Source organism: Oxyplasma meridianum, assembly GCF_038024865.1.
GTDB lineage: Archaea > Thermoplasmatota > Thermoplasmata > Thermoplasmatales > Thermoplasmataceae > Oxyplasma > Oxyplasma meridianum.
The window spans coordinates 173,015-230,685 of the sequence record NZ_CP133772.1 but is presented as its reverse complement, the minus strand read 5'-3'; the positions used below and the strand labels follow the sequence as shown (position 1 = coordinate 230,685).

61 protein-coding genes and 3 tRNA genes (1 of these 64 cut by a window edge) are annotated in these 57,671 nt (G+C 39.1%); 40 read left to right on the top strand and 24 right to left on the bottom strand.

What is annotated here, in order from left to right:
* Positions 1-462 precede the first annotated feature (462 nt).
* From OXIME_RS01175 to OXIME_RS01130, 10 genes are all read left to right on the top strand, one after another.
* A tRNA-Lys gene (locus OXIME_RS01175) sits at positions 463-536 on the top strand.
* A 15-nt stretch (positions 537-551) separates the two neighbouring features.
* Positions 552-815 (top strand): DNA-directed RNA polymerase subunit H, encoded by a 264-nt coding sequence (locus OXIME_RS01170; RefSeq protein WP_393971662.1) that lies wholly within the window; start codon positions 552-554, stop codon positions 813-815.
* Positions 812-4,405, top strand: a complete 3,594-nt coding sequence (locus OXIME_RS01165) for a DNA-directed RNA polymerase subunit B (RefSeq protein ID WP_393971661.1) — start codon at positions 812-814, stop codon at positions 4,403-4,405. Before OXIME_RS01170 ends, OXIME_RS01165 begins: the two co-directional genes overlap by 4 nt.
* Positions 4,402-7,065 carry a DNA-directed RNA polymerase subunit A' gene (gene rpoA1, locus OXIME_RS01160; RefSeq protein ID WP_393971660.1) on the top strand — a complete coding sequence of 888 codons (2,664 nt, stop codon included), beginning with the start codon at positions 4,402-4,404 and terminating at the stop codon, positions 7,063-7,065. The genes OXIME_RS01165 and rpoA1 overlap by 4 nt, the downstream gene beginning before the upstream one ends.
* Complete coding sequence (gene rpoA2, locus OXIME_RS01155) at positions 7,062-8,600, top strand: DNA-directed RNA polymerase subunit A'' (RefSeq protein WP_393971659.1); 1,539 nt, start codon at positions 7,062-7,064, stop codon at positions 8,598-8,600. Before rpoA1 ends, rpoA2 begins: the two co-directional genes overlap by 4 nt.
* Before the next feature lie 44 nt (positions 8,601-8,644).
* The gene (locus tag OXIME_RS01150; RefSeq protein WP_393971658.1) at positions 8,645-9,076 is read left to right on the top strand and encodes a NusA-like transcription termination signal-binding factor; all 432 of its coding nucleotides are present in this window, start codon (positions 8,645-8,647) and stop codon (positions 9,074-9,076) included.
* Positions 9,077-9,469: 393 nt separating this feature from the next.
* On the top strand, positions 9,470-11,272 hold the full coding sequence (locus tag OXIME_RS01145; RefSeq protein ID WP_393971657.1) for an APC family permease: 1,803 nt from the start codon (positions 9,470-9,472) through the stop codon (positions 11,270-11,272).
* Between the two features lie 6 nt (positions 11,273-11,278).
* The gene (locus OXIME_RS01140; protein WP_393971656.1) at positions 11,279-11,503 is read left to right on the top strand and encodes a hypothetical protein; all 225 of its coding nucleotides are present in this window, start codon (positions 11,279-11,281) and stop codon (positions 11,501-11,503) included.
* Between the two features lie 615 nt (positions 11,504-12,118).
* Positions 12,119-12,454 carry a translation initiation factor eIF-1A gene (gene eif1A, locus OXIME_RS01135; RefSeq protein WP_393971655.1) on the top strand — a complete coding sequence of 112 codons (336 nt, stop codon included), beginning with the start codon at positions 12,119-12,121 and terminating at the stop codon, positions 12,452-12,454.
* 1 nt (position 12,455) lies between these two features.
* The gene (locus tag OXIME_RS01130) at positions 12,456-13,211 is read left to right on the top strand and encodes a serine protein kinase RIO (protein ID WP_393971654.1); all 756 of its coding nucleotides are present in this window, start codon (positions 12,456-12,458) and stop codon (positions 13,209-13,211) included.
* On the opposite strand, the gene OXIME_RS01125 is transcribed toward OXIME_RS01130, so the two are convergent.
* Positions 13,187-13,753 carry a GNAT family N-acetyltransferase gene (locus OXIME_RS01125; protein WP_393971653.1) on the bottom strand — a complete coding sequence of 189 codons (567 nt, stop codon included), beginning with the start codon at positions 13,751-13,753 and terminating at the stop codon, positions 13,187-13,189. The two genes, OXIME_RS01130 and OXIME_RS01125, sit on opposite strands and share 25 nt — an antisense overlap.
* A gap of 123 nt (positions 13,754-13,876) precedes the next feature.
* Here OXIME_RS01125 and OXIME_RS01120 point away from each other — a divergent pair, with 123 nt between their 5' ends.
* Together OXIME_RS01120 and OXIME_RS01115 are read left to right on the top strand one after the other, a co-directional pair.
* Positions 13,877-14,443 carry a KH domain-containing protein gene (locus OXIME_RS01120; protein WP_393971652.1) on the top strand — a complete coding sequence of 189 codons (567 nt, stop codon included), beginning with the start codon at positions 13,877-13,879 and terminating at the stop codon, positions 14,441-14,443.
* 42 nt (positions 14,444-14,485) lie between these two features.
* Positions 14,486-14,560, top strand: a tRNA-Met gene (locus OXIME_RS01115).
* Here OXIME_RS01115 and OXIME_RS01110 read toward each other — a convergent pair.
* Both OXIME_RS01110 and hemC read right to left on the bottom strand, forming a co-directional pair.
* A complete protein-coding gene (locus tag OXIME_RS01110) occupies positions 14,542-15,264 on the bottom strand; it encodes a uroporphyrinogen-III synthase (RefSeq protein WP_393971651.1) in 723 nt (240 codons plus the stop codon). The two genes, OXIME_RS01115 and OXIME_RS01110, sit on opposite strands and share 19 nt — an antisense overlap.
* Positions 15,265-15,281: 17 nt before the next feature.
* A complete protein-coding gene (gene hemC, locus OXIME_RS01105) occupies positions 15,282-16,190 on the bottom strand; it encodes a hydroxymethylbilane synthase (RefSeq protein ID WP_393971650.1) in 909 nt (302 codons plus the stop codon).
* A gap of 79 nt (positions 16,191-16,269) precedes the next feature.
* Here hemC and OXIME_RS01100 point away from each other — a divergent pair, with 79 nt between their 5' ends.
* The 10 genes from OXIME_RS01100 to OXIME_RS01055 all read left to right on the top strand — a co-directional run bounded on the left by OXIME_RS01100 (position 16,270) and on the right by OXIME_RS01055 (position 22,533).
* Positions 16,270-17,322, top strand: a complete 1,053-nt coding sequence (locus OXIME_RS01100; protein WP_393971649.1) for a class I SAM-dependent methyltransferase — start codon at positions 16,270-16,272, stop codon at positions 17,320-17,322.
* Between the two features lie 38 nt (positions 17,323-17,360).
* On the top strand, positions 17,361-17,672 hold the full coding sequence (locus tag OXIME_RS01095; RefSeq protein WP_393971648.1) for a hypothetical protein: 312 nt from the start codon (positions 17,361-17,363) through the stop codon (positions 17,670-17,672).
* Positions 17,673-17,685: 13 nt separating this feature from the next.
* Complete coding sequence (locus tag OXIME_RS01090; RefSeq protein ID WP_393971647.1) at positions 17,686-17,973, top strand: DUF357 domain-containing protein; 288 nt, start codon at positions 17,686-17,688, stop codon at positions 17,971-17,973.
* Between the two features lie 173 nt (positions 17,974-18,146).
* Positions 18,147-18,686, top strand: a complete 540-nt coding sequence (locus OXIME_RS01085) for a 30S ribosomal protein S13 (protein ID WP_393971646.1) — start codon at positions 18,147-18,149, stop codon at positions 18,684-18,686.
* Positions 18,687-19,286, top strand: coding sequence for a 30S ribosomal protein S4 (locus tag OXIME_RS01080; RefSeq protein ID WP_393971645.1), 600 nt, complete (start codon positions 18,687-18,689; stop codon positions 19,284-19,286). It abuts the gene before it with no gap.
* Positions 19,283-19,666: a 30S ribosomal protein S11 gene (locus tag OXIME_RS01075; protein ID WP_393971644.1), complete on the top strand. Its 384-nt coding sequence runs from the start codon at positions 19,283-19,285 to the stop codon at positions 19,664-19,666. The genes OXIME_RS01080 and OXIME_RS01075 overlap by 4 nt, the downstream gene beginning before the upstream one ends.
* Positions 19,623-20,492: a DNA-directed RNA polymerase subunit D gene (locus tag OXIME_RS01070; protein WP_393971643.1), complete on the top strand. Its 870-nt coding sequence runs from the start codon at positions 19,623-19,625 to the stop codon at positions 20,490-20,492. Before OXIME_RS01075 ends, OXIME_RS01070 begins: the two co-directional genes overlap by 44 nt.
* Before the next feature lie 112 nt (positions 20,493-20,604).
* On the top strand, positions 20,605-21,369 hold the full coding sequence (locus OXIME_RS01065; RefSeq protein WP_393971642.1) for an inositol monophosphatase family protein: 765 nt from the start codon (positions 20,605-20,607) through the stop codon (positions 21,367-21,369).
* Positions 21,370-21,380: 11 nt separating this feature from the next.
* Positions 21,381-22,184 (top strand): NAD(+) kinase, encoded by an 804-nt coding sequence (locus OXIME_RS01060; protein WP_393971641.1) that lies wholly within the window; start codon positions 21,381-21,383, stop codon positions 22,182-22,184.
* Entirely contained in the window at positions 22,171-22,533 is a 363-nt protein-coding gene (locus OXIME_RS01055; protein ID WP_393971640.1) for a Mov34/MPN/PAD-1 family protein, read from the top strand. The genes OXIME_RS01060 and OXIME_RS01055 overlap by 14 nt, the downstream gene beginning before the upstream one ends.
* A 30-nt stretch (positions 22,534-22,563) precedes the next feature.
* Here OXIME_RS01055 and prpB read toward each other — a convergent pair whose 3' ends face one another.
* The 3 genes from prpB to OXIME_RS01040 are packed head-to-tail and all read right to left on the bottom strand — an operon-like array spanning position 22,564 to position 25,669.
* Positions 22,564-23,451 (bottom strand): methylisocitrate lyase, encoded by an 888-nt coding sequence (gene prpB, locus OXIME_RS01050; RefSeq protein ID WP_393971639.1) that lies wholly within the window; start codon positions 23,449-23,451, stop codon positions 22,564-22,566.
* Positions 23,432-24,766 carry an MmgE/PrpD family protein gene (locus tag OXIME_RS01045; RefSeq protein WP_393971638.1) on the bottom strand — a complete coding sequence of 445 codons (1,335 nt, stop codon included), beginning with the start codon at positions 24,764-24,766 and terminating at the stop codon, positions 23,432-23,434. The genes prpB and OXIME_RS01045 overlap by 20 nt, the downstream gene beginning before the upstream one ends.
* A gap of 51 nt (positions 24,767-24,817) precedes the next feature.
* Complete coding sequence (locus OXIME_RS01040) at positions 24,818-25,669, bottom strand: aldo/keto reductase (RefSeq protein WP_393971637.1); 852 nt, start codon at positions 25,667-25,669, stop codon at positions 24,818-24,820.
* A 125-nt stretch (positions 25,670-25,794) separates the two neighbouring features.
* Here OXIME_RS01040 and OXIME_RS01035 point away from each other — a divergent pair, with 125 nt between their 5' ends.
* From OXIME_RS01035 to OXIME_RS01020, 4 genes are all read left to right on the top strand, one after another.
* A complete protein-coding gene (locus OXIME_RS01035) occupies positions 25,795-25,983 on the top strand; it encodes a hypothetical protein (RefSeq protein ID WP_393971636.1) in 189 nt (62 codons plus the stop codon).
* Positions 25,983-26,960: an Archaeal actin-like protein gene (locus OXIME_RS01030; RefSeq protein ID WP_393971635.1), complete on the top strand. Its 978-nt coding sequence runs from the start codon at positions 25,983-25,985 to the stop codon at positions 26,958-26,960. The genes OXIME_RS01035 and OXIME_RS01030 overlap by 1 nt, the downstream gene beginning before the upstream one ends.
* An 84-nt stretch (positions 26,961-27,044) precedes the next feature.
* On the top strand, positions 27,045-27,446 hold the full coding sequence (locus OXIME_RS01025; RefSeq protein ID WP_393971634.1) for a hypothetical protein: 402 nt from the start codon (positions 27,045-27,047) through the stop codon (positions 27,444-27,446).
* Positions 27,447-27,783: 337 nt separating this feature from the next.
* Positions 27,784-28,959 (top strand): cation:proton antiporter, encoded by a 1,176-nt coding sequence (locus OXIME_RS01020; protein WP_393971633.1) that lies wholly within the window; start codon positions 27,784-27,786, stop codon positions 28,957-28,959.
* Positions 28,960-28,984: 25 nt separating this feature from the next.
* On the opposite strand, the gene OXIME_RS01015 is transcribed toward OXIME_RS01020, so the two are convergent.
* From OXIME_RS01015 to OXIME_RS01000, 4 genes are all read right to left on the bottom strand, one after another.
* On the bottom strand, positions 28,985-30,253 hold the full coding sequence (locus OXIME_RS01015; protein ID WP_393971632.1) for an MFS transporter: 1,269 nt from the start codon (positions 30,251-30,253) through the stop codon (positions 28,985-28,987).
* A gap of 221 nt (positions 30,254-30,474) precedes the next feature.
* Positions 30,475-30,825 carry a carboxymuconolactone decarboxylase family protein gene (locus OXIME_RS01010; protein WP_393971631.1) on the bottom strand — a complete coding sequence of 117 codons (351 nt, stop codon included), beginning with the start codon at positions 30,823-30,825 and terminating at the stop codon, positions 30,475-30,477.
* Positions 30,826-30,927: 102 nt separating this feature from the next.
* A complete protein-coding gene (locus OXIME_RS01005; protein WP_393971630.1) occupies positions 30,928-31,257 on the bottom strand; it encodes a YidH family protein in 330 nt (109 codons plus the stop codon).
* 167 nt (positions 31,258-31,424) lie between these two features.
* Positions 31,425-32,069: a helix-turn-helix domain-containing protein gene (locus OXIME_RS01000; protein WP_393972226.1), complete on the bottom strand. Its 645-nt coding sequence runs from the start codon at positions 32,067-32,069 to the stop codon at positions 31,425-31,427.
* 91 nt (positions 32,070-32,160) lie between these two features.
* Between OXIME_RS01000 and OXIME_RS00995 the strand changes: the two genes are divergently transcribed.
* Positions 32,161-33,384 (top strand): aconitase/3-isopropylmalate dehydratase large subunit family protein, encoded by a 1,224-nt coding sequence (locus OXIME_RS00995; RefSeq protein WP_393971629.1) that lies wholly within the window; start codon positions 32,161-32,163, stop codon positions 33,382-33,384.
* Entirely contained in the window at positions 33,385-33,861 is a 477-nt protein-coding gene (locus tag OXIME_RS00990; protein ID WP_393971628.1) for a 3-isopropylmalate dehydratase, read from the top strand.
* Here the strand turns inward: OXIME_RS00990 and OXIME_RS00985 are convergent.
* The 7 genes from OXIME_RS00985 to OXIME_RS00955 form a co-directional block, all read right to left on the bottom strand.
* Positions 33,858-34,985 (bottom strand): CaiB/BaiF CoA transferase family protein, encoded by a 1,128-nt coding sequence (locus OXIME_RS00985; RefSeq protein ID WP_393971627.1) that lies wholly within the window; start codon positions 34,983-34,985, stop codon positions 33,858-33,860. The two genes, OXIME_RS00990 and OXIME_RS00985, sit on opposite strands and share 4 nt — an antisense overlap.
* Positions 34,969-36,015, bottom strand: coding sequence for a hypothetical protein (locus OXIME_RS00980; protein ID WP_393971626.1), 1,047 nt, complete (start codon positions 36,013-36,015; stop codon positions 34,969-34,971). Before OXIME_RS00980 ends, OXIME_RS00985 begins: the two co-directional genes overlap by 17 nt.
* 79 nt (positions 36,016-36,094) lie before the next feature.
* Positions 36,095-37,456 carry an MFS transporter gene (locus OXIME_RS00975; protein ID WP_393971625.1) on the bottom strand — a complete coding sequence of 454 codons (1,362 nt, stop codon included), beginning with the start codon at positions 37,454-37,456 and terminating at the stop codon, positions 36,095-36,097.
* 479 nt (positions 37,457-37,935) lie between these two features.
* On the bottom strand, positions 37,936-39,003 hold the full coding sequence (locus OXIME_RS00970; protein WP_393971624.1) for a hypothetical protein: 1,068 nt from the start codon (positions 39,001-39,003) through the stop codon (positions 37,936-37,938).
* Complete coding sequence (gene tcuA, locus OXIME_RS00965) at positions 38,984-40,357, bottom strand: FAD-dependent tricarballylate dehydrogenase TcuA (RefSeq protein ID WP_393971623.1); 1,374 nt, start codon at positions 40,355-40,357, stop codon at positions 38,984-38,986. The genes OXIME_RS00970 and tcuA overlap by 20 nt, the downstream gene beginning before the upstream one ends.
* Before the next feature lie 869 nt (positions 40,358-41,226).
* The gene (locus OXIME_RS00960) at positions 41,227-42,753 is read right to left on the bottom strand and encodes a hydantoinase B/oxoprolinase family protein (RefSeq protein WP_393971622.1); all 1,527 of its coding nucleotides are present in this window, start codon (positions 42,751-42,753) and stop codon (positions 41,227-41,229) included.
* On the bottom strand, positions 42,750-44,708 hold the full coding sequence (locus tag OXIME_RS00955; protein WP_393971621.1) for a hydantoinase/oxoprolinase family protein: 1,959 nt from the start codon (positions 44,706-44,708) through the stop codon (positions 42,750-42,752). The genes OXIME_RS00960 and OXIME_RS00955 overlap by 4 nt, the downstream gene beginning before the upstream one ends.
* Before the next feature lie 437 nt (positions 44,709-45,145).
* Between OXIME_RS00955 and OXIME_RS00950 the strand changes: the two genes are divergently transcribed.
* The 4 genes from OXIME_RS00950 (at position 45,146) to OXIME_RS00935 (ending at position 46,216) form a co-directional block, all read left to right on the top strand.
* Positions 45,146-45,385, top strand: a complete 240-nt coding sequence (locus OXIME_RS00950) for a transposase (protein WP_393971620.1) — start codon at positions 45,146-45,148, stop codon at positions 45,383-45,385.
* Positions 45,351-45,689 carry a hypothetical protein gene (locus tag OXIME_RS00945; RefSeq protein WP_393971619.1) on the top strand — a complete coding sequence of 113 codons (339 nt, stop codon included), beginning with the start codon at positions 45,351-45,353 and terminating at the stop codon, positions 45,687-45,689. Before OXIME_RS00950 ends, OXIME_RS00945 begins: the two co-directional genes overlap by 35 nt.
* Positions 45,686-45,883, top strand: coding sequence for a hypothetical protein (locus OXIME_RS00940; protein ID WP_393971618.1), 198 nt, complete (start codon positions 45,686-45,688; stop codon positions 45,881-45,883). Before OXIME_RS00945 ends, OXIME_RS00940 begins: the two co-directional genes overlap by 4 nt.
* Positions 45,884-45,961: 78 nt before the next feature.
* Positions 45,962-46,216 carry a hypothetical protein gene (locus tag OXIME_RS00935; RefSeq protein ID WP_393971617.1) on the top strand — a complete coding sequence of 85 codons (255 nt, stop codon included), beginning with the start codon at positions 45,962-45,964 and terminating at the stop codon, positions 46,214-46,216.
* A 603-nt stretch (positions 46,217-46,819) separates the two neighbouring features.
* Here OXIME_RS00935 and OXIME_RS00930 read toward each other — a convergent pair.
* Together OXIME_RS00930 and OXIME_RS00925 are read right to left on the bottom strand one after the other, a co-directional pair.
* Positions 46,820-48,493, bottom strand: a complete 1,674-nt coding sequence (locus tag OXIME_RS00930; RefSeq protein WP_393971408.1) for a hypothetical protein — start codon at positions 48,491-48,493, stop codon at positions 46,820-46,822.
* Positions 48,490-48,801: a hypothetical protein gene (locus OXIME_RS00925; RefSeq protein WP_393971409.1), complete on the bottom strand. Its 312-nt coding sequence runs from the start codon at positions 48,799-48,801 to the stop codon at positions 48,490-48,492. The genes OXIME_RS00930 and OXIME_RS00925 overlap by 4 nt, the downstream gene beginning before the upstream one ends.
* A gap of 151 nt (positions 48,802-48,952) precedes the next feature.
* Between OXIME_RS00925 and OXIME_RS00920 the strand changes: the two genes are divergently transcribed.
* The 4 genes from OXIME_RS00920 (at position 48,953) to OXIME_RS00905 (ending at position 51,360) form a co-directional block, all read left to right on the top strand.
* Complete coding sequence (locus tag OXIME_RS00920) at positions 48,953-50,215, top strand: MFS transporter (protein WP_393971616.1); 1,263 nt, start codon at positions 48,953-48,955, stop codon at positions 50,213-50,215.
* Between the two features lie 82 nt (positions 50,216-50,297).
* On the top strand, positions 50,298-50,465 hold the full coding sequence (locus OXIME_RS00915; protein ID WP_393971615.1) for a hypothetical protein: 168 nt from the start codon (positions 50,298-50,300) through the stop codon (positions 50,463-50,465).
* Positions 50,466-50,503: 38 nt separating this feature from the next.
* Positions 50,504-50,848, top strand: a complete 345-nt coding sequence (locus OXIME_RS00910) for an NAD(P)/FAD-dependent oxidoreductase (protein WP_393971614.1) — start codon at positions 50,504-50,506, stop codon at positions 50,846-50,848.
* A 152-nt stretch (positions 50,849-51,000) separates the two neighbouring features.
* Complete coding sequence (locus OXIME_RS00905) at positions 51,001-51,360, top strand: NAD(P)/FAD-dependent oxidoreductase (protein WP_393971613.1); 360 nt, start codon at positions 51,001-51,003, stop codon at positions 51,358-51,360.
* Between the two features lie 606 nt (positions 51,361-51,966).
* Here the strand turns inward: OXIME_RS00905 and OXIME_RS00900 are convergent.
* Positions 51,967-52,038: transfer RNA gene (locus OXIME_RS00900), tRNA-Val, on the bottom strand.
* Positions 52,039-52,256: 218 nt separating this feature from the next.
* Here OXIME_RS00900 and OXIME_RS00895 point away from each other — a divergent pair.
* The gene (locus OXIME_RS00895; protein WP_393971612.1) at positions 52,257-53,132 is read left to right on the top strand and encodes an isoaspartyl peptidase/L-asparaginase; all 876 of its coding nucleotides are present in this window, start codon (positions 52,257-52,259) and stop codon (positions 53,130-53,132) included.
* A gap of 133 nt (positions 53,133-53,265) precedes the next feature.
* Here OXIME_RS00895 and OXIME_RS00890 read toward each other — a convergent pair whose 3' ends face one another.
* From OXIME_RS00890 to OXIME_RS00880, 3 genes are all read right to left on the bottom strand, one after another.
* Complete coding sequence (locus OXIME_RS00890; RefSeq protein WP_393971611.1) at positions 53,266-53,730, bottom strand: universal stress protein; 465 nt, start codon at positions 53,728-53,730, stop codon at positions 53,266-53,268.
* A 210-nt stretch (positions 53,731-53,940) separates the two neighbouring features.
* Positions 53,941-54,234 (bottom strand): hypothetical protein, encoded by a 294-nt coding sequence (locus OXIME_RS00885; protein WP_393971610.1) that lies wholly within the window; start codon positions 54,232-54,234, stop codon positions 53,941-53,943.
* Between the two features lie 15 nt (positions 54,235-54,249).
* On the bottom strand, positions 54,250-54,390 hold the full coding sequence (locus tag OXIME_RS00880) for a hypothetical protein (protein WP_393971609.1): 141 nt from the start codon (positions 54,388-54,390) through the stop codon (positions 54,250-54,252).
* A 319-nt stretch (positions 54,391-54,709) separates the two neighbouring features.
* Between OXIME_RS00880 and OXIME_RS00875 the strand changes: the two genes are divergently transcribed.
* Genes OXIME_RS00875 through ychF form a run of 3 tightly spaced genes read left to right on the top strand, consistent with a single transcriptional unit; the run spans position 54,710 to position 57,417 of the window.
* On the top strand, positions 54,710-55,768 hold the full coding sequence (locus OXIME_RS00875) for an NAD(P)-dependent glycerol-1-phosphate dehydrogenase (protein ID WP_393971608.1): 1,059 nt from the start codon (positions 54,710-54,712) through the stop codon (positions 55,766-55,768).
* Between the two features lie 15 nt (positions 55,769-55,783).
* Positions 55,784-56,221: a UPF0179 family protein gene (locus OXIME_RS00870; RefSeq protein WP_393971607.1), complete on the top strand. Its 438-nt coding sequence runs from the start codon at positions 55,784-55,786 to the stop codon at positions 56,219-56,221.
* A 29-nt stretch (positions 56,222-56,250) separates the two neighbouring features.
* On the top strand, positions 56,251-57,417 hold the full coding sequence (gene ychF, locus OXIME_RS00865; protein WP_393971606.1) for a YchF-related putative GTPase: 1,167 nt from the start codon (positions 56,251-56,253) through the stop codon (positions 57,415-57,417).
* On the opposite strand, the gene OXIME_RS00860 is transcribed toward ychF, so the two are convergent.
* Positions 57,412-57,671 carry the 3' end of a hypothetical protein gene (locus tag OXIME_RS00860; protein WP_393971605.1) on the bottom strand. The gene runs 406 nt beyond the window's last position, so only the last 260 of its 666 coding nucleotides appear in the window; its start codon lies off the right edge, out of view; its stop codon occupies positions 57,412-57,414. The genes ychF and OXIME_RS00860 overlap by 6 nt on opposite strands.

Below are 57,671 nucleotides of genomic sequence, written 5' to 3'. Positions count from 1 at the left end.
TTTCAGCTAATTAAGAATGGTTTTGCCATATTAAAAGGAGGGTGATGAAACTAATACCTATATATTATCTTTTATACAATATTTTGTCCACCGGTTGCAGAAGTGTAAGGTGTCAGATGGTATGTTTGTCCATGTATATCTACATCTGTAAATAGAATGGATAAGCGTGGAGATCAAAGTAACTAAAAATCGAGAAAACTCAAGCCATGTTGAGTTTCAGCCAGCAATCTTTCAAGCATAAGAAAATCTTTTTCGTAAGATAGGGAAGAGGTCACTACAAAGGGCAATGGTACTATTAAATAACGCCTGAACTCATGGTAAAAAGGAATACCAGGTTTTACTTTGATACCGTGGGCAATTGGATTCTCATATAAGTCTAACTGGTTGGGATATTACTTCAAAATTGATCGCTAAGGAATCTTTATATTAGCCCATCATATTAAGATGGGCATTAGCCGGCTTGGGCCCGTAGCTCAGCTAGGTAGAGCGTCTGGCTTTTAACCAGGTGGTCGGGGGTTCAAACCCCCTCGGGCCCGCAAAAGAGGGATAAAATGGGGAAGTTTAACGTATTGCAGCATGATTTGGTGCCAGAACACCACTTAGTTCCAGTGGAAGAAGAAGATAAGGTTTTAAAGGAGTTGGACATTTCTAAAGATCTGTTACCCAAAATTAGTAGGAATGATCCCACAATCAAAGCGCTCGAGGAGATACATGGAAAACTCGACAACGGTCGAATTATCAAGATTATCCGCAAAAGCCCCACCGTTGGATATTCCACTTATTATAGGGTTATAATGGGAGAAGTTTTTAAATGAAAGAGTTAATTGAGGTTTTTTTCCGAAACGAAAGTGTAGTAAACCACCAGATAGATTCGTACAATCATTTTATTGCAACGAAGGGTAACCCTGACAACGGGATGCAGCAGATTGTTGACGAAACCAAAGTCTCCGATGAGGATGAACCTGGGACAATGACTCTGGACCAAAGCAAAACAGGTGGAAGAGAAATCAAAATTTATTTCGGCAGGATGAGAGAGAATGGCAAACCAGTTGGAGAACCAACAATTTGGACTGACAAACCGGAAATAAAAGAGGCATCCGGAGCCTCAAATCAGATAACTCCAAACGAAGCTCGTCTCAGGGATTTAAATTACCTGGCACCTATAACGCTGAAGGTCAGGATTGTTGAAGATGGACTGGAAAAAGAACCAGAAAACATAAAGATTGGAGATATCCCTGTCATGGTACGCTCAAAGGTATGCACGCTTTATGGTGCAAATCTTGACTTATACATTGAAAAGAACAATGGTCCCATCAACGCAACTCGTAAAGAAAAACTCCAGTATATCGGTGAAGACCCTGACGATTCTGGAGGATATTTCATCATCAGTGGATCAGAAAGGGTTATAGTTTCACTGGAAGATCTTGCACCAAACAAGATTCTTGTTGAATATGAGGAAAAGTATGACAGCAGGATCGAAGTTGCCAAGGTTTTCTCACAGAGAGGTGGTTTCAGGGCATTAACAGCAATGGAAAAGGGAAGCGACGGTATAATTACTGTGTCCATACCCAGTGTTGCAGGCACAATACCACTGGTTATACTCATGAAGGCACTTGGCATGGAAAAAGATGTAGATGTTCATGATTCAATTGCATCAGGCCATGAAATGGACCCAATAATATATGCCAACATAGAAGAGGCGAAAAGCCCAAAAGTATTCCCTCCTAACGGGGTAAACAATCTGGAGGATGCAATTGCATATCTGGAAAAAAGATTCGCTGCAGGACAGGCCAAGGAATTCAGAGAAAAGAAGGTATCACAGATGATAGACAAGTCTCTTCTTCCACATCTGGGCGACAGCAAGGAAGATAGGTTAACGAAAGCAATATACCTGGGAAGAATGGCAAGATCGCTTCTTGAGCTTAACCTTGGAATGAGGAAAGAGGACGATAAGGACCATCTGGCAAACAAAAGGATAAAGTTAACAGGAGATCTCCTGGACGAACTTTTCAGGAACTCCTTCCAGTCAGTAATGAAGGACCTCAAGTACCAGCTTGAGAGGACATATAACCGTAAGAAAGGAATCAGGCTGAGACCTGCGGTAAGACAGGACCTTCTTACTCAGAAAATACTTCACGCAATGGCAACCGGAAACTGGATAGGTGGAAGAACAGGCGTCTCTCAATTACTGGATAGAGTTTCAAATGTCAGTACACTAAGTCATCTTAGGCGAATCATTTCACCACTGACAAGATCGCAGCCTCACTTCGAGGCAAGAGACCTGCATCCAACTCAATGGGGTCGAATATGTCCCAACGAGACACCAGAAGGACAGAACTGTGGGCTGGTTAAAAATGCATCTCTTATCATAAATGTTACAGAGGGCGTTAATCCGGAAATGATTCTTGAATTTCTTTCGGGCATGGACCTGAAAGAGGTAGTTAAGGAAGAGCAGGGGGCAGGGCGTGTTTACCTCAATGGAGACTTTGTGGGGTATCATGACGATCCAGCGGGCCTTACGAAAACTATCAGGGAAGAGAGAAGGAAGGGAAAGCTCTCAGACGAGGTCAATGTACGGTTCGATGAGGAAACGAGAGAGGTTATTGTAAACTGCGACAGAGGAAGAATTAGAAGGCCTCTTCTGGTTGTCAATGACGGAAACACTGTTATAAACGCAGAGATGCTGCAGAAATTAGAGGAAGGAGAATATTCAATAAAGGACATAGTTAAGAGAGGAGCTCTTGAATGGGTTGATGCTGAAGAGGAAGAAAATCTCTACGTATCCGTTTATGCATATGATTTCCCTGAGAGATGCCCCAATTGTAATTCATACCTTTACAGGTCCAAGCTTTCGTGGATAAACCCGGGGCAGACAAACCAGGAACCTCTCTTGAGGTGTGAAATCTGCAAGGGGCAGTTTCAGGTTCCTCTTCTGCTCACAAAGGATCACACGCACCTGGAAATTGACCCGGCCCTAATTCTGGGAGTTGTCGCCTCAGTAATACCTTATCCGGAACATAATTCGTCACCAAGAATTACAATAGCCGCAGCAATGGCAAAACAGTCTATTGGACTATCATCAACAAATTTTAGAATTAGGACTGATACCAGAGGGCATCTTTTGCATTATCCTCAGATACCCATGGTCAAGACCAGAGTTATGGATTACATAAAATACGAGAAGAGACCAGCAGGGCAGAATTTTGTTGTTGCAATACTTTCATACCAGGGCTACAACATCCAGGACGCACTGGTGATGAACAAAGCCTCCATAGAACGGGGACTGGGAAGAAGCAGCTTTTTCAGGACATACAGTGCGGAAGAGAGAAGATATCCCGGCGGTCAGGAGGACAAATTCGAAATTCCAACTCATGATGTACTCGGTGCAAGAGCCGAGGAATATTATAAAAACCTTGACGAATTCGGAATAATTTATCCTGAGTCATACGTTGAAGGATCAGATGTTCTTGTTGGAAAGACATCACCGCCAAGATTTCTGGAAGAAGGTGGTGAGAGACTTGGGCCACAGAGAAGAAGGGAATCATCCATAACAATGAGGCCAAATGAGAAGGGCTTTGTTGATAATGTTATTCTTACAGTTTCGGAAAGCAACAGCAGGGTAGTGAAGATTAAGGTAAGGAGCGAGAGAATACCAGAGCTTGGAGACAAGTTTGCTTCAAGACATGGACAGAAAGGGGTAATAGGTGCAGTTGTTCCCCAGGAAGACATGCCCTTTACTGAAGAGGGCATAATACCAGATCTCATCATCAATCCACACGCTATTCCATCAAGAATGACAGTAGGGCACATCCTTGAAATGATAGGTGGTAAAGTGTCCACAATGAAATGTGAGATAGGCGATGGAACAATATTCAATGGAGAACCTGAAAAGAGTCTTAGAGAAGGACTAGTTAAATACGGATTCAGGCACACCTCCACTGAAGTCATGTACGACGGCATCACTGGAAGAAAATTTGATGTTGACATCTTTACTGGGGTAATCTACTACCAGAAACTGCATCATATGGTTGCAGGAAAGTTCCATGCCAGATCTAGAGGTCCGGTTCAGATACTTACCCGGCAGCCCACAGAGGGAAGATCCAGACAGGGAGGTCTCAGGTTTGGAGAAATGGAAAGAGATACACTTATTGCACATGGTGCTGCAATGGTTATAAAAGATAGGCTACTGGACCAGAGTGATGGCACAATACTATATGTTTGCGGCAATCCAACATGCGGGCATGTTGCCATATTTGACAGAAGAAAGGGTGTGCCCAGATGCCCGGTTTGTGGAAATACAGGAAATATACATCCAATTGAGACCAGCTATGCTTTCAAATTGATGAGGGATGAACTGATGTCTATGGGTGTAGTCATGAGACTTGTACTTGGTGATTTGAAATGACTGGTGGAATTTCAAAGAGAATTTATAGGATACAATTTGCCCTTTTATCCCCTGACGAAGTGAGAAAACTTTCACAGGTCAAGGTAATAACTGCGGACACATATGATGATGACGGATACCCTATTGAGAGGGGTCTCATGGACCTACATATGGGGGTTATTGAGCCAGGACTCAAATGCGCGACATGCGGCGGAAAGGTTGATGAATGCCCGGGTCACTTTGGCAACATAGAACTGGCAATGCCGGTTCTTCATGTAGGTTTTATTAAGGAGATCAAAACATTCCTAGATGCAACATGCAAGGTTTGTGGAAGGATTAAGCTCACCCCTGATGAGATCGCAAACTACAGGACGAAGTTTGAAGAAATCGATATGGCTACGTCTGACCCAGAGATAATTGGAATCATGTCAAAGAAGGTCACGGATGAGGCAACACCAAGGCTTGTTTGCCCGCATTGCGGATCACAGCAGAAAAAGGTGATACTTGATAAACCAACTACATTCAGAGAAGAGGGAATAAAAGTAACACCAAAAGAGGTAAGGGAGAGACTTGAGCGTATACCGGATGAAGATTTAATCTTCTTTGCTCTGAACCACGAGGTGGCACGCCCGGAATGGATGGTCCTCACCGTACTTTCAGTTCCTCCTATAAATGTCAGGCCGTCAATAACACTAGAAACAGGGGAGAGAAGCGAAGATGATCTAACGCACAAACTTGTGGATATAATCAGGATATCACAGAGACTCAGGGAAAGTAGAGACAATGGATCACCGCAGCTGATTATAGAGGATCTATGGGACCTGCTTCAGTTCCATGTGACAACATATTTTGACAACCAGACTGCAGGCATACCTCCAGCAAGGCACAGATCCGGTAGAGCCCTGAAGACTCTTGTACAGAGACTTAAGGGAAAAGAGGGAAGATTCCGTTCAAACCTGTCTGGGAAGAGGGTTAACTTTTCCGCCAGGACAGTCATTTCCCCGGAGCCTTTTCTTTCGGTCAATGAAGTCGGGGTTCCTGAAAAAGCTGCAAGAGAACTAACTGTACCTGTAACTGTCAACATATTCAATATTGAAAGTATCAGAGAAGTGGTAAAAAGAGGGTCCAACCCAAGAGACGAATTCGGTAGATTTGTAACCGGAGTCAACTACATAATAAGACCGGACGGAAGGCGTATTAAGGTAACAGATCAGAATGCAGAGGAAAATTCCAAGAGAATTGAGGTGGGATGGATTGTGGAAAGGCAACTAATGGAAGGAGATATCGTTTTATTCAACAGGCAACCGTCTCTGCACAGAATGTCAATGATGGGCCATACTGTGAGAATACTTCCCGATCAAACATTCAGGTTCAATCTGGCAGTGTGTACTCCATATAATGCTGATTTTGATGGGGACGAAATGAATCTCCATATTGTACAGAAGGAAGAGGCAAGGGCTGAGGCAAGAATCATTATGAAGGTGCAGGAGCAGATAATGTCTCCAAGATTCGGAGGACCGATTATAGGAGGAATACATGATCATATAACATCTATGTTTCTTCTCACCCACGACAACCCCCTATACTCGGAGGAAAGAACTGTACATATGCTCAACTATTTAGATATTGATGATATGCCGGAACCAGTAATAAAGGATGGAAAGAAGTTCTATTCAGGCAGGGATATATTTTCACTGATTCTTCCAAAGACACTCAACATGCGGTTCAGAAGCAAACTATGTTCCGCTGCAAAGGAAAGATGTGAATACGAAAAGGAACCTGAAGACAAGGAAGTCTACATTTTGAATGGTAGAATGATCCATGGTACAATCGATGAAGCTGCAATAGGTCCATTCTCTGGCATTATTGTGGACAGAATATTCAGGAAATATGGGCCCGAAGAGGCAGCAAAATTCATAGATAGGATGACCCGGTTAGCCGTGGGATTCATAAGTTACAGAGGTTTCTCAACGGGAATCGCAGACTATGACATACCTGAAGACGCAATTTCAAAAATAGAGGAGATATCAAGGCAGGCAGTTGAAAGAATCAACAAACTTATTGAGACCTTTAGGAAAGGTCAATTTCAGGCCTCACCTGGGAGATCAGTTGAAGAATCTCTTGAGATTGAAATACTCAGTGAAACAGGAAAAGTAAGGGACGAATCAGGAAAAATTGCAAGTGCGTACCTGGGGCTAACAAATCCATCTGTTATTATGGCAAGGTCTGGGGCAAGGGCCAAGATGCTAAATATATCTGAAGTAGCAGGTATGGTTGGACAGCAGTCTGTGAGAGGAGGAAGACTCAACAGAGGTTATTACAATAGGACACTCCCACACTTCAAACAGGGTGATATTGGAGCTTTGGCAAGAGGTTTCGTTCAGTCATCTTACAAATCAGGGCTTAATCCTCTTGAATACTTCATGCACAGTATTGGAGGCCGTGAAGGTTTGGTTGATATTGCAGTTCGTACATCAAGAAGTGGATACATGCAGAGAAGGCTGATCAACGCTTTTGAAGACCTTAAAGTGGATGAGGAGAAAAGGGTCCAGGACACGGTTGGAGCAATTATACAGTTCAAGTACGGAGAAGACGGTGTTGATCCCACAAGAAGCGATAAGGGTAGAACAGTGGACGTAGACTACAACGCATTCGATATTGAAAACGAGGTGGTTGAATGAAAGATCTGGTCTGGAAAGACACCAAGAAAAATATGGAATCTTTGGGAAAAAATCTCCCCAGGAAATACGCCGTAGACTTTACCCCTAGGGACAAGTCAATCAAAGAGGCATTCATTTCAGTTGACGGTAAGACATTTACCTTCAGAGCAGTCGTAGATTCAATATACCCATACGACGATGAAGACCAGTCTGTGCTTAAGAAGAAAGCTTCCCCGAAGACAGTTCTTGAAATAACTAAGCTAGAGAAAGTAGATCCAATTCCTCTGATTGAATTCAAGGCATCAGGCAAATATCTAAAGGAAATGAAAACCTGGAATATTGCTGAAAGATCGGAGACGGAGATGAAGGAAAAAGAGGCATATGCAAGTTCAATACCAAAGGATGTAAAAGAGGTGGTTGAAGATGCCAGAAAAATTGGGGTAACTCTCCCTTTGACTGTGGCCGAGGAGGTTCTTAAATACAAAAAATCCATGGACAAGAAGGATTACGTTCGCCTTCTGAAAAGACTCCAATCAGATATTTCAAAGAAGGAAATTGACCCACACGAAGCAGTGGGGATTATTGCAGCTCAGAGTATCGGGGAACCGGGTACACAGATGACCATGAGGACGTTTCACTTTGCCGGTGTCAGGGAAATGAATGTTACACTGGGACTTCCAAGACTCATTGAAATAGTTGATGCCAGAAGGATACCAAGCACACCTTCCATGACCATATATCTGAAGAAAGAGTTTTCCAAATCTGATGATTCAGTGCTCTCAGTGGTAAAGGAACTGGAGAATACCAGCCTCATTGATGTTGCAGATATAATAACAAATGTGGCAGAGATGTATCTTACGGTGAAACCAAATGCAGATCGGATGAAGGAGAGAATAGTTGTATTCAATGATATTCTTGATGCGACAGAGAAAGTCAAGGGAATAACAGTTATCAAAGACGACAAGGATCAGGAAATTACAGTAAAACCACAGCAGGAATCTTTCAAGAAGCTTTATCAGGTCCAGGAACAGCTCAAATCACTTACCATAAAGGGGATACCGGGAATAAAAAGGGCCATTGCAAGGATAGACCCCTCCTCTAAGGAATGGATCATCTATACCCAGGGTTCAAACCTTAAAGATGTACTGGAACTTGATGAGGTTGACGGAAACCGAACATATACCAACGATATTATAGAAATTGCAAACGTCCTAGGAATAGAAGCAGGCAGGAATGCCATATTTATGGAATCTCAGAGAACACTTCAGGAACAGGGTTTAGAGGTTGACCAAAGACACCTGATGCTGATGGCAGATATGATGACATTCGGCGGAGGTGTAAGAGCTGTGGGAAGGCAGGGTATATCCGGGAGGAAAAGCAGTGTGCTTGCCAGAGCAGCCTTTGAAATAACTACCAAGCATCTCCTAAGGGCTGGTTTGATAGGTGAAGTAGACCCGCTAAGTGGAGTGGCAGAAAACATCATTGTGGGACAGCCTATAACGCTCGGAACCGGAGCGGTGAATCTCGTATATAAAGGATTGAAAAATACTAAATAATACCTTCATTATTTAGAAGCTAACAAAGATGGAACGGAAATTTGATGAAAGAAATCACAATCGATAATAAAATACTTGGATATATGGCACTTTTTGAAAAGGTTGCAAGAGTGGAACTTAAGGAATGTCTTGAGAATGAGGATATGGTTCTCTTCGTGGTTTTTGAAAAGAAACTTTCTGAGATGTTCAAAAGGAACGATAATGCCATTGCAGAGCTGAAAGAAAGGATAAACAAACACATTCTTGTGGTGGAATATTCCAGAGATCTTATCATGTTTGTAAAGAATATTTTTTACAGATTTGGAGTGAAAGAGATCAATATAAACTGGAAAGAGGGCCAAACCAATGTTCTCGTCACAGTTGAACAGAACGAGGTTGGGAAGGCCATTGGAAAGGAAGGCAGGAACATTAAGCTTTTCCGCGATGCCGTTCAGAGGTATTATAACGTCAAAAGCCTGAACATAAAGCAAATTTAAATGTTCTTCCTTAATTTTCAACTTCCGTTATTCGCTGGTAGTTCAATGAATTTAAGGTAAGGGATTATCTGGAAATAATATTGTGGTGGGGCCCTGCATGTCATAAATTTGCCCCAATTTGTAATACACAATAGGGTATGTGGCAATAAACGAAGAACATAATTTAATCCAAAAATGCAGGTATATGGCTATCTAGGCACTGCAAACGAAAGGATTGGATTATTAGTATCTGATCGAATCAACTGACTCCTCCACTAAAGCAAAGTATGTACTCAGAGATCAGATATTTTACCCAAAGTTATTAACGAAAATCGTCTCCGAAAAATGAGATCATACATACTGGTGCAAAAAAAATAGAAATATTTAAGTACATGTAACAAGTATACATTTTTAATGACAGATAATATCTCTGGTGGTGCAAATGCTAATATGGAAGCAATTGCCGAAAGGTCAGATAAAAGGTTGAGCAGAAGTCTTAACACTTGGGACCTACTCTTTCTGAGCCTTGGCGGGATTATTGGATCAGGATGGCTGTTTGCGGCGTATGCTGCGTCTTCAATTGCAGGACCAGCCGCTATAATCTCATGGATTATTGGTGGTATAATAGTGCTGATCATTGCATTAAACTATGCAGAGCTTGGAGCAATGATACCAAGGTCCGGTGCAATAGTGAGGTATGGGCAGTATTCACATGGAAATTTGGCTGGCTATTTCCTAGCTTGGGCTTACTTTCTCTCAGCAGTTTCAGTTCCTGCCATAGAGGCTGAAGCCGTTGTTGAATACGCAGCTCCTTACATAAATAATCTATACAATGGCGTGGTTCTTCTTCCTCTTGGTATACTATTCGCAATCCTTCTCATGGTACTTTTCTTCTTCCTCAATTATTGGGGAATAAGAGTCATGGGAAAGACCAACAGTGGAATGACATGGTGGAAAATGGTCCTCCCCATAATCACCATAATAGTTCTGGTTTCAGTGAGATTCGATATATCTAATTTTGTGCACCTGTACAGCCTAACAACTGTAGTTAATGGCAATACGATTCCAGGCGCAACAACAACCTCCGGTTTTATGCCTTATGGGTTTTCCCCAGTCATGTCAGCAGTCGCTACTTCAGGTATAGTATTCTCCTTTCTGGGGTTCAGGCAGGGGCTTGACTATGGAGGAGAAACCAGGACGCCACAGAGGTCCATACCAATTGCAACAATATTTTCTGTGCTTATAGGAATAGGCATATATGTCCTTCTGCAGGTTGCTTTCATTGGCGCTATAAACTTCAGTGCTCTAGGCATACATCAGGGGCAATGGAACCTTCTGGGTTCATTCTCATTTATCACTGCAAATTCGGGTTATATCACTAAGTCGATTGCGGATTTAAACAGCGCTCCATTTGCCTCCATAGCATCATCTGTGGGACTGGTGATGCTTACATATGTTCTCTTTGCCGATGCATATGTTTCACCTAGCGGAACGCTTAATGTGTATCTGGGGACGTCAATGAGGACACTTTATGGAACAGCTGCAATGGGATACCTCCCAGAGAGTATGATGAAGATTCATCCTAAGAGAAGGATACCTGTCCTTCCACTCGTGGTCTCACTTATTGTTGGAATTATTTTCTTCGCCCCTTTTCCAAGTTGGTACAAGCTCGTTGGTTTTATAACCAGCGCAACTGTGTTCACTTACCTGGTGGGGGGACCAGCCCTGAGATCACTGAGAAGGAATGCAAAAGAACTGAAAAGGCCATTCTCTCTTCCCGGATCATTTATTCTTGCTCCACTTGCATTCATTGGAGCATCGTTGGTGGTTTACTGGTCTGGATGGCCCTTAGTGGGTGAACTTGCAATAGCAATATACGTAGGTCTTGTTGTGTATGTCATTTTCTATTTAAGAAGGAGGAAAACTAATCAGGTAGATAAAAAAATACATACACGCGAATTCGTTAAATCAGGGATATGGGTGCCTGTGTATATAGTAGTCCTTTCGATTGAATCATACCTTGGTGAGGCTGCACTGGGTGGTTCCAATATTGTACCATACCCCTACGACCTGATCATGGTAATAATTGTAGCCATAGTATTCTACTTCTGGGCAGAAAGAAGTGGAATCAGAACTGAGGAGATTACCGAAATAGTGAATCTGGATTCACAGTATATAAAGCCGGAAGAAAATGAGTTTGGATCAGGAGCGAGGTGATAAATCATGAACAAATATCTTGCAGGTGAGATAATCGGGGTGGCCATAGGAATAATAGGTCTGGCATTGCTGATCTACGAGACGCTCATAACTCCAAGCGTTGGCGTTCATGTAGGCGAATTACCACCTATAGGAATTTTATACGGGCTCCTATTCGCTGTGGGAACAATTTCTGCCATAGCTATTGGAAACATGAACCCAGACTACACAAGAAAAAAAGGCATTAAATAAAGTAATCTCATAATCCCATTATTTTTTTTATCATACAATATTGTGGATATAATAATTCTCAATCCATATTTCTCAGCATGGCTTCATATTTCCGCTTTTCATAAACCTTGATCTGGTTGGTGCCTCTCATTAGATATGAGAGAAAATAGTGGTTACATATCCTTATTCCCATAATATGGAAGGGGATTGCCATTTAATGTGTTATTAACATGCATCATCTATAATTTAAGTTGTGTTTTTAAGAATTAAGAATAAAATCTCCTTGTAACATGAAAAATATCTCAAGTCATTAGGTCAGATGCATATGGTAAAGAAAGGATCTTTGAATTAGATATATAGAAAATATATACATCCCAAAAAGGTAAAAAGAACCATTTTTTAATATATGGAGATGATAATTAGAAAAGTTAGAACTGATCATCCCGGGATTTATGCCATTGTAAATTGCCATTCAGCATCGAAAAAGGAATGTTCAGGTCTTGTTTTAAGCAGGAATTTCTAACTTTCTTCCTTAAATATGATATCAGAATTAGTAATAATGTATCAAAGGGAATATTTTTTCAATAGAGATTAGCTTATATTTATATGAGTAGAGGCAATACTTAGAGACTAAATATGAATGATTCAAGAACTTCACAAGAGGGTGATGTAGAAAATATCACCCGCGTAATACTTCCAAACAGGAAGAAAGGTGAGATATTCGGCATAGTTGAAAAACTATCAGGTGCATCGCATCTAACTGTTATGTGCGAGGATGGATACACCAGGGTAACAAGAATTCCGGGGAAAATGAAAAAGAGAATGTGGATCAGGGAACGAGACCTGGTTATTGTCAAGCCATGGCAGTTCCAGAATGAAAAGGCGGATATAGTATACAGGTACACACATACCCAGGCCAATTATCTGAGTAGAAACAATCTTCTTCCTGAAGTTATCAATATTTTTAAGTAATATGGAAAATGAAAAATCGGCCTTGGAACAGCTCATCAAGGAGAAACTGTTCTCCTTCAAGGATGGTATGGACAGAAAGACCACCGACCTTCTTTTTGACAGTAGGACTCTTAAGGCAATATACGAAATTATGGGAAAACTTGATATCGACTATATCGACTATCCCATATCAACAGGAAAGGAATCTGGGGTTTTCAAAGCATATGTTCATGGGAAGCCCATTGCTGTAAAAATATACAAAATGTCTACGCTGAAATTCGGTAAGATTGAAACATATATACGGGGGGATTACAGATTCGCAAAGGAAAAACTCACAAGGGGAAATGTCGTTTACGTTTGGGCAAAGAAGGAGTTTACAAACCTCTCAGAACTTAGAAAAGCAGGGGTTCTATCCCCTCTTCCAATAGGTTTCCATAAAAATATTCTGGCCATGGGTTATATTGGTACCAGGGAACTACCGGCACCAATCCTTAAGGATGCAGATTTTGATCCTGAAAAGGTGTTCGTTGAGGTTGTTCGCATGATGGCAGATGCTTACAGGAAGGCAAATCTGGTCCACGCTGATCTCAGTGAGTACAACATGCTGTACTATAGAAAAAAAGTGTACTTTATTGATGTAGGGCAGGCTGTAAACATAAAGCATCCCTCATCGGAAATCTTTCTCAGGCGTGACATATTCAATGTATGTACATTTTTCAAGAAATATGGTGTAGAATCCAATCCTCTTGAAGTTTATTCAACAATTGTTCCAACCTGATCCCATTCTTTCCTGGTGATCCCGTAATAATAGTGGTCAACGTATCCTTTTGTAAGAAGTTCCTCTTCTCTAAGCGTCCCCTCTAAAATAAAACCAAGTTTTTCAGGGATTCTTATGCTTTTTATGTTTTCAGTGGCACATCTTATTACGATCTTGTGAAGATTGAGTTTGTGGAATCCATAGTTTACTAGAGTTCTGCAACTTGAGATCATTATTCCTCCCCCCTGGTATCTCTCCCCAAGGAAATAACCTATACTACCCTTCTTGTTCCTGAGATCAATATTATTGAATCCTATTACTCCAACAAGCGTTCTTTTGAACCATATTCCCAGGTCAATCCCTAAACCGAACTCCATCCTCTGCATGGAATCCTTTATAAACGCCAGTTCGCTGTCGACATCAACCACGTTTTTTACCCATGGAAGCCATTCCCCCAGATATTCACGTGACCTGTCCACGAGATCAAACAGATCCAGAACATCCTCCATTTTTAAATTTCTAAGGGTGATATCATTTGAAACTTTCAATTCAAGAGTATCCATTAATCATCATGTCATGCATATTCAAAAGATTTTCACATAAAATTAGATTTAATTCATACTGAAACAGACAATCAATCTTATTAAGGAAGTGAAAATTATGTTTGCATAATAGGGGGGCATCTTTTGGAAGACAATGAACCGATTATTGTGGGCACTGTGAAAATACCCAGGGAAAGGATCGCAATCCTGATAGGTAAAAACGGTTCAACAAAGAGGGATATCGAGAAAGTGGCACAGGTCAGGCTTATTATAGATTCTGATTCAGGGGATGTTGATATTGAGCAGCACGGTGACCCACTAAAAGCCAATCTATCCCTTAATGTGGTCCAGGCGGTTGGAAGGGGGTTCAATCCGGAGAAGGCACTTGGCCTCATGGATGAGAATTTTCAGTTAATTGTTATTTCCCTCAGGGAATTTGCAAAACCTGGATCGAAAAGGATCAATGAGATCAAGGGGAGACTTATTGGAAAGGCAGGCAGAACCAGATCAATCATCGAAGATCTGACCTCAACATATATCTCAGTATATGGAGACACAGTATCAATAATGGGTGATTATATTTCAGCACAGTATTCAAAAGAATCTCTTCTTATGCTGATAAACGGAAGGAAACAGAGGAGTGTTTACACCTATCTTGAGAACAAAGCCAAGGAGATCAAATTCAAGAGAATTGAGGAAACATTTGGCTGAAAGTCAAAAAACATTATATTGTTTCTTACAATGACCTGAGGAAGCGGGGTGGGGTAGTTAGGAAATCCCGACGGGCTCATAACCCGTAGATCAATGGTTCAAATCCATTCCCCGCTATTGCTGCAATATTTTTTTTCAATGCCTGCAATGAGGTTATCAATGTTTGATGATCCCTTGAGCCCAATGTTATCAAATCCTGCTGATACCAGGGTTTTTTCTGTAGGTGTCCCAATTGGAAATAGAATTATGTTTCTGCTCTTTATGGACTCTGAGCATTTTCTTGCAAGAATCTCAGCCTCCATTGAAGACGTAACCACTATTCCAAAAACATTGTTTTCGAGTATGTAGCTTTCAAGCCGGTTGTGGTTTAGTTCAACAATATTGTAAATAATGTATTCCCTGTAATCTATCCCTTCCGATTTCAAAAATTCCGGAAGTTCATCAGTAGATCTATTGCTTCTTAAAAGCGCCACCCTTTCTCCTTTCTTTACAACACTGGCAATCAACCTCCCAAGGCCTGATGAATCCATTATAGCTGGTTTCAGGCCATCAAAGCCATGATTCTTTATGTTGTTAAGAGTAACGGATCCAATTGCTATGAAAACATGTTCTGGATCAGGATGAGAGTATCGCGAAAAAAAGATATCCGATCCGATGGTGCTTGTGAAGACAAAGTATCTTGGTCCATAATTCTGGATTTCTTTCATTGTGGAGTCAATTTCTGAAACGGGGACAGTTTTAGTAAGAGGTATGTTGACGTATTCAAAACAACCTCTGGTTCTGAAAGGAAAATATTTTTCCGAAGGTCTTGTGAGTACCACCTTTCGTTTTCCCAGTTCTACCGCCCCAGTCTGTATCCGAAGTCATCCGGAAAAATAACTTTTATGTTGTCTACAATTGCATCCACATCTTCTGGTCCTCTGATCTCATTCTTAAGGAATATGGATCTTCTGTCCTTCAGGGAGTAGAATCTCACAGTAAGGACATATCTGTCACTTTCCTTTCTGCAAAGTATCCCAGCTGGTACGGAACAGCCAAGATCAAGTTCTTCAACCACCTTTCTTTCGATCCTCATCTCCTGCATTGTCTGTTCATGTGAAATCTTATTCATTATTCTTGAAATTTCTGAATTTCTTCTTGAAATTATGCAGATGATCCCCTGGTTGGGGGCAGGCACAAATTCATCTGTAGGTAGGGAATATGAATTTTCTTTAATTCCAAGCCTCTCAAGTCCTGCTTTTGCAAGGACTATCCCATCATATTCCCCTTTTTTCAATTTACTGATTCTGGTATCAACATTGCCTCTTATGTCCACCGCATTTATTTTCTGGTTTGAACAGACCAGTGATCTTATTCTTCGTATGCTGGAGGTACCAATTTTTGATCCTTCAGGCAATTCGCCAAGAGGGAATTTGGAAATCAGGACATCCTCTGGGGGAGCCCTCTCAAGAACAGCAGAGATTTCAAGATCTGGATGTATTAATGACGGTACATCCTTTGCACTGTGCACAACTGCTTCTACTGTACCGTCAAGTACCTTATTGTTTAATTCCTCCACAAATACTCCAGTCCCTTTCATTCTGTAAAGTGGGACGCTTCTATCAATATCACCTTTTGAACTCAGTTTCACGATCTTGGAATTGATCCCTAGGGAAAGTAGTTCTGATCTTACCATCTTCGTCTGAGCAATTGCAAGATGGCTGGATCTGGACCCAAGTGAGATGTCTTCTTCATCATGTTTATTCAAAGCCGGACACCCCTACAATCTTGAAAGACATGAAACTGAATTAGATATCAATATTTACTTCTTGGGAATCATACGTTCAATGTTATCCAATCCAGGCGTTTCAGTACGTAAAGAGAAGGCTGACTCAATCATATCATTTCTTTTACACCACAATATATTAGAAAAGAATCTGAAAATTAGGCAGGATGGTGATACTGTGTATATACCAATCAAATCAGAAGCTGGCTCTTCAATATTAAACATTAAAACAGGGAGATACCAGTTTAGTAAAAGAATTAATGGAAGGAATCCTTATAATGAAATCATTTCTGAACTTAAGAATTCAGGCATAAATCCAGAATCAGTTCCTCATAAATGGATAGTATATGGGGACTCCGTAATACTCAGGCTTTCCGGTAGCATGAAGAATAAGAAAAAAATAGGTGAGGCATTTATTAAGGCAACGGGGTGTTCATCCGTATACGGGATCATGGGAGGAGTGAAGAACAGGGACAGAGTACCTGCAATTTCTCTAATTGCAGGAAAAGGTGGAGAAATCCACCATCTGGAAAACGGTGTAATATACATATTTGATCCTGAAAAAGTCATGTTTTCTCCAGGGAATGTCAACGAGAGGCATAATTTCCTCAATTTGATAAGAGATGGGGAGAAAGTGCTGGACATGTTTGCAGGTATAGGTTATTTTTCCCTTCAGATTGCAAGGCACACAAAAGCTTCGTCTGTTCACTGCGTTGATATAAATCCTCTATCTCTGGAGTACCTGAGAAAAAGTGCCATATGGAACAGGCTGGACCAGATAATAGAAACTCACCTGGGTGATTGCAGAATTACTGTCCCTGATATCAGGGCCGACATCATTTTAATGGGCAATTTTTCATCCATTGAATACATTGCACACGGAATAATGAGATTGAAGAATAATGGGAGAATAATAGTTCACTTCCTTGTTTCAACAGAGGAGATTGAAACATGCAGTGAACACATTATAAGCAAAATAAGGAGGCTTGGGGTCAGGTGTTCAGTGGAAGGCCTCCACCGTGTAAAGTCATATGCACCAAATCTCTGGCATATTTCTGCTTACTTACGAATCATGAAGTACACAGGGCAGGGGTCGGACGTAGAGGCTGGATAATTTGGGAAATTATAAATAACATATTATTATGATACGCTGTGGTTGTAAGAAAAAGATTTGTTAAAAACTTCAGACAGAAAAGTCATCAGGATCCTGTAAAACAGAAACGAAGCAAGAAACTGGATATGAGAAAGACAGATGAATTCAATTTCCTTCTCGGCAAGATTGTGGACCCGCTACCAGAAAGCATCAAAGGCGCTATTAAGGGGAGTGTCTACTCTATTGCATCAAAACAGGGTACTAAAGAGGTCAAGGACTATATCTCAAAGAAACACAGCGAAGGGATCATAGACAATGAAACTGAGAAGAAACTGATGGATCTCGTAGCTGATTATACCAAATACAGATAATTTAAGACTGAACATGAATGAACTCCAGGAAAGGGTGGAAAAATACCTAAAGATAGAGGAAGAAGCCCTTAAAAAAATAAAGATTATAGCTCCAAAGGACTCCTATTCCGAAGTAATGGGCAGAGATGCAATGGAGATGATCTCCAGCTATTTCAGTGATGCAAAATACTTTTACGGTAAAGGTGACTTCATCAATGCATTTGCAGCAATAAATTATTCTTATGGTTGGATTGATTCAATGATCAGGCTTGGGATTTTTGATGGAGATTCCGATCACCGTTTATTTACACTCTTCAGATGACATTATGTTTTACCCGGTATTTCATTGAATAAAATATGAATCGCAACCTTTAAGACTGTCGCTTTAATAATCCGCCTACACTTCAGTCTATGAAGAAAGATTGATTATTGACCAGTGCATTACGCATCTGTCGCAATTTCAGTCGTGTAATCTTAAATTAAAAGGATGATCAAATGGCAAAACCGAAAACAAAGGAACCTGAGGCACCTAAAACAGAAGGGAAGAAGGAAACCAAAAAGAACGTAAAGAGGGAGGATTTTCAGTACATAGTCCGTATAGCTGGCCGTGACATTAATGGTGAGAGGCAGCTTGTACTGGCCTTGGCTGATCTGAAGGGAATAGGGGTGAGACTATCCACAGCAATTCTAAACAAACTAAATCTTCCGAAAACAAAAAAAATAGGTGAATTGAAAGAAGAAGATATAGAAAAGATAAGGCAGTTTATAGAATCAAAGGAGTATGCTGGATTTCCGGCATGGACATTAAATCACAGGAATGAAACTGTTTCGGGGAAGAATTTCAATCTTGTATCAAACGACCTTGAAATAATGATCCAGGATGATATAAATCTTATGAAAAAGATAAAATCATACAAAGGATTGAGACATGATAAAGGTAAAACAGTAAGGGGTCAGCGAACAAGATCAAATGGAAGAAAAGGTCTAAGTGTTGGTGTCATCAGAAAGAAAGAGGGGACACAAGGGGGTAATTGATTGGGAGATCCAAAATTTCCGAAAAAGAAATACGCAACACCAAGGCATCCTTGGGAAAAAGAAAGGATAGATTCAGAGAAGGAGATAGTTGTAAAATACGGTCTCAAGAATAAGAGGGAGTTGTGGAAGAGTCAGGCTATGCTGGAATCGGTCAGGAGTCAGGCAAGAAAACTACAGGCAAAACTCAGGACAGAAGACCAGTTTTCCCAGAAACAGTTCCAGGATCTCATAAAGAGATTGAGCAGATACAGCATACTTGGGGAGAATGCCTCACTTGATGATGTACTGTCACTCTCCATAGACGATATCCTTCAAAGAAGACTGCAGACCATTGTTTTCAGGAAAAACCTTGCCAGGACTCCAAAGCAGGCAAGGCAGATCATAACACATGGACATGTTGAGTTCGATGGAAGAAGAGTGAATGTCCCTGGCATAATGGTTGAGGGGTCAAAGGAAGAGAGTATAAGATACAGCGAGAGATCTGCACTCAATGATGATCTTCACCCAATAAGGCAGGTACTTCTCAACGGATCGCAGGTCCAGCACAGGGAGAGTATTCAGGAAGAAGCTAAAGCGGTAAACGGAGAGAATAGACGATGAATAAAACAGGAATAGCCCATATTTTCGCATCACAGAACAATACCATAATACTTGTAACAGACACCACTGGTGCCGAAACCTTTGCAAAAGCTACCGGCGGTATGGTGGTGAAGAACGACAGAGACGAATCCAGCCCATATGCGGCTATGAAGGCAGCAGATCTTATTGCTGAAAAACTCAGGGAGAAAGAAATTTCAGACCTTATAATCAAGGTGAGGGCGCCAGGAGGAAACAAGTCAAAAATACCCGGACCGGGGGCTCAATCGGCAATAAGGGCACTTTCAAGGGCAGGGTTCAAGATCATCAGGATTGAAGAGGTAACACCTATCGCCCACGATGGAACCAAGAAAAAGGGCGGAAAGAGAGGCAGGAGAGTTTAATCAGATGTCCCTCAAGTTGATTGAAGTTAAGGATAGATATATCAGGTTTTCAATCGATGGAATTACTCCTACAATAGCAAACGCTCTCAGAAGAACACTTATAAATGACATACCAAAACTGGCCATAGATAAGGTTACGTTTCATCACGGACAGATAAGGGATGCTGAGGGAAATGTTTATGATTCGTCCCTCCCTCTTTTTGACGAGATCGTTGCCCACAGGCTCTCACTGGTACCTCTTGTATCCGATCTTTCAATGAATTTCAGGGATCAGTGCATATGCGAAGGAAAGGGCTGTGCACTATGTACAATGACATACTCAATAAACAAAATAGGGCCTGGATCAGTATCTTCGGGAGATATGCAACCCTTAGGGAACCCGGAACTCGTGCCAGCAGACAGGGAAATACCAATAGTGAAGCTTGGAAAAAATCAAGCCATTCTGGTCAGTGCAGAAGCCGTGCTGGGTCGGGGAAAAGATCATGCAAAATGGCAGGTAACATCAGCAGTATCATACAAATATCATAGGGAATATATTGTTAAAAAGGACCAGGTTGAGAACTGGGCAGTATTTAAGGAAAAATGTCCTAATTCAGTTGTTAAGGAGACTGCAAAGGAAATCATTTTCTCTGACGACACACCATGCAGATGGATAAGAGAGCTTCTTGACACTAAAAATGTGGATGTGAGGGAAGATGACACCACATACATATTCAAATTCGAAACAGATGGTTCCCTTAAGGCAATAGACGTCTTGGAATACGCTCTTAAGAGAATTCCTCAGAGGCTTAATATCCTTCTCGAAAGCCTTTCGGCTGTGGACTGATTTCTGTATTGAGTAAAATGTTCTGAGTAGATATTAGTCAAATTTTGAAAAATTAAATAAGATCAGGCTGCTGGGTCATACTTATATACGGTTTTCATTTTTCCTTACATTCATGACATCATACTATAATAATCTGGAATCCATTGGAAAGGAAGCCATGGAAGCACTTAATTCAATGCTTGACAGGGAAGTACGATTTGATGTTACAGGAATGGGGGCTGATGGAACAGCAACAAAAGTCCCGGACAAAATCTGCGAGGACATCCTCATAAACCGTGTGAAAGAACTGGACCTTCCATTCAATATAATATCAGAAGAGGTAGGGATGGTGGAGAGAGGGTATAGAGACTACATGCTGGTAGATCCTCTCGACGGAACATACAATGCCCTTAATGGAATACCATTTTATTCAATATCTATTGCAACAATGGGGGTAGAGTTTAAAACTTTGAATACAGGGTTTATCATGAATCTTGTAAACGGCGACACATATTATTCAGAAAAGGGACACGGTGTTCGGAAAAATGGAAAAGCAGCCTTTCCATCCAGAACAGGAAGCTACATAATCAATATTGGGAGCCAACCAGATCCATTTACGTCCAGAATTATTAAAATGGGAGGGAGAAGGAGAATATTGGGCTGTGCTTCACTGGAGATGGCCCTCGTGGCCACCGGATCAGCTGATCTTGTTTCCTATATGTCACCTGAGAGCAGGATAAGAAATATCGATGTTGCGGCAGGAACTGCAATGATAAGGGAAGCAGGAGGCGAAGTTCTCGATTCAGACCACATGCCTCTGAATATGGGTCTGGATGTGACATTAAGGGGGAAATTTTATGCCTCATGCAACAAGGATTTGTTGGAGGAACTTAGATGAGGATTGCATTTGTGGTGCGGAAAGACTGCAAACGATGTTCCAATGTAATGAAGAGGATAGTGGACATACTCCCTAACGAATGGGAAAAAATTTACGAAAGCGAAGCCTCAAAATATCTCAATACAAAGGGAAGAGATCTTGAAAAACTGGACGCTGACATCATCATAGCTATCGGGGGCGACGGCACCGCTCTTCGTGCCCTTCAGCTTGCAAGAGGGCCAATCCTGGGAATTAATATGGGGAGCCTTGGTTTTCTCAATGAGGTGGAGATAGGCGATGTGGAAAGTTCCATTTACCGCATAATACGGGGAGAGTACAGTATCGAGAAAACCATGAAGCTTTCAGTGAGGATAAACGGAGTGGAGGTTGAGGAGTGCACAAATGAGGTAGTCATCCACACAGCAAAGATCTCCAAGATCAGGAAATTCAAGATCTATGTTTCAGATCATTTTGTGGATGGAACAAATGCAGATGGAGTCATTATTGCAACTCCCATAGGTTCCACCTCATATTCATATAGCGCTGGAGGACCTCTTGTAATGCCATCAATGGACGCAATGGTCATATCATACCTTGCGCCTTTCGGGACAAGAGCAAGGCCCATAGTGGCGTCTCCTGCTGAAACAATAAAGATCAAGCTTGTTGGTAAAGACCAGCAGTGCACCGTAATACTTGACGGGCAGGTTGAATATCCAATTAACAGCTCAGATATAGTTGAGATAGGCGTTTCCAAGCACAGAGCCCAGTTTGTAACCCTCAGGCAGTCATTTTATGAAAGAATAAGGGAGAAACTCATAAAATATGTGGTCAATTAGGAGAAGAACTCTCATCATGATAATGGAGGCGTCGAAGGACAGCATGCCAAAGGAATTCGGCGCCCTGCTCAGGGCAGAAGGCGATATAATTTACGAGATAGCACTTATGCCGGGTACAATCCAGGGCGACCGGCATACTATGTTCTATTTATACAACAAGCCCATCGATTTCACACTGGTGGGTTCTGTACACTCTCATCCTTCCGGCGTCACACTCCCGTCAGACGAAGACAAGCACATGTTCTCCAATACAGGACCCATACACATAATTGTGGGTTACCCATTTACTCCTAGCAGCTATTCCGCTTACAACAGGAAGGCACAGAGGGTAGATCTCAGGGTCATTTAGGAAAAAGATAAAATGCTATAAATGAAATAATCATGATCTGTCCAGTATCTCCCTTTCATCATTTTCGTACTGTTGATATCCAATATTGCTGTAAAAATCAGAACGGGTCATCAGCATATCCATCAAACCTGTCTGAGTTCCTTCCCTAAAAAGTTTTCCATACACTGTTTCCATTGTCTTCAGCGTTGCCCTGAAAGCCGTAAGTGGGAAGATAGCCATGCTATACCCCATCTTTTCCAGATCTTCTGTTGAAATGAGTGGGCTCTTTCCGAACTCTGTCATATTGGCAAGGAGGGGAGCTTTTACCGACTTTGCAAACTTCCTGAATTCATCATGGCTTTCAAGCGCTTCCGAGAAAATGACATCAGCCCCCGCTTCAATGTAAGAGTTTGCCCTTTCAATTGCATCATCAATGCCGTTAACAGATCTTGCATCTGTTCTTGCAATTATAACAAAATCGGGGTCCTTGCGGGACTGGGTAGCGCTGATGATCTTTTTTATCATCTCATCCGGTTCAACAATCTTCTTCCCGTTCAGATGCCCGCATCTCTTTGGGAGAACCTGATCCTCAAGGTGCATTCCAGCAGCTCCAGATCTCTCCAGCAGCCTTACTGTTCGGGAAACGTTCATGGTCTCCCCGAAGCCTGTGTCTGCATCAACTATTATGGGTATTGGCGTTATTGACGTTATTTTTTGTACTTCAAATGCAACCTCAGTAAGCGTGGTGACAGAAAGATCTGGTAAACCCATGACACCTGCAACAGCGGACCCGGAAAGATAACCTGCCTTGAAACCAGCTCTTTCTGCCAGAATTGCCGAAATTCCATCAAAAACGCCGGGAATGCTTATGAAACCTGCCTTCATGAGTTCTCTGAATCCTCTGGGACCCAGGTTAACATTATCTCTCATTCTTGACATTTGACATCACCTCAAAAAGATCAACAACATCTCTTTTATCCAGAGATCTGACAACATCAAAAAGATCTTTTGCATCTTTTTCTTCCATTATACTAATTCCTTTGTTCAGCAAATCTTCCCAGCTGTAAGGATTCTTATAATGTCCTTTGGGTACTGTTATCTCTTTTTCATACTCACCGATTGAGGTTTTCACATTAATCCTCACCGGAAGAGATCCAGGATACATCTTATTGAATCTATCTGAAACTGTGAACTTGGTCATGTCTATCTTTGAGAGAATCTTTTTGTCATTAAGATACTTGGAATCGTAGGCATCTAGGCCAGGCCTTCCGTATGTTAGGCAGTAGGCAATTATGTAAGGCATACTGTGGTCGGCCGTCTCCTTGGTTTTTGGACGCAATTTTTCAGGGTCTTTGATAATGATCCTGTTGGCAACCTCAAAAGTCTCAACCTCAATGCCTGTGATTTCCCCTTTAATGCTTTCTCTGAGTTGAAGTGCAGCCTCTGCAGCACTCATTGCATGATATTCAACAGGATAGTTCTTTATCATGGTCTGAAGTATGTGATTTTTGCTAAAGTCAAGTGAGAATGGTCCGGAAACCTGTCTGAAGAAACCCATTTCACCGCTGAAAATTGGTGAAGGGCCCGTAAAGCCGGAATCTGCAAGAAGAGCAGCAAATACAGAGTTTCTTGATGCGTTTGAAGCCGTGCACCCCTTCCACATGCTCAATTCACCTGATCTGGTCTGTCTCAGGCTTATATTGTTATTTATGGCCAGATTCAGTGTATTTATAAATTTGTCACTTTCATGGTCCATTATGGAAGATAACCCTGCTGCTGCTGATATGGAGATATACGTAACATGATCCCATCCTCTATCTCTGATGGAAACTGCATCCGAGAGTGCACCAATTACCTGGTAAGCAGCCTCTAAGGATCTTATTGTATCTTGACCGTTAGATTCAAGGGTTTCAGCCATTGCAAGAACCGGCGGTATGTTATCCGAAGGATGCAGCGCCTCCTTTGAAAGATAAGTGTCGCTGAAATCATGGTATCTGGTCATGCTTCCGTTGATAAGCGTGGCAACATCCACTGCAGCCTGCTGCCTGGTGAAATATATTGTAGAATTTCGCTTTCCGGAAGAAGGGAGAAGGGAAGCCCTCTCAATAACTATGGGTTGGGCATTAATGGATCCATAAGCTACATAAATGGAATCCAGTATTCTCTTCTTTATCTCATCTGCAGTTTCATCTCCCATTCCGTGTGACATTATTTTCCTTGAGTTCTCAAAAATAAGGTTGGCTGTTTCATCCATGGAAGGAAATATCCTGGAGAAATAAAGATATTACCTAAAAGAGAGATATTCTTATAATGGAAAAGCAGATTCAAGCTTTCTCATGTCATCTTCATCCATAACCCAGTCTGCTGCAGCAGCGTTATCAAGTACATGATTCCTTGATGAAGCACGTGGAATGGGAAATATAAGGTCGCTCTTGGTTATGAGCCAGTTAAGTGCCATCTGTGCTGTGCTCTTTATCCCGTATTTCTCAAATATATGGTTCAAAAGTTCAGGGGGCCAGTTGGACTGTGAAATCAGTTTACCATGGCCAAGAGGGTAATAAGGAAGAACAGCAATTCTGTTTTCCCGGCAGTAGGGAAGCAGATTCTTTTCAAAATCCCTCCTTGAGAGGTTATAGGGCATCTGGGTGGAAGCAATCTCATACTTTTTCATGGCTGACTGGGCATCTTTTGTTTTCTGGAGGTTAAAATTGCTTATTCCAATATGCCTTATCTTGCCTTCGTCAACAAGTTTTTCCATTGCTTTCATCGTCTCCCTGATGTCAACACGTTTGCTGGGAAAATGTATCTGGTACAGATCTATATATGATGTTCCAAGGTTTCTGAGACTCCTGTTGCAGGATTTGATCACAGAATCATATTTCAGGTGGTTGAAAAAGACCTTTGTTGCGATGAAAAGATCGTCTCTCTTCCTCTCTGCAATTGACTGCGAAACAAGCTTTTCAGTCCCATAGAGTTCAGCTGTGTCAATGAGGTTAATGCCGGCATCAAGTCCGGCTTTAACTGCATCCACATGTTCCTTTTCACCTTTCTTGAGACCAAAAACTTTAGCCCCTAATATCCACAGAGGATCATAATATGTACCCATGCCTATCACTGAGCATTTGAATCCAGTTTTGCCAAATTCCCTGTATATCATATGAACTATGTATGGCTGATACGCATAAAAGGGCTTTTATCATGATGCTTCAAAAGCGAAATTAACGGCGAAATTGCATGACCATGCACTAAAACCTTAAGAGCAGATTCGTCTATAAAACTTAAATGAAATACGACATAGAAAGAGGTATGGGATACATGGGGGAAAATGTTCCCGAATATTTTGAGGAGATCATTGAAACCCATGGGATTTTTAGAAATTTTAAGTCTCATGCAATGTATACCATAGAGAATAATTATATACTGTATTGTTTTAGTTGTATTCCCATTGCACATAATGGAGGTATTCATTAATGATATCGATAGGAGTAGATCTTGGATATGGAGATACGAAGGTTGTAGGTGAGAATGGAAAGCGGGAGAAATTCCCCTCTAGATGGGCCCCACAAGAAAACAGGGATTGGGGTATGGGCGGTAACGCCACAGTCTTGAGCATAAACGATGAAGATCCATTTGTGTTCGGAGAGAACGCAACAGGTTCGACAGTACGTGAACCGCAGGGAGACGGAAGGCTTTCAGATCCGGATTCATACCCTCTTCTGGCTGGAGCTCTATGGTTGAGCGGGGTTGGAGGATCGGACAGCACAACAAGTATAGTTCTTGGCAGTGGAACCCCTCTTGGTACATTTGAGCATGAAGTTGCCGCAGCAAGAGAAGCCCTCCAGGGGAAAGAGATAGCAATAAAAGGCGGAAATGGCGAAGTCAAAAGATTCATGATTTCCAGAATGGTCATGAGGCCGCAAGGAGTAGGGGCTGCACTGTATCTCTTAGAACAGGGACTGCTGAAGCAGCAGGTGGGCTTTGGCCTTGTAATAGATATCGGTTCAAGAACAACTGATGTCCTGACAATAAATCTGAAGAACATGGAACCAATAGTACCAATGTCCTTCAGTATACAGGCTGGTGTTGGAGACGCAGTCACTGCAGTGGGAAAGGCAATAGCAAAGGAGACAGGCTTTGTTGTCCCAACTGATATAGCCAGAGAAGCTCTTGCAAACCCGGTTTTCTTCAAACAGAGAGAGGTTGGAGGGCCGAAAGTTTCAGAACCAATACTGAGGGCCCTTACATCAAAAATACTTGATAAGCTAAGGGAGAATCTCAGAGAAGAGCTGGACAGGGTAAGTGCACTAATACCAGTTGGCGGAGGATCTGCCCTCATAGGAAAGAAATTGGAAGTACTGGCTCCTGGAACACTCATAGATATCCCTCCAGGCGATGTGCAGTTTGCAAACGCCCTTGGGTACAGGGATGCGGCAGCAAGGTCCCAGTGACCTCACTTCCAGAATTTTTTATATCCATACCTGTCTTTCCATTATACTTTGGGATCCAGGGAATGATTGCCAGGGACTGAAAAGATGAAATCTGATGCAACAGAGGAGAATTCTGTTGTGGAAAAAAAAGAAAGGGAAAACCGGATTACCTTAACCAAGGAAGACCTTACAGCCATAGACCTGATCAGGGTAACCGGTGAATCTGACGCGGATGTAATAAAGAGAGCTTTGCAGGAATCATTAGAATACGGTATCTTAAAGCAAGTTTTGAATATAATCGATGGAAGACTGGACGATCTGCTCAGGCAGGTAAAGGGAGATTCCAGTTACATGGCAGCCCTTACAACACAGATGAACTCCTCAACTATTCCTGTTCCCGAAGAACTTAAGAAAAGGGAGAAGGATGTAGATCGCAAGGAGATTGAGAACCTTAAGAAAAAACTGGAAGGAAAATGGTCCGAAGTCGGAGACTTTGTGATAAAATAGGATAAGTTATCCTAATGCAAATCTCAACTAAAACCCTGTAGAGTTAAACAGAGGGTTTAGAGAACTTCAATCTTGGACCATAAGAAAGAGATCTGAAAACAGGTAAAAGAGATCCGTGGAATATGGATAACACTGAATTGAAATATATTTTTTAGGCTTAAGAGAAAAATGGGGAAGATAATAATGGCGGTCAAACCCGAATATATTGTACAGGAATGGCACTGGAGGTTCAGTATTACAATAGTATGAGGGGAATGAAATATGCATATTGAATTGTGCAACACCCTTATAAATCTGGAAACTTTTAAAAGTGATTTATATTATAGGTCCTCGTACCATGGACATACTCTTAGCACTTCTCGGAATTCTGGTATTCTCTCTGATTCTCGGAGAGCTCTTCGAAAAATTTAAACTTCCTGCTGTACCGGGAGAACTGATTAGCGGTGTAATACTTGGTCCGGCTATTCTTAACTGGATACAGCCTAATGAAGTCCTTAACGGTTTCTCTGAGGTATCACTTTTTTTCATCGTTCTTCTCATAGGGGTGGAAGTCACAGTTGATCTCATCAGGAAAAACACATCCAAAGGTTTCGGATTTACAATAACTAGCTTCATCATTCCAGTAACTCTGATGTTTGTCGTCTCTTTCTATCTGTTTCATTTACACATCCTACAAGCGCTTGCACTATCCGTTTCAGTAGGGGTGCCTTCCATATCCATAATATCAGTGATCATAAAACAGTATAATCTGCTGGAAACATTAGACGGTCGCATAATTCTTGCCAGCGTTGTTTTTACTGATATTATAGCGTTTTCAATAATAAGCATTGAGACTGATTTCATAAAAATCTTATACATTATTCCGGCAATTGCTATATTCCTGGTCATTTTATTCATACTGGATAATTACATTAAAAAAAATACAGACGCCGTTGTGGGGATATTCAAGAAGCTACATGCAGGGGATAGGGGGGAGAAGATAATCTTCGGTTCAGTGATCATAAGCGGGCTCCTCGTTGCAAGCATATTTCAATTTCTTGGAGTCTCATATATACTGGGAGCTTTCTTTGCCGGTATGATTATAAGTGAGGTCATGGTGGGTAAGGAACTTCAGGGGATACTCACAAGAACACTTAACAGGATCAACGAAGGCTTCTTCATACCCATATTTTTTGGAATTGCAGGTCTCCTGGTCATAGTACCAGAAAAATCTTACATTCTTCTGGCAGTGGTCTTGAGTTCTGTAAGTATCCTTGTGGGCGGTGGGCTTACATACTTCAGGTCAGGTAAGATACTGAAGATGGTCAGGAGAAGAACCACTGCAGGAATACTTGGGGGGAGAGGGGCAGTGGGCATAATCATCGCAACCATAGCCGTAAACCAAAACATAATAAACCCTGAAATGTACACAATAGCGGTAATTTCGACAATAATAATCTCAGTAATTATGACACCATTTGTACAGCGTCAGTACAGGGATTCTTATGAAAAGCTGTCAGAATTCCAAACATGAATTGCCAATGAAATATTCTGTATTGCTATTTTGGCCTAAGATTTCCACCAGAAGGTGCACCGGGTTGTCTCATTCTCATAAGTATTGAATAAAGAGGCCAGCTCTTGCGGTCTCCTTTGTCACCAACTTCTTCCAGCCTTAGGAATAGGAGTGATGAGGCAAACCTTCCAACAAATACGATCATATACCCGGCAAAAAGGGCCTCTCTCAGTGGGTATATGGTAAGGAAAAATGTAAGAAGATATCCCCCTATTATGGCTCCTGCAAAATATATGCCGCCATTGAACCCATTAAGGATTGACATGTACTCTCCCTTATGTTCTGTTGGAACCACATCCATCAAGTACGAGGTCATAACTGTACTCTGAATGGCACCCACAAAGCCACTGTATACTTCCAGTATAATAAACTCATTAAAGGAGAAGAAAAGTGCATACATTACAGGGATAAGGCACAGCATAACCCTGTTGGCAAATATCAGCGGTATGCGGTTGAATTTGTCCACGACCCTGCCCATAAAGATCTGTGAAACTATGCTGGATACAAGTGAAACTACAGTAAGGGTTGCAACTATTCTCAGGGAAAAATGCATAACTGAAACTATTGTTATGGGAAACATTGGCCATGCCATTGACCAGAAAAGGGACTGCACGTTTGTTGCAACGAAATATTTATAGAAAGACCTGTTTTTTTTCAGACTTCTAAGTGTCTTCATAAAGTTTGCTGTAATTCTGGTTTGAAATTTCTTTTCCTTTAGCCTGAACGCAAGTATTGTAGATACAATATATGCAGCCGAGGCAGCACCAAAGGGAATGATTATGTCAGATGTAACATCGGAACTGAAGAGAAATATCATTACAGATACAGAAATTATAGTCCCGATTGAAGCAAGGTTGTTGATTCTTGAGAGGAAGTGTCCCCTGCTGCTTGTTGATATGTTATCTGCTATGAATGAATACCAGTTCACTGCTATCATTGCACTGAAAAGGGACAGAAGTGCGTAGGCAATGATCAGGGTGACCGGCGTTCTTATAAATGCCATGATCAGCCATAGTATGGCGCTGGCTACGCTTCCTGCAATGATAAACGGAGCCCTTCTTCCAAATCGATCGCTGATCCTTCCCCAAATCAGCTGGCCAGAGTTACTGAGAGAATTAGAGGAAGATTGAAGCCAGCCCATCTCTGCCGCAGACGCTCCAATATAAACTCCAAAAACACCGACAAATGTGGCAGCAGCTGTTGCTCCGGAAGCAATTACAAAGGATCGGATAGCAATTAAGGTCTCATTTTTCATTTGTATCGGAAATTTATTCCCTAGAAAAGCCATGTTAAATAATCTTTTCATAATACCATGAAATTACACAATTTTTCCCGCTTAAACAATTGTAGGGAATCTGTCACATAAGGAAAGGGGAGACATAGGGTTGAAAATATGGAAATAAGCAAAGCCCTGATGAATTAATAACACGAAATAGATAAAAAAAGCTTTCTCTGGCCATTTGCCACTGATATCTACTATTTTCTTATTGAAAATTCTTTTATTGCTTCAAGAACAATGTTAATCTGCATCAGAGCCGGGGCTCCTTTCATAAGTGCGGCTATGTAGGAAGATTCCAGTATTTCCTCCTCAGTTGCTCCACTCTCTAGAGCATTTTTCACATGATATGGTATGCACCATTCACACTGAGTGGCCACTGCAAGTGAAACAGCAATGAGCTCTTTTTCTTTCATGGAAAGTTTACCTGGGGTTAGAACAGCTTTGTTGAATTCCATGAAACCTGAAGTTTCCTTCGGCATTTTCTCTGATAATTCCTTGAACAGCCCTCCAATTTCATTGACTTTCTTTACTGATAACGTCTCTGTCACTATTCTCAATCATGAACCACATTAAAAAGTTTCTAATTCTGATATGAGACAAACTATTGAGTTTTTAAATTTTATAAACTGAAAATCTCATACTTCTCTCTATCAAAGTGAAATAATCAAATAGGCTATCAAAAGAACAGCTATCAAGAGGATTATTATGCCTGCAGCAATAACTCCCACGGAAGATGGAAGGAAATCACCGCTTTCTATGCTTTTTTTATTTCTCAAAAAGCTCCTAAGGGCCATCAACTGAAGAAATCCTCCTGCTACAACAAGCACAATTCCAGTAGCCGATGAAAAATGGTAGGATGTACTGGGAGCATTTGGAACAAGTTCCCTAATTATTATCCCAAACTTCGCAACCACAAACCCCAACGCCATTACTGTTATGCCAGTCCTGACCCATGCAAGATAGGTACGTTCGTTGGCCATGTGGTCGGTTACAGTTGCAAGTGTGTCTTTCCCTTGATCCGTAAAGCAAAATGTCGTTATAGTATATAAAACAGCGAATAAGGTAATTCACCTCATTTTAAGGAATTTTACTGAAAGCAATTAGATCAATTGGATGCAAATGCATGGCTTGACTTACAAATAAAGGTTCAGGCAACCCTTCTGCTGAATATTTTCTCGATTATCTTTTTTTCTGCCTTTCTTATGTGGTACAGTGTGGTCACCTTAGAAATGCCATTCTCCATTGATATATCCTCCAGATCATTCACCCTTGGCCATTCAAAGTAGCCACCAGAAAAAGCAGCCTTCATTATGCCGATCTCTTTATCGGTCAGTCCATAAAGAGAAGGATAAACAGAGGAGAATATATTTCTGGTCATAATTTCAGCGAAGGAAACTTTATCCAGCGTGTACCGCTCAACCTTGTTATGTTGATTGACTTTTTCAAGAAGTGTTTCAAGCCTGGCCTTTTCCTGTGAAACAACCCTGAATGTTTCCACGCCAGCAGAAGCAACGATGGGGAATAAGGGAAACACGTCTTCTTCAAATATGTCTTTCAGCATTCCATGCCCGGTTTTAAGGGCATCCACGAAAATGTTGTTCTCGTATCTGCTGACATTGAATTTCTGAAGATCATCTTTCATGACTGCAAAAACGTCTTCAGCACCTCTTGCAGGCATCATGATCAAAATATGGTTGGTCTCCCCTGAAACAATTCTTGCATTCTGTATCAATATTGGATGCCTGCCGTAATTGCTTGATCTTGCAAGGCTGCATAGGCCGCTTACTCTCATCTCCAAGAAAAACATTCCTTGATCCATATCTAAGGGGGTTAAAACCTTTTTTATTGGAAAGGAATATGTATTAAGAAAGCAATGAAGATCCATGGAGAATAACCTGACGTCTGCAGAGAAGATTTTTTCAAGGATATCCGCAAAGGATGTTAAGGCAGGGGAATTTGTATGGGGAGAACCCGATCTGGCCTACATGCATGACGTTCTAGGGCCCTTAACTATTGAAACAATGAAGAAAATAAATGGGGAAAAGGTTAATTTTAAAGGTAAGGTGGTAGTTGTCAATGACCATATATACCCACCAAAAGACAGTGCCAGTGCAAATAATATTCGCAACATGTCAGACTTTGCTAAGAAGGAGGGCTGGGATATAGTCCCCTATGGTGAGGGGATAGAACACACTTTACTCATTGAGAACAACATAATACGGGAGGGAATGCTGGTAGTTGGGACCGACTCACATACTGTGACTGCCGGGGCTGCAGGTGCAATGGGAGTAGGTCTTGGATCAACAGACATGGCTGCGCTTCTATCTATTGGAAAGATTTGGTTCAAGGTCCCTGAAACAATCCTCATAAGAGTTACAGGAAGGAAAAAAAGGTATATTGCGGGTAAAGACCTCATACTGAAGGCAATGTCTATTCTTGGAACCAATGGTGCAAACTACAAGAGCATTGAGTTCAGAATTGAAAGGGAATGCGAAATGAACAGGGACGATGACCTCTCAATAGCAAACATGACAGTTGAGGCAGGGGCAAAGACATCAATAATATTCAACGAGGGGCATAGCGTGAAAAACACATGGCTGAAGAGCGATGAATACTCAAATTTAAAAGTCATGAAAATTGATCTATCAAACATAGATCCACTGATTTCCTTTCCGTTCTCCCCCGGCAATGTCGCAAAAGCAGAAGAATATGCTGGAACACGTATAGATCAAGTTTATATCGGGAATTGTTCAAACGGGACAATTTCAGATCTAAGGGAAGCGGCGGAGATGCTTAAGGGAAATACCGTCAAGGATTATGTCAAGATGATTGTTGTTCCGGCCACCAGGAAAATCTACAAGGAGGCCATAAAGGAAGGAATTATTGATATATTCCTGGATGCAGGTGCCACTGTGGCTCCTCCAACATGTGGTGCATGTGCAGGGCTTCACATGGGCGTTCTTGCAAAGGGTGAAGTCTGCATAACAAACATTAACAGGAATTTCCGTGGAAGAATGGGCGATCCCGAGAGCAAGGTGTTCATATCCAATTCCTACGTGGCAGCTGCCAGTGCAGTTGAAGGCAGAATAACAGTACCGGGTGAGTGAATGGCAAGAGTATTTCTTATGGGAAACGACATTGACACTGATACTATAGCTCCGGGAGGATACCTTCACCTTCCTCTGGAACAACAGATGTCACACTGCCTTGAATCTGTCTATCCAAATTTTTCCCATCTGGTAAGGGTTGGGGATGTAGTTGTTGCCGGTGAGAATTTTGGAAGCGGGTCTTCCCGGGAACAGGCACCCTTGATCCTGAAACGTCTCGGAATAAGAATGGTCCTTGCAAAAAGCTTTTCCAGGCTTTTCTTCAGAAATGCCATAAATGTTGGCCTTTACCCTGGCATACTTAAGGATACATCTGCATTCAGAGATGGTGAAGAAGTTCAGATCGACATGGAAAATCACAGGGTAATTTCCTCAGGAGGCCAGTGGATTTTCATGCCTCTTAGTGGAATTGCCCTTGACATAATAAATTCTGGAGGCATGGTGGAGTTCGCCAGGACAATGGTGGGCAAAAACTAGATAATGCCTTTTTCCTGAAAACTACAAACATCGGACTTTGTATACCCAAGTGCATACAGAACCTCCTCATTGTGCTGACCAAGATTTGGAACCGCCTCATTCCTGTTTGGAGACACAGGGACGGCAGGCATATGCATTGTTTTGCCTGAAAACTCCACCCTGTTCATGAATTTGAGGGCACCAGGGTCCATGAGAAGATCCCAGGGTCTCCGCAGGAAGGAATATACAATCCCCTTTTCTGAAAGTCCTTTTTCAATTGTAGCCGAATCCAATCTTCCTATGATTTCCTGTAATCTTGGAATCAGTATCTCCCTGTTTTCAAATCTTACGGCGTTTGTGGCATATTTTTTTCTCTCTTCCTGATCAATGCCAAGAATTCCAGAAAACTTCTCCCACTGTTCATCAGTTGTTACTGCGATAAATATTTTTTTTAAATCGGAGGTTTCAAAGAAATCATATATTCCCCATGCAAATCCAGCTTCATTGATGGGATCAAGTTCTTTCCCTGTGACCTGATATGTAGCAATGTGCTGACCTATCATGAACATGGCATTTTGAAAAAGAGAAGAATCCACCATTTTACCCTCTCCACTTTTCTCGCGTTCCAGAAGCGCATTGTATATCCCGACAACTGCCATGGTGGCGGAAAACATATCTACTAGTGAGGCTCCAACCCTAAGTGGCCGGTTCTTTAGGCCGGTCATGAAAGCAATTCCAGAGTCTATCTCAATTGGATAGTCCAGCGATTTCCTCTCTTTTCCTTCATCAGACCGATAGCCTCTTATTGTTGCATATATAAGTCCTCTGTTCATTTTGTGTATCTTCTCATAATCCAGATGAAGCTTCATGAGAAAATCCGAGCTGAAGTTGTCAATGATCACATCTGCACTCATTATTAATTTTTTAAGAATTTCAATCCCCTCATTTGTCTTTAGATTCAGGGTCACACTCTTTTTCAGTCGGTTGTAGTACGGAAATGAACCTGAACTCTGACCGGTAAGATTCCTCGAAATATCTCCAGTTACAGGTCTTTCCACTTTTATGACTTCAAATCCCATCTCCGCAAGAATGAGACCCGCGGTTGGTCCGGCGACTATATGGCCAAGTTCAATCACTCTGTACATACCTTCCTGCCTCCTCAATTATTTCTGCCGCAGGTATAGTCCTTCCCTCTTCAGCTGAAATATTCTTAATATTCTCAATAAGTGAAGTTAGATCCTGATCATCTATGCTAAGTCTGTTTGCCTCCAATATGCGTTTGATCATGGACCTTCCGGTGTAAACATTCACGGAAAATCTTGTTCCACCAAACACATCAGAAAAAGCTGCGTGAGTGCCTGCAGTGTGTGTGGAGATATTATCTCCTATATTGGGAAGGTTGTTCTTGAAAAATGATAGGCCAGCTTTCCCGATTATAATGTTTAGCATCTCCTCAGAGAAAGATCTCATGTGGTCAACGCTTTCTTTGTCTATGAGTCCTGTGTCAAGAAGATACTGTGCTATGGTCAGCGTGTCAGTTATTCCGTTTCTTTCTCCTATGCCAAGGAATGTTGTATCCACATAGTCACATCCTGCCTCAATTCCAGCAATAGCATTTGCAACTGAAAGCCCATGATCATTGTGGCAGTGTATCTCAATTTTTGAATCTGTTATTCTCTTCGCCTGGGCTACAATTTCACTTATTATTTTGGGATTCGCCTTTCCCTTGGTGTCGGGGAGCTGAATTGTGTGCACATCAAGATCAGAGAGTCTTTTTACTATCTTCATGAGTTGATTGATCCCGTACTGCGTCACATCAACAACTGCAACTTCTGTTAACCAGTCCAGAGAAACAGCATATTTTATGGAATCGTAGACTTCATCCAAACTATTGTACTTGAAGGGAAAATGAAGGGATATGTGAGCCCCACTGGAATGTATGCGGTCTATATCTGAGTTAATAGCCCTGCCCAGTCCATACACTTCCCCAAACCTGTTTCTGGACGATAGGTATTTCGCTATTTCCCATTCAGATTGGTGTGCTGAAGGGTATGAGACAAGTATTCTGCTGATACCGCAACTGGATATTTTATCCGCAAGTTTTTTCTTCTCCTCAGTGCTGAAACTAATTCCCGGCCCCTGCATTCCTTCTCTTAGGGTATCGTCCGATATCATAATACAAAATTTGAGATCGTTATATAAATATAGACGCTAATGGATTAGTAGGTTTATAAAATAAAAAAAGTAAATAAATTTAATTTGCTATCTGTTCCACAAACTTTCTTGTTGTACTCTTTGGACCTAGAGTAATAAGTACCAGTGAGACAATAGCAACTAATATCCAGACAAATGTGAATATTCCTGGTGCGTTGTGAGAACCTATAAAAAATACAATGAACAGAACCAGAATTGTTGTGGATATCCTGCTAATTGAATATACGAAACCTGCTGCAGTGGTCCTTACTCTTGTGGGAAATACCTCAGCATTGTATTGATGCAAGAAATTTGAAAAGTTCCAGAGCATGAAAGCTGTTAAGAAACCAAATAACACTGCCTCGTCAAATCCGTGTATAACCGCAAAGAATGTTCCAAAAACACCTCCAAGAACCGCAAAAAGGATAATTCCCCACTTTCTTTCTATCTTGTCTATTATAAATATATTGAATATGCTTCCAACAAGGAATCCTGAAAATATCACAGCTGCGCCTCCGAGGGGATCACTCTTAGGGTATGACACAACGACAAGACCGGGAGCAAAAGTAGCAAACCCATAAAAAATTCCAGACTGGAAAAACATGAAAATGGCCATCATTATTGTGGTCTTTCTTACGTCCGGTGCAAATATGTCTTTGTATTTAGAAACTCTAACCGGCACCTCGAATTTATCAGAAATAGGTGGCAGTTCTTTAATTCCATTCTCCCTCTTAACCTCAGCCTCTATGTTGTCCATCATTTCCTGGGCTTCCTTCAGTTTTCCATGGTTGGCCAGCCATCGAGGAGATTCCTTAAGTCTGAATCTTAATATCCATACTGCTATCCCGGCAGCACCCATGAACCATAGTGGTATCCTGAAAGAATAATACCCCATACTGGATGTTAAGGAAGTTATATAGACTATCAATGGGGCGGCCGTAACAGCTATAGTGTAAATTAAAGCGAGCCAAGCTCCCCTGTTTTTACCGGTGAAAACTTCTGTGCCATAGCTGTCCACAAGAGGAAATTCGCCTCCAACTCCAATTCCACCTATGAGCACAAAAATGGCCACAAGTTGCCAATCCATCATGAATCCGGCAATGATCATGCCAATACCAAAAATCAACTGATTGTACAGAAAGACCGCCTTCCTTCCCCTGGTGTCTGCCAGTCTTCCAAAAAATATGGAACCTATAAATTCCCCTACGAAGAAGAATGCGGGAAGGGCGTAAATCGAGAGATTACCAGTCAACCCGAAAGTTGTTGCTACAAGTCCAAGAATAGCACCATTCCCTAAGAGCATAAGACTCTCGGCCCATTCGCCACTAGTCAGCATAAGGGCGAATTTCACATGAAACCTGCTGAAGGGGAGTCTTTCCAGCCTACCAGCAATATTTTCCGAATTTGAATTTTGTTCCACCATACCAAAATATAATGGCTTGAGGTATAAATAGTTAGATTCTAACCTGTTAGCATGATCCATAATTAAGCATATCTGGGATAGCCATCAAAATTCTTCTTTAGTAAATAAAGACCATATTACAATCAATTCCGACATCATTCGATATCTGGCAGACATGTTGGAATGGAACTCATTGACAATGCCTTTTCTTACCTTTATATCATGGATATTTACATACCTTGTCCTTAGTTTTAGTCCATTATATCAATTTTACTATTTCAGATATCATTTTATTAAAAATCCTTCATTCTTTATTCTTTAAAAGGTAGTTTCTGGAAACATCCTTTTATATTATGAGATTTCCTTAATGATTTGGGTAATAAGTAAAGGAATTAACAAAAATTTAGATACTATCAAAAGCCGTTAACAGAACGTTTGTTTTGCCATCTCCATGATTTAAATATATTCAACGAAATACAGAAGAATCATTGTCGAATTATTCAAGCATTCCATATATCTTTTACATCCTCAATTCTGTTCCTTATTAACGAAATGTACCGGTATATGGGATGCATGAATTTACTGTATGGTGCTAATATAAATATTGAGAATATAAATGCATCATGAAGCAGGAATACAATTACCCATTCAGGGTATGACAATAGTAATGGAAAAACCATTCCTGTCAACCCTGCCAGAAGTAATAGAACAGTGAAAGGAAAGTCAATCTTTCTCATATCAAGATTCTCAAGGGTCTTGTTAGATACTAGTTTCATATAAAGCAATGATGAAGCACCAATGAATATCATTGCAGATCCCACCGTATAAATCCAAAAAACCAGATTATTAGTGAATGGGTAGAAAATTATACTTACCCAGTCAATGATGAAACCGAAGAAAACCAGTGGATGAAAGTAAAGCCTTGATTTTTTTGAATCTTCAGTGGGATAATTGCAACCTGCACTGCCGCCTCTAAAATTTTTATGCCATATAACATCCCACGCAGCCGCAAGGATTGATGAAAACTTGATACTATTATCATTCTTTATAGCCCTCCAGTAAAGGTAACCTTCAACTGACCACAAAGAAAGAACATAAACGTATATTGCAATTGAAATTACTTTAAAAGTGCTGATGGGTATTGCTTGCAATATTCCAACATAATGTCCAGTAAACGATGAGAAGCCGTGAGATAGTGCAAAGAATGAAAATAACACTGCTATTGCTGCTATTGTAAGTAATAATGTCAACAATGACATTTTATTGTAAACCCATGACATTTTCTTCGGAGTTGAAAATTCCTGATATGAATACTGCCGCACTTTACTTAGTGCCTTTGGAATATTTAGCTTATATTCGTGTGGTTCAACAAAGGGGCATACATAAAAACATTCTCTGCAGTCATGGCAAAGGTTGGAAAAATGAAAAATATCATTTTTGGAAAATTCCGTTTTCCTTTCAATGGCGTCCCATACGTCACAATAACCTTCACAGTATCTGCAGGAGTTGCATATAATCAACTCCCGCCTGGCCTCATTTATTGCTGAGTTAATATCTTCCGGTAGCACTGTTACCTGCCCTCCTTCCAAATACTGTCCCAATTGTCAATCCAAAACCAGCAAGGTAACCACTGACCAGCACATTTCCTGACATAATTTCACCTGCGGCATAAACATTGGCAAAATCCCCATCTATTCCCATCACTCTGCCATCGTTATCAATTTCAAGCCCCAAATAAGTAAATGTCAGGCCCGGTTTAAGCGGATAGGCATAAAATGGCGGCGTATCTATACGCCGTGCCCAATGTGATTTTGGTGGACTTATTCCCTCTGTGTGGCAGTCATCTTTGACTGATCTGTCAAATTTACCCATTCTTACGGCATTATTGAAATCTTCAACGTTTTTGATTGCTTTTTCAAATGGCACATTTAATTTTTTAAAAAGTTCCTCGAAAGTGTTGGCCGAGTATGGAGGAAATGGTCCTGGCATGTAGTCTCCTTTCATTTTTGCGTCAACTATTACATAGGCACATTGGTCTGGTTGATCTGCTATTAACTGTCCCCAAATTGCATATCTTTTGGGCCATATGTCCTCTCCTTCATCATAGAACCTTTCACCATCTCTGTTAATAACAATTCCCATGGGTATAGCATCAATTCTTGTAACAATTCCGCCATCAAACTTAGGTGCCCTTCCATCCACTCCAACCATATGTCCACCTCTTGGTGGGCCAATAATCTTCGCGCCGTTTTCTCTCATTATAAATAGTGGTTTCCCAGTATTGAATCGAGAACCCCTGATAATGAAATTATCAGCCTTGGGCCCCCACAACTTGTTTAATACTTCTGTATTGCCCTCAAAACCACCAGATGCAAGTATCAAATTATTGAAAAATACCTGGATAATGTTATTGTCAATTAATGCGGAAATCGACTTTGCGGTTCCATCATTAAATTTTATGTTTGTTAAATTAGAGTTGTATAGTATTTTTATCCCTAACTTTTCAGCCCTTCTGTAGTATGTATTAAGCAACGCCTTCCCACCACCAAGGAAAAACACATTGGTTCTACTTAGGCTCAACGTTCCTCTTATGTCATTTTTGAAAATTACCCCATGCTTCTCCATCCAGGAAGGTATGTCCGAAGAATTTTCTATTACAATATTAGCCTTTTCTAAATTTATCTTATCACCTGAAACGCTTTTTAGATCATCAATAAGTTCCTGTGCAGAATAAGATCCAGAGGTGTAGCTATCTGCTTCATGCACATATCGTATATCCCTGGTATACTTAGTATTCCCGCCACGTTCAAAGATGGGAGATACTTCTAAAAGAATCACGGAAGATCCATTTTCAGCGGCAGTTATTGCTGATACAATCCCAGCATTGCCTCCTCCGATCACGCAAACATCAAAATTAAACATTTAAAATCTTTAGATCAATGTTACATAAATTCCTTACTATAACTACAGATTCAAGTATTTCGCACATTGGAGTAATTCAAAGTTTCCTGAATTATATACGAATTTAAGATGACCTTTCCTCGTAGATGTCTGTAAACTGATCTATGAATTTGCAAGGCCATTTTACAATAAGATCTCCCCGTTCTCCCTTTCGATTATGATTGTTGAATACTGGGTTCTCTTTATCTTTAGTAGATAGTTTAAATATATGAAAATATATGAAAAGATGTTCAATATGCTTTTCCATGTTGTAAGTCAACTCTGTATATCTTGAAGGCCACTATATATGCTAAGGAAATTAAGAATTGGAGTATATTACAAAAAATAATTCATAGTGTACTGAAAGTGCTCTAAAATTGAAAACACCCTGCACAATTCAGATTTGAGGAGGTAAAAATATGCAGGATCAATTAGAAATAGTAAAAGAGATGATAATCAGTTTTCTGAAAGACAGAAAATATAGTGTACAGATTTTGCTGTAAATTTAAAACGGTCTTGTATAATTATGTTGAAGGTGATAAAAATACAAGACCAAGAAGTAATAATGCAAGAACTCATAAAAGGTTATTTGTTTGACGGAAAAGAAGGAAAAAAGATTTAGAGCACTTTCAGTACACTATCTGGTACAATATCTTTAATTATTGACAATGATGTGAGTCTTAAAAATTTTTATGATTATATTATTGCTCATAAAGCAAAACAAAGAAAAATACCATTAATTACATTTGCTAAAGATCTCATAGAAAATGCTAAAATCTTAATATTCCATATTTAGATATATAAAATTATATTTAATGCGATAATTTTTATTTATATTGTAAATTATTTTTCTATTTTTTACCGTATCCACCTCCACCAGGGGTTTCTATAATTACTTCATCATTTTCATTTAAAACTGAAGAAAATTTACTATTCATTTTCTTTTTTTTACCTTTTAATACTAAATATAATGATCCAGTTTTACCATGATTTCCCCCGTGTATTCCATAAGGTGGTATGATAAATCTCTCTGCTATAACAGAAATATATGTTTTATTTAATACTTTAAATGACCTTACAATTCCGTTGCCGCCTCTGTATTTTCCTGAGCCACCGGAGTTTTGCCTTAGTTTATAAGCTGTGAAAAACATTGGATATTCCTTTTCAGCGATTTCTATAGGTGTATTCAAAGTATTTGTCATATTTGAATGTATTCCTGATTCACCATTTGAATTGTACCTTGCACCATTGCCACCGCCAATTGTTTCATAGTATGACCAATATTTATTGTTATTTTTTCCACCCAACATTATATTCATCATTGTTCCTGAAGAACCTGCAGGTATTTCATTTAAAAATAATGATAATGCCTTTAAGGTTACATCTGCAACTCTCTGTGTTGTTTCAACATTTCCTCCTGATACTGGATGAGGGCTTTCTGGATTTAAAATTGATTTATATGGTGCTATTAAATCTATTATTGAATAAAAACCATCATTTGTTGGTATATCATAATTCATTGCACTTCTTATTGCAAAAGATACAGATGAAAATGTTACACCTAAAACAGCATTCAGTGGATAATCCATTTCATTATCAGTGCCAGTAAAATCTGCTATAATTTTATCTTTTTTAACAGTTAATTTTAAATTTATTTTTATTTTATTATTACCATTTTCTAAATAATCAAAGCTTTCATATGAACCTTCTGGCCATTCAGATATTCTTTTTATTGATAATTCCTTAGAATGCTTTATAAGTTCATCCCATGCATTCAATAAATCATTTACACCGTATTTATCTATCATTTCTTTTATTCTTTTCATTCCCATTCTATTTGCAGCCATCTGCGCATTTAAATCTCCTATCGCTGTATCTGGATCTTTGAAATTCGATAATATTATTGATATTACATCATTTGAAACCTTTACTGGTGGAATGATCATTCCTTCCTGATATAGATTCATTGCTTCAGGATTCAAGCTGCCAAATACTGGGCCGCCAACATCAACATTATGTGCTTTATTTATGGCATAGCATATTAATTTATTTTCATGATAAACTGGTGCTATGAAGGTAACATCATTTAAATGTGTTCCTGATATATAAGGGTCATTAGTAATTATTGTTTCATTCTCTTTTAATGTTATATTATTTTTTTCCATATAATTTAATATGTTTTTTGAACCTATTTTAAAAGACCCTAAATGAACGGGTATATGTTCAGCTTGTGCTATTATTCTTCCATTTATATCCAGAATGGCACAGCTATGATCCATTCTTTCCCTTATATTTGGAGATAATGCTGATCTTTTTAATGCAACGCCCATTTCTTCTGCAATAAACTGCGTGCTTTTACCTATAATTTCCCAGTTCATTTTATCACCCTTATTTCATCATTTTTTCCCAATTGAGCAGACCATTCCTGAGGAATAAAAGTACTACTTCCATTTTCTTCTATTATGCATGGTCCCTTTATATTTTCACCTTTTACTAAAGAATCCCTTGAATAAACATTTATTTCATACCATTTATCTTCAATATATACATTTCTTTTGTATGATGATGCTTTATTGCTAAAAGAATTTTTTATTTCCGGTTTATTCCTTTTTTGTACTGCAAATACTCTTATTGTGAATATTTCAATGCTTTTATTTAATTTAAAACCGAATGTTTTTTCATGCATTTCCTCAAAGTCTTTATATATTTTATCTTTATTTATTTCTTTTACAGGAATTGTTAATTCTGATCCTTGGCCAATATAACGGCAATCAGCATATTTTAAAAATTCCGGTTTTTTTAATTTTATTTTTAATTTATCTTCCAATTCTTTATAATCATTTTCCAGTTTTTCTGGATAAGATTTTCTTGCCTCATACCTCATATTAGAATATAATAAGCCCAAAGCACTGAATACCCCTGGACCAGGAGGTATTATAACTTTTTTCATATTGAGCTCTTCTGCTATTCTCACAACAAACTGTGGGCCAGCACCGCCAAAACCGAATAAGGTGAAATCTTCTGGGTCAAGGCCCCTTTCAACAGTTACTAGCCTTATGCCTCTCGCCATTTCTAGTACTGCTAATTTTATTGACTCTTCAGCAATTTCGTATGGGTTCCCTAATTTTTCTAAAGCTTTTAATGATAAATCCTTTTTTAATTCAAAATCTGAACCTGACATTTTATCGTTTATTATTCCTAAAATAAGGTTTGCATCAGTTAGTGTAGGATATTTTCCTCCTTTATTGTAGCATACAGGTCCTGGATCAGATCCAGAGCTTTTAGGTCCAATATTGAGACCGCCAGCTTCATCCTTCCATATTATTGTACCACCACCAGCCGAGACTTCGGATAAATCTATAAAGGGAAATCTTACTGGATATCCTGATCCCTTTACTAACCTCCCATGGTGAGATGAACCGCCAACTTCATATTCTGAAGTAATTTCAAAATTACCGTTTAATATTGTTCCTGCTTTTGCAGTGGTTCCTCCCATATCAAAGGCTATGACATTTTTAATATCCATTATCTTGGCAAATTCCGATGCTGCTATAACACCCGCTGCAGGTCCTGATTCTATTATATTTACAGGTTTTTTAGAAGCCTCATCACCGAATATTAAACCACCAGCATTGGACATGATTTTAAAATTATTGTTATGAAATGCTTTTAATCCTAATTCAAGATTTTTTATATACTCTGATGTAATCGTTGAAAGCGCGGCATTTACAATTGTTGTCGACATTCTTTCATATTCCCTTGGTTCTGGAGAAATTTCATATGAAATAGATATATTTTTAATATATTTTTCAAAGAATTTCTTTGCCTTTAATTCATTTTCCGGATTTTTATATGAATGCAAAAAGCATATTCCTATGGATTTAATATTATTTTTTTCCAGTTTATCTTTTATACTTTTTAATTCATCTTCATTTAATTCTTTAATAATATTGCCGGAAACATCAGTTCTTTCATCTATTTCATATCTTAATTTTTCAGGAACGAGTGTTTTTGGCCTGTGAAAATTTAAATTATATAATTCAGGCCTGTTCTGCCTTCCGATTTCTATTACATCTTTAAAACCTTTAGTTGTTAATAATCCTATTTTTGGTAATTCCAAACCATACTGACCCAATAAAGAATTTGATGCTATTGTTGTTGCATGCAAAAATTCATCTATTTTTTTATTTTTTAAATATTTATTAAGGCCTAGCATTACTCCAATTTCGGGATTTTTTGGAGTTGTTGGCACTTTATAATAACTTATTTCACTATTTTCTATTGACACTATATCTGTGAAAGTGCCACCTATATCAACAGAAACTATTACCATAAATTGTAAACATTAGATATATTATTAAATTTATGCTCATCTTATAAGTATGTAAGTGTGTAAATATATTTCATATAAATATAAAAAATGATATTTTGAAATTAGTTCCTTTAAATAATTAGTTATTTTTAATATTTTTAATTTCATTTAACTTACATTTTTATAAATGCTATTGCTGGTGTTATTAATGTTATCCACACATAATGACATATTTTTTTTATATTTGTAATAATATATTACTTCTTCCCATGTATTAAAGTAAGGTTTTAATGATTTTATTGTATAGAGTTTTTCTAAAAACTATCCCTATTACCCCATACTCTGGAAATCATGAAACAAATCTTCCCGATTCGACTTATTCCAAGATGTGTAATTTATAAAATAAATATCACCATGCGAGACCACAATCTCTATTCATGCCATCATGAACCTGTCTTATGAACATAATGAATTACGGTCTTCAGGAGAAATATGATCAATTGAAAAGATATGGTGACATACTCCATAACATGAAGACAATCATTGATTGGGATAAAATCAGATTTATCCTTAATGATCTATATGCAAACTATACCAAAAAAGGTGGAAGGCCAAATTATGATCCGGTATTGATGGTGAAGATACTCTTTCTCCATTCTGTATATGGCATTGTTGATAATACCATTGAGAGAGATTAACAACCGGTTGGATTTCATGAACTTCCTTGACTTTCCCTCATCAGTACCAGATGCAAGAACAGTGTGGTTCTTCAAAGATGTGTTATACAAAACCGGCAAGGACAAGATTATCTGGAATAGTATATGGAAGCAGTTCAAGGAGAAGGGGATATCTGTGAAGAAGGGCACCATACAGGATGCAACATGCATGGAAACAGATCCGTGGCATGGAGATCGTAAAAAAGATGAAAAAACATTGGATGAAATGATCTCACCATATACAAGTGAGAAGAAAAAGGAAATGAATCCACAGAGAAGGAGTTGAAAAAGGCGAAAAAGGAAGAGACCAAGAGAAAGAAAAGGAGATGGTTAGGGGAGAGAAAGAGTGCAAGGACAAGAAGATCAAAGGATGGATCATGGGCAGTGAAGAATAAGAGATTACACTTCCGATACAAGTTACATACAATACAGGACGCCCATAATGACATGATAATCAATTATTCAACCATAAAGGCTTAAGTGCATGATTCACAGATCGATCTTTTTATACCCGGGATTGTCAAATACAAAAAAAAGAGATATTTTTGTGTTTCATGCATGGTAATAGATGCAACTATGGATCGCTCTGTAAAAGATCACAAACTTACAATTGAAAGCATAAGGAGAAATCTCCGAATAACAAGGAAACGATCAAGGGGCGAAAGACCATATTCTGTTATCAAGGGGATATTCCATGGCGGCCATATATTTGTAACAACAGTATCAAGGGTGAGGGTTAAGAACATGTTCATGTGTTTTGGTCACAATCTGATCTGCATGATGAGAATAAAAAAGAAGAGATCCATAGCGTGATCTATCGGAAATTAATGAAAATAATAGAAAAAACAGATCAATATTGTGAATTCGGGCAAGTTTAGAAGTGCAAATTCATGTCATTGGATAAAATAGGGAGAAATATGGCGAATTTCAGTAGTTATTCGAAAATGTCATTATTATTCAATAATATCTTATATATAATCTTATGTGATACTTTAATATTATAATTTTTTATAAGATATTTCCCTATAGTTAAAGGTTCTGATAAAGGATAATCATTTTTTATTTTAATTATTAATTCTTCAATGTATTTATCTATGATTTTTACTTTTCTTCCCCCCTTTTGTATAATGTATCCTTATTGTATTTTCTGTAATTATAGTACATTTTATTTATGTATCTCTTGCTTACATGGTATATTAATGCCAATCCTATTGATGATCTTCCTTTCTTTTATAATGTATTTTATTTTCTTATTATTTAATTTCATTGTATGTTTAATATTTGTTAGCTTATATAATTATAGTGTATAAGAGAACTTATTTAAGGACAACATACATATTTACCTTACGCCTATGGCGGACATTCTACTCTGGATCTCTTAAATACACTTCTTAAAATATAATTGATTTACAGTCCTTACACCCTTTTGTATTGTTCCCACATTTCATTATTATATGGACTGTCTGGTATTTTGTTGTTTAGTATCTTCTCTGTACCTGCATCCACAAGTTCCATCTTCCTTTTCCTTGTCATCTCATCCTTCCGGAAATGTTTCCTGTGTTTTGCAAATACAGAGGATATATCTTCCGATCCAAACACGATCCCCTTATACTTCCTGTTTCCCATATTCTGGAATAATGCCAGTTGAACACCGCTCTGTGTCAGAATGTTGCCGGTTGCAATGTTGCCACATCTCTTTCTTACGTTTCTTCGCATCCTGCGAAAGAATCCCTCAATACCGTTATTAGTGCGAGGTATGGTACCTTCAGGATTCTTTGCGTACAGATAGGATTCCCATTTCGTGTATTGATCGATTGCATGTTTGGCTGCAGAGAATATGTGTGCTTCTATCCTTGTTTTCATGTATACAAGAAATTCACCCATGATTATGCCGATGCTTTCATGTATTACGGGATCATCCTTCAATGAATCGTATTTCTTCTCTTCTGAAAGATTTCCAGAATCAGGTATGGAGAATCCATTCCTTATCTTCTGGAATACAAGGGAATTGATATCCGAGAGATCATGCGCCATGTGATCTGTATGTGCATTCTTTGTTATCTTTGACAGGTTGTTCATTATCTGTGATATGAGATCCAGTGTTTCTCTTCGATCTGTCTTTTCTCGAAGATCTGCAAGATGTTTCATGGCATCTTTACATGCATTGAAGAAGTTCAGGTGCCTGAGAGAGAAGGGAAATCCATAACCAGAGCTACCATTTATGGATGTTATCTTCTCTAATATTCTCCTTATGGACATGTTTTCCATTGTATTCCGTTTTGAACAGTAACCGTATTCTATCTCGTATAATGTTACCTGATCGTAATCAGGCATGTTTCTCAGGATTGCCTTAAGCTTCGATTTTATACCTGCTCTGTTAATAGCTGATCCGAGGGCTTTATGCAGTTCATCCATGAGATCCTTTCCAAGATCCCGCAAGAAGTGCATCAGGCATATCCTTATGGGAACACGTGGAAAGACATTTCCTGCCGCTGAGAGTATACCCTCTCGCATGTCTGATATTATACCTGCAGGAATGCCGAATCTCTCCCTTACGGTGAGGAATATCTCTTCTATGGATGCCTCAGATTCAGAATGACATTTCTTTGCATATAAAACGAAACCGGATATCGCATCCCGTACAACAACAATCATGGCGAAATCGGAATCCACTGTGCCGTCAATCTGCAGTATATACGATTTGATCTCTTTCCTGAGCTTATCTAATGATTCCTCATGGATCTCAGAGAATATTGTGAGAGCCATTCCAGCAAGGCGTCTCACATGTCTGTCGGATATGCCTGTTTCTTTGATCAAAGAAACCTCCGATGAACTCCTGCCATCCAGGAACATCTCCATGGCTGCTTTGATCATGATATCATTTGCATATGTGCAGTGCGGTGAAACAATTGATCCAAGAATATCAGATCGATATATCCCATGAATGCTGCATTCCATGATCTCATTAATTATTGGAAATATTCCGGAGGATGTTTTCAGTTTTCTTCCATATCTGCTGTTAAGTGTAAGCCGCTTTCCACATTCAGGGCACATGGTGAATGATGGTTTGAATTTCACAGGAGGAATCATTTCAGTTTCAGGATCAGCTTCTCAAGGTTCAGGTCGTTCTCTATGATTATTTTCGTTATGGGCCATGCATCATATTCTATACCTATCTTCTTCAGTATCTGATCGATCTCCTCCTGGCTTATTCCCTTGCTGAGGAGTCTCTGCGCATACTTCAGGATATCTTCAGGTTTGATCTCATTCTTCGACTTCGGAGATTTACCGAGATATCCAACATATTTTCTTACAGGTCTTCCGTTCACCCACTTCTCATCCAACACCGTATAGTAGGTGTGCCCATTCTTTGTTATTTTATTTACAATTAATGTCATACTACACTGTAATTACAGTGTAGTATATAGATCTTTCGGTCGCATTGAATTCTAAAGGGTTTCCAAGAGAAGATTAGTATAGAATTATGGAATTGAATGACCGCCATAGCCTTACGCAAAAACTTTAAATAAAAATAATTTATGAAACATCATGGAAAAATCTAGAGACGTTATACTTGCCTCAATGATGGGAACAATAGTAGAATGGTATGGTATTTTTATTTTTTCTTCAGGAGCTATTTATATTTCTGAAGTATTTTATCCATTTGTAAACCCTAGTATAGCAATTCTACTTACATTATTAACATTTGCTTTAGGTTTTGTAACAAGACCAATAGGTGCATTTATTTTCGGCCATTATGGTGATAAGATAGGTAGAAAGAAAATGTTACTATTGACACTATTAATTTCGGGAATTGCAACTGGTTTAACCGGAATTATTCCTGGGGAAAAATCAATAGGAATTTTAGCCGTTATAATTTTAGTATTATTAAGACTAATACTTGGCTTTGGACTTGGTGGAGAATGGGGAGGTGCAATGCTCTTAAATCTAGAAAATTTCCAGAAAAAAAGAGGCTTTTACTCTTCTTTTGTTCAAGCTACTGTGGGTATTGGTTTATTAATAGGAGTTTTTATATTCTTACCATTAGTTTATTACCTGCCCCATAGTTTAATGATATCATATGGATGGAGAATACCATTTTTACTTAGTTTCGTTATAGTTATTATAGGTGTCTTTATAAGATTGAAAATAAAAGAAACACCTCTATTTATTAAAGAAAAATTAGAAAATAAAATATCAAAATTTCCTTTTAAAACATTAATGAAAAAACACTGGAAATCAGTATTGCTTGGTACAATTATTGCAGGATCATCGGGAAACTTCTTTTATTTTGCAATAACACTTTTACCGGCTTTGTTTGAATCTTTCCATAAAATAACCGTTTTTGAGGGTTTGATCGGAACCGCAGTATTTGGCATAGTTGATATAATATTTGTATTCATTGGCGGAAAAATATCTGATAAAAATGGAAGAAGAATAACAATAGCAGTAGCAAATATTATAGCATTGATAGTTATTTATCCTTCTATATACCTTATTTCCCCAGTATATTTTATTATATTTTTGACTATATTCGGAATTGCACATGGACTAAGCTATGCACCTCTGGGAGCAATGATTTCAGAGATATTCCCTACAGATGTCAGATATTCTGGAAACTCCGCAGCATACCAATATGGAAATTCTTTTATTGGCGGTCCAGCACCATATATTTCAGACTATTTGGGAGGAATATTTTATTTTCTTTATCCAGTATTCACAATAATTTTTATAGTAATAGCAATATATTCGATATATAGAACAAAAGAATCTATGAATACTTCCATGGATATAGAAGATACTGCAACATAAAATTAATATTATTATAAAAATAAATTTTTAAATTTAACTAATCTAACATATCAATATATATAACTGAATATAATTATAAAATGTGCATGATTTAATAGTTGTCGGTTCGAGTCCATTAGGATCTTATCTTTCATATGAATTATCTAAAAAAGGATATGGTGTTTTAAATTTAGAAGAGCAAAGGGAAATAGGAAAACCCGCAGAATGCACTGGACTTGTTTCAGAAAGAGTATCTAAATATGTAAAATAAAAAGCATTCATATATCAAAATCAGAAAAAACTATTGTAATGTACAAGGATGATTTCGATAAATATGCTTCAGCAATGGCAATAAATTACGGAACAGATGTAGAAATTAATGCAAGAGTAATGGATGTTTCAGTAAATAATGAATATGCCGAAGTAAAATATAAACAAGACGGGACAATAAAATATAAAAAATCAAAAATTGTTGTTGGAGCAGATGGTACAAATAGCAGAGTAAGAAAATCATTAAATTATGAAATGCCAAAAAAATTATTTCAACGTATCAGGTTGATTCCGCTTATTCTATTGAAGATCAGGATGATGTCAATGTTTTATAGGTTCACAGAACAGCGAAGGCTTCTTAGGATAAGCTGTTCCATCAGGTGATATAACAAGAATAGGTGTAGGTGTTGATCATGTAACAGCAATAAAATATTTTAATAATATAAATAAAAAATTTTAGGGATCAAAAATTCTTGGCATCAATTCAGGCCCTATTCCAATGAATTACTTAAAAAAAATATGGTTACAAATCTTTATTGATAGGCGATGCAGCTGGAATTGTAAAACCATTATCAGGTGGTGGAATTTATACAGGCGTTATTTCAGATAAAAATGCTGCAATAGCTATAGATGATGCATTAAAAAATGAGGATTATTCTAAAAAATCATTATCAGAATATCAGAATTTGTGGAAAAAAGAAATTGGTTTTAAATTAAGAACAGTTGCAATAATACAAAAATATTTTTTATCTATTAGTGTAAACGATAAATTATTAAATAAAGTATATGAAAAAATTAATGATAAATATATAATCAATAAAATAAATAGTTTAGGCGATATAGATTATCCTTCTAAAGTAGTAATATCAATAATTTTAAAAAACCGGCTTTATTAATAAACATAAATTAAAAAAATATTTAAACTTTTTTAAAAGTAATTGGTTAATTGTAGATAAAAGTAGTATTAATTATAAAAATGTATATATTTTTATCTTTTATAATTCTATTGTGAAAAAAATTTTATAAAAATATAAATTTTAATTATTTAATTTATTTACTATTGCAGAAACTATTTTAAATAAATCTCCTGCTATCCCATAATCGCACTTCAAATATAACTTCAAATAAGGGTGCAGTTATCTTTGCACCCCTAATTCCTGCAATGCTCTCTATCTGCCAGGAAATACCAGGAGCTATATAAATTGGGCCTTACTTTTTTTCTGACAAACCTATTTGCTGATCCTCACTTAACCATTTATAATCTAAGCGTAATGGCATTGAAACTGCCAGTTTTGCATTTAGTATTTTTACAAGTGGCATAATTTTATCAATATTTTCTTTTAAGTCCTGTTAATGTATCCTGTGTTATAATATTTTTATTATCTAGCATATAGATTTAGTATTATACTAAAACATAGAAATATTTTTATAATAAATTATAAATATTGTTTTGTTTTAATAATTCATATTTTAAAGTTTTATATATATCTCCCAAAATTAAATGAGCCCGACCGGATTCGAACCGGTGACCTCCTCCGTGTCAGGGAGACATCATACCGCTAGACTACGAGCCCTTCATTTTTTAAATACGGTACTGGCTGACATCCCACAAATGCAGATGCCAACCAATATTTAAAGAGATTATTTAAATTTACTGACTATATTGCCTGAATTGATTGTATGATTGAAATTTATGATGTTGGTAAAGATTGTATCTTATAATATGTTTGAAAAAGATTCCTGAGCCAATTCAACCTGCATAAATTTATTTAAAGAACAAATATGCCTGACCATGCGTAATATCCTGCTTCTACATGGTGGAGTTGGAATAGACAATTCACTGGTTGACAGTGCCAATAAGAAACTTAATTCAATTGCTGGGTCGGTAGAGTTGGGATTGGATCCTCTTGATGCCGCAGTAAATGCAGTTGTTATTATGGAAAATGACCCAGATTTCAATGCAGGTACAGGATCCGTAATGAGAATTGACGGGAGCATACAGATGGACGCTGCTGTTGCTATTCCGGGAAAATTCGGATCGGTCCTTGCAATAGAATCGGTCAAAAATCCAGTGCTTGTTGCAAGAGATGTTATGAATCTTACACCTCATACTATGCTTGCTGGAGATGGAGCAATAAAGTTTGCCAGACTGCTGGGATACAAAGAATATGATCCTTCCACGGAAAAGGCAAAAAACAGACTGAAAATCGCATTGAACTCAGTAAATGACCCGAATGGGGAAGGTCATTCAAAATATAGTAAACTTATGACAAAAACTGATTTTAGCCGGTTCCTAAGCGATTCATGTGATACTGTTGGTTCTGTCGCAAGAATCGATGGAAAATTTGCAGCAGCCGTTTCCACCGGTGGATCTTCACCCATGCTTAGAGGAAGAATTGGTGATTCTCCAATATTCGGTGCAGGTATATACGCTGGTGAAAATGGTGCTGTGGTGGCAACAGGGATAGGGGAAGATATAAGCAGAAGACTTCTATGTTTTAGGATTCATGAAAAGATTGGCACAAAATCTCTTGAAAAGATCATGGAAGAAGAAATAGGTTTTTTTAAAGGTGTAATAGCGGGAGTTATAGCTGTAAGTGCAGATGAACATGGGTATTATGCAAACAAGGGCATGGGCATAGGATTAAAATTAGAAAATTCCATGTGAGAAATTCGGAATTATTGACTTAAACCGACATTAAAAATGTTGCTTTGTGTATGATTATGTGTTGTGTAATTCATGGCGCTCTGTAACATCTTTCAGGAGTTTAATGCGCCGATGATCAAACGGATCCGGTGATTTATTTCTTTTCCGTTTCTTCGGTTTTTGGTGGTGCTACCAGCACTGGTATTTTGCTGCGCTCTATAACCTTTGCGCTGACAGAACCAAGTATGAATTTTTCAACCCGCCCCAGTCTGCGCATGCCCATAACTATCATATCTGCCTTAAATTTGTATGCGGTTTTTAGAATTGTATCAGCCGTATCAACATCAGGCATATCCACAATCTCAACATCCGGAGTTACGGCATGTTTTTTCGCTATTTGCATTGCCATATCCATTACACTTTCCGCAGTTTCCTTATCCTTTTCCACCATTTCGTTGTAGAAATCACCGCTGTATTCTCCAAAATACGGAGGGATTACCTTATTCTCAGAAATTGAATAGATGATAAGATACCCATCGCTGGAATTTTTAAGGTCCAAGGCATAGTTCAGAGCATTAATAGAAGAATTCGTCCCATCGAAAGCAACCATTATTTTCATACTTGTACATATTTAAGAAGAATTTAAATCATATAGCTTTCTTTTAATCCTATTACTTTATATTATTCTTAATCACAATTGTCGGTGGCAATTCCCAACAATTTATTAATTTTGCCTCTCTTTTCATGTTTAGGTAAAATGTTATGAATTCTTTGCCGTCTTTGCCGTATTATCCATGAATGATTGTTTTTTATTTTCAATTTCCACTTTTTATTCTTTTCCTACTATAATTCCATAATTCATGCTATCATTCTCCTCTTTTTCATTCTTATCACGCACATGATATTGTGAACATGGCACATGAACATGTTTTTTGGAATTTACCCTTGATACTGTAATTACAAATACATGGACACCATGGAATATTTCCTTTATGACAGAATATGGTCTTTTGCATCTTGATCTTTTTCTAGTGATACTCATGGTCTCAGGATATTCCCAAATGTTGATGAACATGATATTGGAATAGAGATTCCATTTCCATTGCCTCATCAACAGGGCCATACGGGGATTGAAGGATCATGATCTTAGGATCATGATTATCATGAATATTATTATGAATACGGGATCAAAGTTTGGTCTTCCATATTTTCCTGTATCATTCCTGTAAAGATTATTCAATATGGGTTTTATCCTCTCCCAATCCATTATATTTTTCATATAAGCACCTCTATCTTTAAACCTCTTCAACTGATTGTATCTCTCAATGAGACCTTAATTTATTATGTACATGAGAAGTGATAAATTGCCCATGAATAATTAGGTCATTAATTATGCAATTTATCCTATGTTATATGGATTATTAAAAACATGTGAATTCTGAATTAATTATGGAATACATGAGAATAAATAGGGGTTTTAGAAAATGTCCTTAATGAAATTTCATTCTGATTTTTTCCGTGACGATAATGCTTTTTTATAAAAATAAATTTCATCACCAGTGTGAATCTTTATATGTGTCATACACATGGAATCCAGAATGGAATTCGAAAAGTTCAAGACCATGCATTTCCCCAGAGATGTGTTTGTGGGACACGGTGTTCTTGAAAACGTTGCTCAAGTGGTCAACCAGAATTTAAAATTTGGACCGGCGCTTATATTGACTGGAGATATAACTTATGCTCTAGCCGGGAAAGATGTAGAAGCCATTCTTCAGGATAATAATACCGAGGTTGTCTGCTTGAAGCTTGGAAAAGCCGACAGAGAAAATCTAAGTCGTTCTCTTGCAGTTGCTGAGGAAGTTTCAGCGGGAATAATCATAGGTGTGGGAGGCGGCACCAAGATTGATCTTGCTAAAAAAACTGCCTTTGATCTTAATGTTCCTTTTGTTAGTGTACCAACGTCACCAAGTCATGATGGAATAGCTTCTCCAAGGGCTTCCATAAGATCCAATAAACTAAGTGTTTCTGAAGAGGGTTCAATGCCTGTGGCGATAATAGCTGATACTGCTGTTCTTGTAAAGGCACCTTTCAGATATCTTGCTGCAGGGGCAGCGGATGTTATATCCAACCTTACGGCAATACTGGACTGGAAACTATCAGCAAGGTTGCACGGGGAGGATTTCAGTTCAAGCGCTGCAGCAATTTCAGAATATGCAGCAAGAGAGCTGGTGGAAAAGGCACAGCTTATTATGCCTGGTGTTGAGGAATCCGTATGGTTAGTCACCAAGCAGATACTTGCATCCGGAACAGCAATGGCCATAGCCTCCACATCCAGACCTGCCAGCGGAAGTGAGCATCTCATTGCACACGCACTAGAAAAATACAATCCTGGAAACTCCATACACGGGGAACAGTGCGCAATAGGATCAGTTGTTTCCATGTTTCTGCATGGAGGAGACTGGCAATCCCTTATTAATACCTACCAGAAATTCGGACTTTCAGTAAAGGCCAGAGATTACAGCATTGATGAAATGACTATGATAAAATCAGTAAGTACAGCACATGCCATAAGACCTGATCGCTATACAATTCTTGGTGAACGTGATCTCAGCCTTGAGGCTGCAGAGAAAGTACTTGAAACAACTGGAATAATTTAAAGGCGAGTGTTTAAAATGGCAAAAATTTCGTTGATTGGCGTAGACTTGGCTAAAGAAGGTTTGGAATTCACTTTTGTTACCCCCCTTATTGGATGTGCTGAATGCAGAATAAAGAATGTCTGCTTCAACCTTGAACCTGGACGAACTTACAGGATAACAGCTGTGAGGGAAAAGCGTAACTCCTGTTTTGTATTCGATAAGGATCAGGTGGCTACGGTGGAGGTGGAGGAGGTTCAGGAGTACCTCAATATGCAATACGGCAGAAAACTTCAGGAAGGATCCACCATAACAACCAAATCCATGGAGTGCGATCATTATACCTGCCCGAATATAGAGAGGTGCAACCTGAGTTTTACAAGACAGGGAGTGAAAGCAAAAGTTGTTAAAATAGAGGAAAAGCTTGACTGCCCCAAGGGATACGACATGAGGAGAGTAGCAGTCAGGATGCACTGATTTTTTAAATAACAGGTAATCTGGTACTGTTGCTAAAAATAGGACTCATAGGGAAACCGAATGCTGGAAAATCCACAGTATATTCTGCACTGACAAGCAACACTGTGGATATTGCCAACTACCCTTTTACAACTGTTAAAGCAAATCTTGGAATAGCACTGATTCCAACTCCATGCCCTGAAAAGATCATTGGAAAGAAATGCAAGCCCAGAGAAGGAACATGCATAAATGGTACAAGATATGTTCCCATTGAGATAATAGATGTTCCTGGACTCATAGAAGGGGCAAGTGAAGGGAAAGGGATGGGAAATGAGTTCCTTGACAACATCAGGGATGCAGATGCACTGATACATATTTTTGATCTTTCTGATTTTCCAATAAGTAATGGCGGAACATCACCCGGATATGATGAGTTCCTTGGTATTGAGATGGAGATGGTAAAATGGCTTTCTTCAAAGATCTCAAGGGATTGGGAGAGATTCGCCAAAAAGGCTGATTCATCAGATGAAAGGATAGAAAGATCGCTCCTTAAAAAGATTGGATCAATGGGGATAAACGAAAAACAGATTGCAGTCATACTGGGAAGAAGCGCTTATCCCAGTAAACTGACACTGTGGAGTCAGGATGATTTCGTTCAGCTTTCTAGAGATATTCTCTTTGTATCCAAATCCCTTATTCCTCTGGGCAATAAAGCAGATCTCATTGACGAGAAAACTGCTTACCGAATACGATCCATTGTGAACAACTGCACAATGGTATCCGGAGACTACGAACTTGCAATGCAGAAAGCTTTTTCGCACTCCATGATCTCATCGCTTGAATCCAATTTTGAAATATCGGGAAATGTACCTGAAAAGATCAAAATGGCACTGGAAAAGATCAGGTCATTCTTTTCTGAGAAATGGGTTTCCCGGATCAATGAATTCTTAGCTTCCGTTGTTACTGACAGACTGAAATATATTGTTGTCTTCCCTGTCTATGATGAGAGCCAGTGGACAGATAAGGCGGGAAATATCCTGCCCGATGCCTTCCTTGTACCGGAGGGAACGACTGCTCTTGAACTTGCTTTCCGTATTCATACCGATATAGGCAATGGATTCATAAGGGCAATAGATGCTAAGACCAGAAGAGTTGTAGGGAAAGACCACGTTCTCAGTGACGGAGACATAATAAGAATCGTAGCAAAAGCATCATGATTGATCTAAGACTGTGAAATGCAGAATAGTGACCATGCCCCATCCATCGGCACCTACAACAGTATATGCCCCAGGATTAAAATAGGTCAACTGAGTTGAGTTTCCTGGATAAGATCCACCCAGTGAAAGTTTTTCAGAGAAGTCCACCCTTTCTTGCTGCCCAGTATCAGTGTATGCAATGGCACTTGTTGATGCGGGAAAAAACTCATACTGGTTTATCGCTTGTGAATCTACATCTGCTGCTGAAGGAGGAG

What these genes read in the sequence shown, in the direction of transcription:
- OXIME_RS00910 (WP_393971614.1), top strand. Translation starts at nt 50,504, where the DNA reads ATGTACAAGGATGATTTCGATAAATATGCTTCAGCAATGGCAATAAAT.
- OXIME_RS00980 (WP_393971626.1), bottom strand. Translation starts at nt 36,015, where the DNA reads ATGATATCGGACGATACCCTAAGAGAAGGAATGCAGGGGCCGGGAATT.
- OXIME_RS01020 (WP_393971633.1), top strand. Translation starts at nt 27,784, where the DNA reads ATGGACATACTCTTAGCACTTCTCGGAATTCTGGTATTCTCTCTGATT.
- OXIME_RS01045 (WP_393971638.1), bottom strand. Translation starts at nt 24,766, where the DNA reads ATGGATGAAACAGCCAACCTTATTTTTGAGAACTCAAGGAAAATAATG.
- OXIME_RS01055 (WP_393971640.1), top strand. Translation starts at nt 22,171, where the DNA reads ATGTGGTCAATTAGGAGAAGAACTCTCATCATGATAATGGAGGCGTCG.
- OXIME_RS00985 (WP_393971627.1), bottom strand. Translation starts at nt 34,985, where the DNA reads ATGTACAGAGTGATTGAACTTGGCCATATAGTCGCCGGACCAACCGCG.
- OXIME_RS01015 (WP_393971632.1), bottom strand. Translation starts at nt 30,253, where the DNA reads ATGAAAAATGAGACCTTAATTGCTATCCGATCCTTTGTAATTGCTTCC.
- OXIME_RS00870 (WP_393971607.1), top strand. Translation starts at nt 55,784, where the DNA reads ATGGCAAAAATTTCGTTGATTGGCGTAGACTTGGCTAAAGAAGGTTTG.
- OXIME_RS00995 (WP_393971629.1), top strand. Translation starts at nt 32,161, where the DNA reads ATGGAGAATAACCTGACGTCTGCAGAGAAGATTTTTTCAAGGATATCC.
- OXIME_RS01165 (WP_393971661.1), top strand. Translation starts at nt 812, where the DNA reads ATGAAAGAGTTAATTGAGGTTTTTTTCCGAAACGAAAGTGTAGTAAAC.
- prpB (WP_393971639.1), bottom strand. Translation starts at nt 23,451, where the DNA reads ATGTCAAGAATGAGAGATAATGTTAACCTGGGTCCCAGAGGATTCAGA.
- OXIME_RS00990 (WP_393971628.1), top strand. Translation starts at nt 33,385, where the DNA reads ATGGCAAGAGTATTTCTTATGGGAAACGACATTGACACTGATACTATA.
- OXIME_RS00920 (WP_393971616.1), top strand. Translation starts at nt 48,953, where the DNA reads ATGGAAAAATCTAGAGACGTTATACTTGCCTCAATGATGGGAACAATA.
- OXIME_RS01090 (WP_393971647.1), top strand. Translation starts at nt 17,686, where the DNA reads ATGAATGAACTCCAGGAAAGGGTGGAAAAATACCTAAAGATAGAGGAA.
- OXIME_RS01130 (WP_393971654.1), top strand. Translation starts at nt 12,456, where the DNA reads ATGGAAAATGAAAAATCGGCCTTGGAACAGCTCATCAAGGAGAAACTG.
- OXIME_RS00875 (WP_393971608.1), top strand. Translation starts at nt 54,710, where the DNA reads ATGGAATTCGAAAAGTTCAAGACCATGCATTTCCCCAGAGATGTGTTT.
- eif1A (WP_393971655.1), top strand. Translation starts at nt 12,119, where the DNA reads ATGAATGATTCAAGAACTTCACAAGAGGGTGATGTAGAAAATATCACC.
- OXIME_RS00975 (WP_393971625.1), bottom strand. Translation starts at nt 37,456, where the DNA reads ATGGTGGAACAAAATTCAAATTCGGAAAATATTGCTGGTAGGCTGGAA.
- OXIME_RS00955 (WP_393971621.1), bottom strand. Translation starts at nt 44,708, where the DNA reads ATGGTAATAGTTTCTGTTGATATAGGTGGCACTTTCACAGATATAGTG.
- OXIME_RS01040 (WP_393971637.1), bottom strand. Translation starts at nt 25,669, where the DNA reads ATGATATACAGGGAATTTGGCAAAACTGGATTCAAATGCTCAGTGATA.
- OXIME_RS01085 (WP_393971646.1), top strand. Translation starts at nt 18,147, where the DNA reads ATGGCAAAACCGAAAACAAAGGAACCTGAGGCACCTAAAACAGAAGGG.
- OXIME_RS00890 (WP_393971611.1), bottom strand. Translation starts at nt 53,730, where the DNA reads ATGAAAATAATGGTTGCTTTCGATGGGACGAATTCTTCTATTAATGCT.
- OXIME_RS01150 (WP_393971658.1), top strand. Translation starts at nt 8,645, where the DNA reads ATGAAAGAAATCACAATCGATAATAAAATACTTGGATATATGGCACTT.
- OXIME_RS00885 (WP_393971610.1), bottom strand. Translation starts at nt 54,234, where the DNA reads ATGGCCCTGTTGATGAGGCAATGGAAATGGAATCTCTATTCCAATATC.
- OXIME_RS01070 (WP_393971643.1), top strand. Translation starts at nt 19,623, where the DNA reads ATGGAACCAAGAAAAAGGGCGGAAAGAGAGGCAGGAGAGTTTAATCAG.
- OXIME_RS01145 (WP_393971657.1), top strand. Translation starts at nt 9,470, where the DNA reads ATGACAGATAATATCTCTGGTGGTGCAAATGCTAATATGGAAGCAATT.
- OXIME_RS00880 (WP_393971609.1), bottom strand. Translation starts at nt 54,390, where the DNA reads ATGAAAAATATAATGGATTGGGAGAGGATAAAACCCATATTGAATAAT.
- OXIME_RS01125 (WP_393971653.1), bottom strand. Translation starts at nt 13,753, where the DNA reads ATGGATACTCTTGAATTGAAAGTTTCAAATGATATCACCCTTAGAAAT.
- OXIME_RS00935 (WP_393971617.1), top strand. Translation starts at nt 45,962, where the DNA reads ATGGTAATAGATGCAACTATGGATCGCTCTGTAAAAGATCACAAACTT.
- OXIME_RS01170 (WP_393971662.1), top strand. Translation starts at nt 552, where the DNA reads ATGGGGAAGTTTAACGTATTGCAGCATGATTTGGTGCCAGAACACCAC.
- OXIME_RS01000 (WP_393972226.1), bottom strand. Translation starts at nt 32,069, where the DNA reads ATGAGAGTAAGCGGCCTATGCAGCCTTGCAAGATCAAGCAATTACGGC.
- OXIME_RS00930 (WP_393971408.1), bottom strand. Translation starts at nt 48,493, where the DNA reads ATGATTCCTCCTGTGAAATTCAAACCATCATTCACCATGTGCCCTGAA.
- OXIME_RS01005 (WP_393971630.1), bottom strand. Translation starts at nt 31,257, where the DNA reads ATGGCCAACGAACGTACCTATCTTGCATGGGTCAGGACTGGCATAACA.
- OXIME_RS00895 (WP_393971612.1), top strand. Translation starts at nt 52,257, where the DNA reads ATGCGTAATATCCTGCTTCTACATGGTGGAGTTGGAATAGACAATTCA.
- OXIME_RS01140 (WP_393971656.1), top strand. Translation starts at nt 11,279, where the DNA reads ATGAACAAATATCTTGCAGGTGAGATAATCGGGGTGGCCATAGGAATA.
- OXIME_RS01065 (WP_393971642.1), top strand. Translation starts at nt 20,605, where the DNA reads ATGACATCATACTATAATAATCTGGAATCCATTGGAAAGGAAGCCATG.
- OXIME_RS01025 (WP_393971634.1), top strand. Translation starts at nt 27,045, where the DNA reads ATGAAATCTGATGCAACAGAGGAGAATTCTGTTGTGGAAAAAAAAGAA.
- OXIME_RS01035 (WP_393971636.1), top strand. Translation starts at nt 25,795, where the DNA reads ATGAAATACGACATAGAAAGAGGTATGGGATACATGGGGGAAAATGTT.
- OXIME_RS00950 (WP_393971620.1), top strand. Translation starts at nt 45,146, where the DNA reads ATGAACATAATGAATTACGGTCTTCAGGAGAAATATGATCAATTGAAA.
- OXIME_RS01075 (WP_393971644.1), top strand. Translation starts at nt 19,283, where the DNA reads ATGAATAAAACAGGAATAGCCCATATTTTCGCATCACAGAACAATACC.
- OXIME_RS00945 (WP_393971619.1), top strand. Translation starts at nt 45,351, where the DNA reads ATGGCATTGTTGATAATACCATTGAGAGAGATTAACAACCGGTTGGAT.
- rpoA2 (WP_393971659.1), top strand. Translation starts at nt 7,062, where the DNA reads ATGAAAGATCTGGTCTGGAAAGACACCAAGAAAAATATGGAATCTTTG.
- OXIME_RS00960 (WP_393971622.1), bottom strand. Translation starts at nt 42,753, where the DNA reads ATGAACTGGGAAATTATAGGTAAAAGCACGCAGTTTATTGCAGAAGAA.
- OXIME_RS01030 (WP_393971635.1), top strand. Translation starts at nt 25,983, where the DNA reads ATGATATCGATAGGAGTAGATCTTGGATATGGAGATACGAAGGTTGTA.
- tcuA (WP_393971623.1), bottom strand. Translation starts at nt 40,357, where the DNA reads ATGTTTAATTTTGATGTTTGCGTGATCGGAGGAGGCAATGCTGGGATT.
- rpoA1 (WP_393971660.1), top strand. Translation starts at nt 4,402, where the DNA reads ATGACTGGTGGAATTTCAAAGAGAATTTATAGGATACAATTTGCCCTT.
- OXIME_RS00925 (WP_393971409.1), bottom strand. Translation starts at nt 48,801, where the DNA reads ATGACATTAATTGTAAATAAAATAACAAAGAATGGGCACACCTACTAT.
- OXIME_RS01100 (WP_393971649.1), top strand. Translation starts at nt 16,270, where the DNA reads ATGTTATCCAATCCAGGCGTTTCAGTACGTAAAGAGAAGGCTGACTCA.